This window comes from Vibrio sp. 1151_11, from assembly GCF_029478525.1.
Classification (GTDB): domain Bacteria; phylum Pseudomonadota; class Gammaproteobacteria; order Enterobacterales; family Vibrionaceae; genus Vibrio; species Vibrio anguillarum.
The window spans coordinates 57,672-101,083 of record NZ_SHMN01000015.1; the positions used below are offsets into that span (position 1 = coordinate 57,672).

41 protein-coding genes (1 of these 41 only partly in view) are annotated in these 43,412 nt (G+C 44.6%); 23 read left to right on the forward strand and 18 right to left on the reverse strand.

The window, feature by feature from the left end; translation table 11 throughout:
* The 5 genes from nhaA to EXZ60_RS12095 form a co-directional block, all read right to left on the reverse strand.
* A protein-coding gene (nhaA, locus tag EXZ60_RS12075) for a Na+/H+ antiporter NhaA (protein WP_026027720.1) crosses the window boundary here: on the reverse strand, positions 1-946 show its 5' portion. 200 nt of this gene lie to the left of the window's left edge; only the first 946 of its 1,146 coding nucleotides appear in the window; its start codon is at positions 944-946; the stop codon falls past the left edge of the window.
* Between the two features lie 280 nt (positions 947-1,226).
* Entirely contained in the window at positions 1,227-2,360 is a 1,134-nt protein-coding gene (locus EXZ60_RS12080; protein WP_064625093.1) for a lipocalin-like domain-containing protein, read from the reverse strand.
* Entirely contained in the window at positions 2,361-4,814 is a 2,454-nt protein-coding gene (locus EXZ60_RS12085; protein WP_277435754.1) for an FtsX-like permease family protein, read from the reverse strand.
* On the reverse strand, positions 4,795-5,466 hold the full coding sequence (locus EXZ60_RS12090; protein WP_277435755.1) for an ABC transporter ATP-binding protein: 672 nt from the start codon (positions 5,464-5,466) through the stop codon (positions 4,795-4,797). Before EXZ60_RS12090 ends, EXZ60_RS12085 begins: the two co-directional genes overlap by 20 nt.
* Positions 5,467-5,589: 123 nt before the next feature.
* Positions 5,590-6,966 (reverse strand): MATE family efflux transporter, encoded by a 1,377-nt coding sequence (locus EXZ60_RS12095; RefSeq protein ID WP_064625091.1) that lies wholly within the window; start codon positions 6,964-6,966, stop codon positions 5,590-5,592.
* A gap of 40 nt (positions 6,967-7,006) precedes the next feature.
* Here EXZ60_RS12095 and EXZ60_RS12100 point away from each other — a divergent pair, with 40 nt between their 5' ends.
* Complete coding sequence (locus EXZ60_RS12100; protein ID WP_277435756.1) at positions 7,007-8,500, forward strand: DUF2867 domain-containing protein; 1,494 nt, start codon at positions 7,007-7,009, stop codon at positions 8,498-8,500.
* Between the two features lie 42 nt (positions 8,501-8,542).
* On the opposite strand, the gene EXZ60_RS12105 is transcribed toward EXZ60_RS12100, so the two are convergent.
* Genes EXZ60_RS12105 through rsuA form a run of 3 tightly spaced genes read right to left on the reverse strand, consistent with a single transcriptional unit; the run spans position 8,543 to position 11,153 of the window.
* The gene (locus EXZ60_RS12105; RefSeq protein ID WP_017049847.1) at positions 8,543-9,202 is read right to left on the reverse strand and encodes a DUF2913 family protein; all 660 of its coding nucleotides are present in this window, start codon (positions 9,200-9,202) and stop codon (positions 8,543-8,545) included.
* Positions 9,202-10,410 (reverse strand): Bcr/CflA family multidrug efflux MFS transporter, encoded by a 1,209-nt coding sequence (locus tag EXZ60_RS12110; RefSeq protein ID WP_013857017.1) that lies wholly within the window; start codon positions 10,408-10,410, stop codon positions 9,202-9,204. The genes EXZ60_RS12105 and EXZ60_RS12110 overlap by 1 nt, the downstream gene beginning before the upstream one ends.
* A 47-nt stretch (positions 10,411-10,457) precedes the next feature.
* The gene (gene rsuA, locus EXZ60_RS12115; protein WP_017044313.1) at positions 10,458-11,153 is read right to left on the reverse strand and encodes a 16S rRNA pseudouridine(516) synthase RsuA; all 696 of its coding nucleotides are present in this window, start codon (positions 11,151-11,153) and stop codon (positions 10,458-10,460) included.
* 104 nt (positions 11,154-11,257) lie between these two features.
* Between rsuA and EXZ60_RS12120 the strand changes: the two genes are divergently transcribed.
* From EXZ60_RS12120 to rplY, 5 genes are all read left to right on the forward strand, one after another.
* Positions 11,258-13,000, forward strand: a complete 1,743-nt coding sequence (locus EXZ60_RS12120) for a DEAD/DEAH box helicase (protein WP_019282882.1) — start codon at positions 11,258-11,260, stop codon at positions 12,998-13,000.
* Positions 13,001-13,062: 62 nt separating this feature from the next.
* Positions 13,063-13,452, forward strand: a complete 390-nt coding sequence (locus EXZ60_RS12125; protein ID WP_026028016.1) for a PepSY domain-containing protein — start codon at positions 13,063-13,065, stop codon at positions 13,450-13,452.
* A 9-nt stretch (positions 13,453-13,461) separates the two neighbouring features.
* Positions 13,462-14,121: a response regulator transcription factor gene (locus EXZ60_RS12130; protein ID WP_010318384.1), complete on the forward strand. Its 660-nt coding sequence runs from the start codon at positions 13,462-13,464 to the stop codon at positions 14,119-14,121.
* The gene (locus EXZ60_RS12135) at positions 14,111-15,451 is read left to right on the forward strand and encodes an ATP-binding protein (protein ID WP_277435757.1); all 1,341 of its coding nucleotides are present in this window, start codon (positions 14,111-14,113) and stop codon (positions 15,449-15,451) included. Before EXZ60_RS12130 ends, EXZ60_RS12135 begins: the two co-directional genes overlap by 11 nt.
* Before the next feature lie 227 nt (positions 15,452-15,678).
* Positions 15,679-15,957 carry a 50S ribosomal protein L25 gene (rplY, locus tag EXZ60_RS12140; RefSeq protein ID WP_010318386.1) on the forward strand — a complete coding sequence of 93 codons (279 nt, stop codon included), beginning with the start codon at positions 15,679-15,681 and terminating at the stop codon, positions 15,955-15,957.
* Between the two features lie 187 nt (positions 15,958-16,144).
* Here rplY and EXZ60_RS12145 read toward each other — a convergent pair whose 3' ends face one another.
* Positions 16,145-16,501, reverse strand: coding sequence for a PilZ domain-containing protein (locus EXZ60_RS12145; RefSeq protein ID WP_277435758.1), 357 nt, complete (start codon positions 16,499-16,501; stop codon positions 16,145-16,147).
* A 289-nt stretch (positions 16,502-16,790) separates the two neighbouring features.
* On the opposite strand from EXZ60_RS12145, the gene EXZ60_RS12150 reads away from it, so the two are divergent.
* Both EXZ60_RS12150 and EXZ60_RS12155 read left to right on the forward strand, forming a co-directional pair.
* Entirely contained in the window at positions 16,791-18,077 is a 1,287-nt protein-coding gene (locus EXZ60_RS12150) for a DEAD/DEAH box helicase (RefSeq protein WP_277435759.1), read from the forward strand.
* Between the two features lie 200 nt (positions 18,078-18,277).
* Complete coding sequence (locus tag EXZ60_RS12155; protein WP_088728812.1) at positions 18,278-18,898, forward strand: LysE family translocator; 621 nt, start codon at positions 18,278-18,280, stop codon at positions 18,896-18,898.
* A gap of 61 nt (positions 18,899-18,959) precedes the next feature.
* Here EXZ60_RS12155 and EXZ60_RS12160 read toward each other — a convergent pair whose 3' ends face one another.
* Positions 18,960-20,876, reverse strand: a complete 1,917-nt coding sequence (locus tag EXZ60_RS12160; protein ID WP_277435760.1) for a metallophosphoesterase — start codon at positions 20,874-20,876, stop codon at positions 18,960-18,962.
* A 299-nt stretch (positions 20,877-21,175) separates the two neighbouring features.
* Between EXZ60_RS12160 and EXZ60_RS12165 the strand changes: the two genes are divergently transcribed.
* The gene (locus EXZ60_RS12165) at positions 21,176-21,385 is read left to right on the forward strand and encodes a hypothetical protein (RefSeq protein WP_026027723.1); all 210 of its coding nucleotides are present in this window, start codon (positions 21,176-21,178) and stop codon (positions 21,383-21,385) included.
* Positions 21,386-21,389: 4 nt separating this feature from the next.
* On the opposite strand, the gene EXZ60_RS12170 is transcribed toward EXZ60_RS12165, so the two are convergent.
* Positions 21,390-21,641, reverse strand: a complete 252-nt coding sequence (locus tag EXZ60_RS12170) for a DUF1289 domain-containing protein (RefSeq protein WP_013857474.1) — start codon at positions 21,639-21,641, stop codon at positions 21,390-21,392.
* A 165-nt stretch (positions 21,642-21,806) separates the two neighbouring features.
* Here EXZ60_RS12170 and EXZ60_RS12175 point away from each other — a divergent pair, with 165 nt between their 5' ends.
* From EXZ60_RS12175 to EXZ60_RS12200, 6 genes are all read left to right on the forward strand, one after another.
* Positions 21,807-22,250 carry an META domain-containing protein gene (locus EXZ60_RS12175; RefSeq protein ID WP_277435761.1) on the forward strand — a complete coding sequence of 148 codons (444 nt, stop codon included), beginning with the start codon at positions 21,807-21,809 and terminating at the stop codon, positions 22,248-22,250.
* A gap of 203 nt (positions 22,251-22,453) precedes the next feature.
* Positions 22,454-23,593, forward strand: coding sequence for an ABC transporter substrate-binding protein (locus tag EXZ60_RS12180; protein WP_096036319.1), 1,140 nt, complete (start codon positions 22,454-22,456; stop codon positions 23,591-23,593).
* A gap of 20 nt (positions 23,594-23,613) precedes the next feature.
* Positions 23,614-25,335 (forward strand): ABC transporter permease, encoded by a 1,722-nt coding sequence (locus tag EXZ60_RS12185; RefSeq protein WP_277435762.1) that lies wholly within the window; start codon positions 23,614-23,616, stop codon positions 25,333-25,335.
* Positions 25,301-25,948: an ATP-binding cassette domain-containing protein gene (locus tag EXZ60_RS12190; RefSeq protein ID WP_017046189.1), complete on the forward strand. Its 648-nt coding sequence runs from the start codon at positions 25,301-25,303 to the stop codon at positions 25,946-25,948. Before EXZ60_RS12185 ends, EXZ60_RS12190 begins: the two co-directional genes overlap by 35 nt.
* The gene (locus EXZ60_RS12195) at positions 25,941-26,579 is read left to right on the forward strand and encodes a CDP-alcohol phosphatidyltransferase family protein (RefSeq protein WP_277435763.1); all 639 of its coding nucleotides are present in this window, start codon (positions 25,941-25,943) and stop codon (positions 26,577-26,579) included. The genes EXZ60_RS12190 and EXZ60_RS12195 overlap by 8 nt, the downstream gene beginning before the upstream one ends.
* Positions 26,580-26,737: 158 nt before the next feature.
* The gene (locus EXZ60_RS12200; RefSeq protein ID WP_277435764.1) at positions 26,738-28,228 is read left to right on the forward strand and encodes an EAL domain-containing protein; all 1,491 of its coding nucleotides are present in this window, start codon (positions 26,738-26,740) and stop codon (positions 28,226-28,228) included.
* Between the two features lie 75 nt (positions 28,229-28,303).
* Here EXZ60_RS12200 and EXZ60_RS12205 read toward each other — a convergent pair whose 3' ends face one another.
* From EXZ60_RS12205 to EXZ60_RS12215, 3 genes are all read right to left on the reverse strand, one after another.
* Complete coding sequence (locus EXZ60_RS12205) at positions 28,304-29,236, reverse strand: class I SAM-dependent methyltransferase (RefSeq protein WP_277435767.1); 933 nt, start codon at positions 29,234-29,236, stop codon at positions 28,304-28,306.
* Positions 29,237-29,247: 11 nt separating this feature from the next.
* A complete protein-coding gene (locus tag EXZ60_RS12210) occupies positions 29,248-29,943 on the reverse strand; it encodes a TIGR01621 family pseudouridine synthase (protein ID WP_017046192.1) in 696 nt (231 codons plus the stop codon).
* Between the two features lie 123 nt (positions 29,944-30,066).
* Positions 30,067-31,410, reverse strand: coding sequence for a sodium-dependent transporter (locus EXZ60_RS12215; protein WP_277435765.1), 1,344 nt, complete (start codon positions 31,408-31,410; stop codon positions 30,067-30,069).
* A 336-nt stretch (positions 31,411-31,746) separates the two neighbouring features.
* Between EXZ60_RS12215 and cls the strand changes: the two genes are divergently transcribed.
* Together cls and EXZ60_RS12225 are read left to right on the forward strand one after the other, a co-directional pair.
* Positions 31,747-33,201, forward strand: coding sequence for a cardiolipin synthase (gene cls, locus EXZ60_RS12220; RefSeq protein WP_115339723.1), 1,455 nt, complete (start codon positions 31,747-31,749; stop codon positions 33,199-33,201).
* 80 nt (positions 33,202-33,281) lie between these two features.
* Positions 33,282-34,478: a cystathionine beta-lyase gene (locus tag EXZ60_RS12225; RefSeq protein WP_115339722.1), complete on the forward strand. Its 1,197-nt coding sequence runs from the start codon at positions 33,282-33,284 to the stop codon at positions 34,476-34,478.
* A gap of 68 nt (positions 34,479-34,546) precedes the next feature.
* Here EXZ60_RS12225 and EXZ60_RS12230 read toward each other — a convergent pair whose 3' ends face one another.
* Genes EXZ60_RS12230 through pspA form a run of 4 tightly spaced genes read right to left on the reverse strand, consistent with a single transcriptional unit; the run spans position 34,547 to position 36,489 of the window.
* Positions 34,547-35,137 carry a DNA-3-methyladenine glycosylase I gene (locus tag EXZ60_RS12230; RefSeq protein WP_013857035.1) on the reverse strand — a complete coding sequence of 197 codons (591 nt, stop codon included), beginning with the start codon at positions 35,135-35,137 and terminating at the stop codon, positions 34,547-34,549.
* Between the two features lie 52 nt (positions 35,138-35,189).
* Positions 35,190-35,579 (reverse strand): envelope stress response membrane protein PspC, encoded by a 390-nt coding sequence (pspC, locus tag EXZ60_RS12235; RefSeq protein ID WP_013857036.1) that lies wholly within the window; start codon positions 35,577-35,579, stop codon positions 35,190-35,192.
* Complete coding sequence (pspB, locus tag EXZ60_RS12240; RefSeq protein WP_026027627.1) at positions 35,572-35,805, reverse strand: envelope stress response membrane protein PspB; 234 nt, start codon at positions 35,803-35,805, stop codon at positions 35,572-35,574. Before pspB ends, pspC begins: the two co-directional genes overlap by 8 nt.
* Before the next feature lie 15 nt (positions 35,806-35,820).
* Positions 35,821-36,489, reverse strand: a complete 669-nt coding sequence (gene pspA / locus EXZ60_RS12245; RefSeq protein ID WP_026027628.1) for a phage shock protein PspA — start codon at positions 36,487-36,489, stop codon at positions 35,821-35,823.
* A 231-nt stretch (positions 36,490-36,720) separates the two neighbouring features.
* On the opposite strand from pspA, the gene pspF reads away from it, so the two are divergent.
* From pspF to EXZ60_RS12275, 6 genes are all read left to right on the forward strand, one after another.
* The gene (pspF, locus tag EXZ60_RS12250; protein WP_026028021.1) at positions 36,721-37,728 is read left to right on the forward strand and encodes a phage shock protein operon transcriptional activator; all 1,008 of its coding nucleotides are present in this window, start codon (positions 36,721-36,723) and stop codon (positions 37,726-37,728) included.
* A 96-nt stretch (positions 37,729-37,824) separates the two neighbouring features.
* Positions 37,825-39,444: an ABC transporter substrate-binding protein SapA gene (sapA, locus tag EXZ60_RS12255; RefSeq protein WP_277435766.1), complete on the forward strand. Its 1,620-nt coding sequence runs from the start codon at positions 37,825-37,827 to the stop codon at positions 39,442-39,444.
* Positions 39,444-40,406: an ABC transporter permease subunit gene (locus EXZ60_RS12260; RefSeq protein ID WP_013857041.1), complete on the forward strand. Its 963-nt coding sequence runs from the start codon at positions 39,444-39,446 to the stop codon at positions 40,404-40,406. The genes sapA and EXZ60_RS12260 overlap by 1 nt, the downstream gene beginning before the upstream one ends.
* Complete coding sequence (locus EXZ60_RS12265; RefSeq protein ID WP_013857042.1) at positions 40,393-41,280, forward strand: ABC transporter permease subunit; 888 nt, start codon at positions 40,393-40,395, stop codon at positions 41,278-41,280. Before EXZ60_RS12260 ends, EXZ60_RS12265 begins: the two co-directional genes overlap by 14 nt.
* A complete protein-coding gene (locus EXZ60_RS12270; RefSeq protein WP_010320232.1) occupies positions 41,280-42,275 on the forward strand; it encodes an oligopeptide/dipeptide ABC transporter ATP-binding protein in 996 nt (331 codons plus the stop codon). Before EXZ60_RS12265 ends, EXZ60_RS12270 begins: the two co-directional genes overlap by 1 nt.
* Entirely contained in the window at positions 42,272-43,060 is a 789-nt protein-coding gene (locus EXZ60_RS12275; protein WP_013857043.1) for an ATP-binding cassette domain-containing protein, read from the forward strand. Before EXZ60_RS12270 ends, EXZ60_RS12275 begins: the two co-directional genes overlap by 4 nt.
* Positions 43,061-43,412: the final 352 nt, after the last annotated feature.

Here is a 43,412-nt window from a genome sequence, read left to right on the forward strand (position 1 = left end):
TCCCTTCAGGCAATTTAGCGACACCGAGTTTCACCGCAGCCCAACTGAAGGTAAAAATACCCAATGGCTTACCAATAAATAGGCCAAGAGCCACGCCCAAAGGCAACATTGACGTGAGGCTAGATACGGAGATCCCTTCCAGTGAAATCCCGGCATTGGCAAATGCGAACAATGGCAGAATACCAAAAGCGACATACGGGTGTAGCGCATGCTCAAGATGCTTTAGCGGAGAATATTCGCCTTTATCACCTTTCAGCGGAATAGCAAAACCAATCACTACACCAGCCAAGGTTGCATGAACACCAGATTTAAGTACGGCAAACCATAAAATCGCACCGACAATTAAGTAAAGGCTGATTTTGGTAACATGCTTGTTGTTTAGTATAAAAAGCACACCAGTCATTAAGAAACCGACGGTTAACGCAATGGTAGAAAGATCACCGCTATAAAATAGCGCAATAATGACCACAACCCCTAAGTCATCAATAATCGCAAGCGCCAGCAAGAACACTTTTAAGCTGATCGGAACACGTTTACCCAATAGCGCCATAATACCTAGCGCAAACGCAATATCAGTGGCCGCTGGGATCGCCCAACCTTGAATCGCTTGTGCATCACCAGCCGTAAACAGCACGTAAATTAATGCTGGAGCAAGCATGCCGCCGACGGCTGCAATGGCTGGGAAAATAGCCGTTTCTTTGGATTTAAGAGCACCTTCCAACAATTCACGTTTGACTTCTAAACCAATCAACAAAAAGAATACGGCCATTAAGCCATCATTGATCCAATGCGACACTGACATTCCAAACACGTAGGAATGTAAAAAAGATTGGTACACATCATTTAGCGGTGAGTTAGCAATCATCATTGCAATTGCAGCAGCAATAACCAGCAAAATACCACCTGCTGATTCCATCTTGAAAAAGTCGCGAATCACATCACTCATGATATCGTCCTTATAGTTATGCATGTTAATAAATCATTAACAAATGAATATGACAGAGTTTATACAGTAGCTGATAGAAGTAAAAATCGCTTGTTCAGATATTAAGAATCGGAATTTCCGAGTCAAGCATAACAATACAACGTATATTCCTTGGTTTTCACTATTTTCCCATTGCTAATTAGTTTTCATACATAACAATTTTACAACAAAATAAAAAAAGATCACAAAAACACAAAAGGTCAAGAACAACTTGACCTTTAGATTCCGTAAATATTTGAACTTAGTTGCTCGTTAGCTGCATGAAACCCGTCACCTTATGACTACCATCGGTGATAATTGGGCCTTCCCAATAAGGGATCAGAAAGGGTGACCACAGATCGCGATTCACCGCTTTCGTCACCAGATGAATATTATATTTAGGGATGTTTACCACCCATTGTAACGGGATGTCACGCTCATTCTCCGACGCGGCAGAAACGACAGGAACTAAATCAATTTCATCAGCAGATAGTGCGATCGTGGTGCCCGAATCTTTCACAATTGCCCCAAACAAATAGGGCTCTTGCTGAAAATAACGATGGCGATTAACCAATAAGGTTGTTTTGCTATCGAGTTTAACGAACAACTTATCCCATCCCTGTTTAGCGTTAGGCAGTAGATTATTACCCCACTCCTTGCTCAGCCATGCATTACCTGTGACTTGAATGGGTTGAGAGTTAACACCTAAGTTGAGCACACCTTTGACCTGCAAAAACGGTGCTTGGAGACTATATGAGGCTAAAGAGAGTGAATCATGCTTTTTTTGGTATCCCTGCTGACCAGGTAATACAAATGGCCCGGAAAGGTTATTTTTTAATGAGAGTGAAAACGTGTCCGTCGCTACGTCTAATACTCCAGGAAATGGAGTCGTCCCCGGTGCGCGCCAGTTCCAATTATCAATCCACATTTTAAACGGCTTTAATTCTAAGCCGGCTTGACCAATTCCGCCCCGCGCAATCCGCTGTTCACGCCAGACTTCATTCTTTGAAGAGATCACCACATAAGCAAGATAAAGCTGAGGACTAAGCCATCCATTGGCATCTCGAGCTTCATTAGCGAGACGAAAATAACTCCACTGGATCCCATATTGCTGCCCATGTTCATCACTGACATTCGCAAAGTAATGCCACCACTCATGTTCAAAACCTTGATGAAAATTGAAATCTTGAGGAAGTCGTACCGGGCGATTAGGAAGCACGAGCTCGAACGGGTGCTCTTTCGATATTGATGATGTATCCATTTGCTTAGAAGCTGTTTCAGAAACAGCATATTCTGAAATCGTTTGCTGCGTCTGCCAATACTGGTGCCACGAATAGAGACCGAACAATACAGCAATCAACAAAGAGCAAAAAAGTACGAGGTATCGTTTCATCATTTATAACGCGTCTCTAAATGAGCTAATCGGTGGCCTTCTGACCAAACGAATAACCGGGATTGCGCCTGCGCACATCAAGGTCACCATCGCCCATGCTGCCGTTTTCAAATACTCCCCGGGGATCAACTGCAGTTGGATTGTCCAACCAAAGGATTGTTTAATCACGATGTCCACCACAAGACGAGCGAGTGCAAGCCCTAACGGCATTGCAATCACGAGCGCTATCGCCCCAAAAACACATAATTGCAAGCTGCCAATCACCACCAGCTCTTTACCAGAAACACCCAAACAACGCAGTAGCGAAACATGTCGCTGGCGGGAAACCTCTCCGGCTAACGTAGCAAAGAAAATACCACACACGGCAATCAACAAAGTAATACGCCCGAGCGTATCGGCGATGGCAAAGGTTCGGTCAAACACCCGCATCGCTTGAGTGTGGATGTGATTGTTATCAAAAATCCGCTCAGGGCCCAACCTAAATACCGATTCTAGTCGCTTCTTTAATCCTTGGTCATTCACACCTTCGTGCAAAACCACTCCTAGCGCCACATTTCCCGTACTGGCAAACGCAAATAACCAATTTTGGTGTGACAATAAGACCTGGTGGTAAGGGTTACCATAATCGTAATACACCCCCACGACTTGCCACTTTTGGCCCAAAGGCTCAGAAAGGTCAATAAAATCACCAGGCTTAATGCCTAATTTAAGCGCCATGGATTCACTGATCATCAAACTCTTTGAATGGTGTAAATCATACCAATAGTTAGGAACAGCGAGTTTAACCGTCAACGAGTCTAACTCACCATCGGAGATACCTGTGCTGACCACTTGCAATGCACCTTTGTCAGTGGCGAAATCTTTTTCCCAACGCCACCAAACATCATTGACCTCAGGCTGCGCTTTCAACCAACTGCTCATTCTTGATGCCGAACTGTTGGTAGGATAGATATAAATATCGGCCGCTAAACGTTGGTTTAACCATTTTTCAGTAGTGTCTCTAAAGCTACCAACCATGGTTTCAATGCCAATATTCGCCGCCATAGCAATCATAAATGCCATAGTTGCGACACCGCGATAGCTCATACTAGCGGCTGCATCGGCAAAGAACCAACGCGCTTTTACCCAAGCGAGTGAGTAGGAAAAACTGTTGAACAGCGTCCAAATAAGATAAGGCGTAAACAGCGCAACACTGAGTAACATCAACGCAATAATTGCAAAACCAGAAAGTTGCGTTTGTGGAACTTGATACACGGCAATCGCCGCGACAGTCAATGCGCAAGCAACAAGGGCTTGCAGGCGAAATTCTGTGCCAGCAAATCGAAGCAAAGAGAGACGAGCCGAAAGACGAATAGGCTGCGATTTTAGCAACCGGACGAGGGGCCAAGCGCACGCCGCGAATGCACCAATCAACGCCATGGCTAAACTGTAACTACTCCACTGCCAATTCCAGCTAATCGATAAACCGACATTAGCATCATACAAGTCACCCAAACTGGCTGAAACCGCTGGAATAAGTTGATTGGCCAATAATAACCCCAATCCGTTACCGCATATCCAGCTAAGCAGGACCATGCCAAACAACTCAATCACCAATGCTTGGGTAAGCTGCCAGCCAGAAACGCCCGCTTGCCGTAATAACCCGACTAAAGGTTGACGCTGGATTAAAGATAAAGACATGGCTTGGTAGAATATGAATAGCCCGACCAAAAATGCCAACATACCCATTGCATTGAGATTGAGATGAAAAGCACGCGTGAGTGATTCCAGCTCAGTGCGAGAACTACGGACTAGCGTCAAACCATTAGGTAAATTATCTTTTAGTCTTTTCAGTTTCTCTGGCGGCATATCACCACAAGCAATAACAGATAAGCCCGAACTTTTCTTGAGCATACGCACCAAGGATAGATCCGCAATAACGCGTGTGCCGTTGATGAGATCTTGTTGATCGATCTGAATAGGACCTAACTTTGATTCATCATCAAGCACGATAAAATCACCCGTTTGCCAACCTTGGAGACGAGCGAGATCAACACTCACCAGAATAGGATACGGCGGATTCATCAATGATAATGTCGAAAATTCCGATAAAGGAAGGCCGCTATTGGTTGGCAACATCGCGACGGGATCAAGCCCAATCAGCGAAATATCCGTGCCATTTTTTGTCGTCAAACGATGGTTTTCAAAAGGAGCGCACTGAGAAAATCCATCACGGCGCAACTGAATATAGAAACCTTGGGGGATTTTATTGGCAATATGCTTGGAACGAATACGATAAGGTAATGGATTAGAAAACAGCTTTTCGCCATGTTCATAACTTTGACGAGCATGCTGGTTGATGGCCGTCACTCCCACCAACAATGAAACGCCAAGCGTTAAACCCAGCCATACTAGAATGATTTGTAAAGTATAACGCCGATAATGACCAAGTAGCGCCTTAACTACGGGCCATAACATGCAACAACCCTCCTTGTAAACGTACGCGACCATCCATATGCTGCGCGACTTTTTCACTGTGCGTCACCAATAATAACGTGCAATCCAGCTGGCGAGTTAAGGTCGTCAATAAACGCATCACCGCCTCGGCATTACGCTCATCAAGACTACCGGTTGGTTCATCTGCTAATAAAATCTTAGGCTCCATGTACAAGGAGCGCGCGATCGCAGCACGCTGCTGCTGCCCACCAGAAACCTCTTCAGGGTATCGGCCTAGCAACGGCATTAAATCAAGCGAAGAAAGAATTTGACGCAGTAAACCTTGGTCTTCCGGCATTCCTTTCAACTGACGACAAAAGCGAATATTATCCGCGAGATTGAGGCTGGGAAGAAGATTAAACTGCTGAAAGATATGACCAATGTTATTTCGGCGATAAGCGGTACGCTTATTTTCTGACCTGTCATGCATGGCAAAACTTGGAAACCAAATTTCGCCAGAGTCGACAATATCTAATCCGGCAATAAGGTTGAGTAATGTACTCTTACCCGAACCACTTTCACCCATCAATGCGATTTGGTCGCCTCGGTTTAATGTTAACTCTGCCCCCTGCAGCACGGGATGAAATTCATCGCCATCTAGATAGCCTTTACACAGGTTGGTCAGCTGTAACATCAAATCGCTCGCAATCGACTAAAATTGGATTGTGAATCTACACTAATTCTCCTGCAGTAGAAAGCATTTTGGATACCGGATCACATTATGTGCATCAAATTGCACCACCTAACTGCGTTGTGTCTAATTTTCAATCAAATTTCGCATCCACTTCTTGCTTTTCATTCGATAAAGAGAACCGCCCCATTTAATCAACTCTTCAACGAGAAACAATAAATAGATGGCTTCAGGCTTAGCACCAAGCACAATCGCACAAAATGCGGCTAACGGAATACCGATCAGCCACTGCGCGACTAAATCTTGATAAAGACAAAACTTTACGTCACCGCCAGCTCGCAACACGCCAACAATCACCGTCATTGGAATGGAACGTAAAATGATGCCAAGGCTCAGTATCACGATAAACTCTTCAGATAAAGCACGGGTTTCATCCGTCAAGGCGGTGAAAGAGTTCAGGATAGGGATCTGCACCACATACAAGGCGGCAGCGACGATCACGCCTACAAGAAGGCTGATGATAGTTAAACCTAAGGCTTGATAATAAACAGCATCGTACTGCTTAGCGCCAAGTCGGTTACCGACTAAAACCGCAGCCGCATTCGACATCCCAATCAGTAAACTCAATGAAATCGATTCTACTGGCGTCATCACCGATAACGCCGCTAACCCTTGCACACCACTCTGCCCCATGATGGCATGATAGACAAATAAACCGCCTGCCCATGCTAGGAAATTAAAGGTAGTTGGCAACGAAAGCTTCAAAAAACGAGAAATGGTAGGCCATTCAATGATGGCTCGGATATCGTCAATTCCAAACGCTAACAGATGTTTCTTGGCATAGAGGTAACCGTATAAACACGCAACTTCAATAAAACCACTGAGCACGGTAGCAATCGCCGCACCTTCGATTCCCATTGCGGGAAAACCCAATTTGCCGAAAATCAGCACCCAGTTTAAAAACACATTTGAAACAATACCAATACCGCTAAAAAACGTGCTGAGCCCCGGTTTATGCATCGCTCGCAACCCTACCGCCATACTACTGACGCAAGCTACAGCAAACATACTGAGTGAGGTAATAATCAAATATTGGCTACCTAGCGCATTAACGGTCTCGGAATCCGTGGTTAGTGCCATGATTTGACTTGGAAACAGTAAAAATAGTGCCACCGTCATGACAGCAAATAGGTTAGCGACTAACCACGTAAGTGCGGTACTTTCTCGCACGCCCTGTTTGTTTCCTGCGCCCCAATACTGAGCTGTTAACAGTGCGCCTCCGGTTGTCACGCCCACTAGCATGATGGTGGTGACAAAAGTTGCTCTAGCGGCAACGCCTACCGCAGCAATTTCAGCCTCACCTAATTGCCCTAGCATCAAAACATCCACTAGACCACGGCTAGAAAACATAATACTTTGCAAGGTGATCGGCAGAGCGATAGCCATTAAGCGACGGAAAAAATCGCCTCTTGTATGTAACACGATTTGCGAAAAAACAGACAACCGATCACCTCAAATTCAACACATTGATAGCACAGGAAAAATGAAGTCGCTATTATACGTCTGTGAGCATAATCTAACCATCTTATTTGAAGGGACCGTCATGAAAAAAGTGTTAGTACTCGGCGCATCAGGCTATGTCGGCTCACAACTGTTACCTTTGCTATTAGCGCAAGGTTTTCAAGTAACGGCCGCAGCTAGGCACATTGACTACTTAACCTCACGTGCCATATCTCATCCCAACCTTACCTTGCGTTATTTAGACCTTACCGATAAAGAGGCAACACTTGCACTTATCCCACAATTTGAACTGGTTTATTTTTTAGTGCACGGTATGGCGCAAGGACATGATTTCGTCGACTATGAATTGTCGTTAGCGGAAAACGTTAAACAAGCCCTTGAGGTTAGCCAGGTCAAACACCTGATCTACTTAAGTGCGATTCAGCCACAAACCGGAAACTCAGAGCACCTCAAAGCACGGAAAATGACCGGCGATCTACTTAGGAAAAGTCCTGTACCAGTGACCGAATTAAGAGCCGGTGTCATTCTTGGACCGGGATCAGCCGCATTTGAAATCATGCGTGATTTTGTTTACAACTTACCGATGCTCATCACTCCCAAATGGGTTAATTCCAAAGCAAATCCGATAGCGCTGGAAAACCTCAATCATTATCTACTTGAATTAGCCAATGAGCAGCCCGTTGCACACCAATTATTTGAAGTCGGTGGGCCTGACACCCTCTCCTACCGCGAACAATTTGCCATTATTTGTCAGGCAACGCAGAAACCATTTCGGTTATGGTCTACCCCACTATTAACCCCCAAAATGGCTTCTTACTGGCTAGGTCTTATCACCTCCGTCCCCTCGAATATTGGCAGAGCACTACTTGCCGGTTTAGATCATGATTACATTGCCGACTCACAAGCCATTGAAGCACGCTATCCCCAAAAACTGACCCCCTATCGTGACGTTGTCACCAAAATAATCGAGCATGAAGGGGAATTTACACGCTCGCAGGTGTGGGGATTTGATCCAAGTGCCCTACAGCGTTGGCAACCCGGTTTTGGCTACTATCCTAAACAGGCAGGAGCAACGATTCAGACCAGCGCTTCTGCTGAGGCTTTATGGGATGTTATCCGAACCATAGGAAGCCGCCAAGAAGGCTATTTTTTTGCCAATGTACTATGGCGTACACGCGAATGGCTCGATCTTTTATTCGGTGGTGGCAAACCTGTGCGCCGCTCCCCTTGTGGCCCGGAACTGCAAGTTGGCGATTTTATTGATTCGTGGAAAGTGATCCGCTGCCAACCTCAACAGTTTTTGTCTCTTCTTTTTGGGATGAAAGGCCCAGGGTTAGGGCGATTGGAATTTACCATTAAAGATCTAGGCGAAACGCGAGAACTCAATGTGACCGCATGGTGGCACCCCAAAGGATTCTTAGGGTTACTTTACTGGTTCGCGATGATGCCTGCCCACCTTTTTATTTTTAATGGCATGGTCAAAGCCATCGTCAAAAAGGCACAAAAAAAGAGCTAGCGAAATCGCTAGCTCTGCAACTTATTGGGTTTCAATTCCATACTAATCAATAGGAAAGCCTAATGGAATTTCAGCCAATTGCACGCCATGGTTGCTTGGGTATATCAAATACTCACCATGATATTTCACATTCGACTTATAATCGGTACGTTTGTGCACCATAAAGCCAGCACTGCTGGCCTTTTCGACGAAATCAGCATGATGGCCCCGCACAAACCAGTTCATCGGCTTCACGAGCAGTTCACCATCAAAGCATGATTCACACTGATTTGCGCACAAAGCCAATGAGTTTTGCCCATCGGTAAAAAGCTGTAATTTGCCCTCATTCACCAATGGATCACATGTTGTCACTTCCCAGTGAGCCGCTTCCATGAATTCCAAAAACGCGTCAATTTTCTTATCGGTAATGATGTTATCCGCGTCTTGCGCAAAAAACTTACCGTAAAATGCTGAGATGCGTTTGAAGATAAACAGTAATTCAGATTGGTTGCCTTTCGAACGTCCAGCTTTCTGCCAACGATTTAAATCATCCACCACACAGCGATGAAATCGCTGTGCTTTCAATGCCTTACTCACCCAATGTACCAAAAAGTGATTATTAGCTAAAGGCGCATTCACCAGCTTATTCGCTTGGTGTTCTGCTGTTAACTCTTGCAGCGCTGTATTCACTACACGTTGAATTTCGAGGTAATACTCTGACATTACGCCTTTCTTCCTAATGTCCAATAAAAAAGAGATGAAAGTACCGAGCACGCCGTCATGACCACAATCATCGGCCACTCAACATCACTAGGCATCATCGCGACAATCGCTGCAACCACTGAGCCTGTGCCAAAACGCAACGTTCCAGCCAGTGAAGAAGCGGTACCCGCCATTTTCGGATAACCACTTAACAATAATCCCATTGAATTACTGCCTATCGTTGACAATGTACCAATAAAAAGCACCACAAAAGGCACAATACCCCATAAACCAAGGTTGAGTAACCACGCGATAAATAGCCCGATACCTGCGCACAACTGAATCAACAAACCAAAGCGTAGCATGGCGTGGGAACCGACTCGTTTCACCATTCGACCATTCAAGCTGGTCATGATAATCATCGCGACGATATTGAGGCCAAACAGGTAACCAAATTGATCAGGATCGACTCCATAAATATCAATATAGACAAAAGAGCCTGCGGTCAAAAAGGCAAACATACCAGCAAAAGAGAAAGCACCAGAAAAAACAAGCCCCATCGCGACTGGGTTACGGCTTAACTGCACATAGTTGCGAATGGTATTTCGAAAGCGTAGTGGTTGACGATTTTCTGCACTGAGCGTTTCTGGAATTTTCCAAACCACGAGAGCAATCACCACCGCGGCAAAAATAGCCAACACCCAAAATATCGAACGCCAACCAAACCAAATGGCCAAGTGTCCGCCAATCATCGGCGCAGCTAACGGAGCAACGGTCATCACTAAGGTGACAAAAGACATGGCGCGGGCAAAATCTTCGCGATCAAACATATCACGCACCACCGCTTGAATAACCACAGCCGCCGCTGCTCCAGCAAAACCTTGCGCAGCGCGAACATACGTTAACGCTTCAATACCTTGCGTAGTCGCACTCACAGTGGCAGCAATACCAAACAGTAATACGCCGATCAGCAGCACTGGGCGACGGCCATAACTGTCGGCTAGAGGACCATGCAATAGTTGGCCTATCGCAAAACCAGCGGTATAAGCGGTCAGCGTCATTTGTACCGCTCCAGCACTCACACCGAGATCTTTAGCAATCGCTGGCATGGCTGGCAGATACATATCAATCGCCAGCGGCGTTAATGCGCCAATCGCGCCTAATACTAAGAAGAGTAAAAAACTAATGTGCGGCGTATTATTCGCTGTAACAGGTTGAGATGAAGTCATAGTTCTCCAGATAAATAAGGAATGAAGTTGCAGTAAAGCTAGGCCGTTCAAGCCCCAATAGAAGCCACTTCTTGGTCAGTCAAATAACGGTATTCACCGGGCTCTAGTGCCTCATCTAGCACAATATGACCAATGCGCTCACGATGAAGGCCAACCACTTTATTGCCTAAAGCAGCAAACATGCGTTTAACTTGATGGTATTTGCCTTCATGAATGGTCAGTAAACATTCATTCTCACCGACGACTTCCAATTGCGCAGGCAAGGTTGGCTCACGCTCATTACGCAGTTCAATACCCGTTAAGAATTGTTCGACATAATTCGCTTCAATAGGGTCTGCAAGCCAGACACGGTAGGTTTTGTCGCATTTGTGTTTTGGCGAGGTAATGCGATGAGACCATTGACCGTCATCGGTGATCAGAACCAAACCTGTGGTATCGACATCCAAACGTCCTGCAAAATGCAAGTCTTGAACATTCACTTCATCGAGCAAAATAAATGCCGTATGATTGAAGCCGTCTTCATGTGAGCAAACGTAGCCAGCGGGTTTGTGTAACATGATATAGCGCGGGCCATGCAAGATTAACTCACGGCCTTGCCACTCCACCTCACACTCCTGTGTCACCTGCAATGAACCACTTTTCTGCGTCTTACCATTTACTGTGACATCACCACTTTTGATGATCTTGGTGGCTTCTTTACGTGTCGCACCTAACGCATCACACAAAAATTTATCTAACCGCATGATTACCTCATCTAAATCAAGTCAGGTATTATACGCAGCTAAAATGAAATAGTTGATCTATTTCACTGTTTTTATCCAGCGTTCAACAAGAGAAAACGCGAGTTATGTACACACTTCGTCCTTATCAATCGGACTCGGTCAAAGCCGTGATCCACTATTTTCGTCATCACACTACGCCCGCCGTAATTGTACTACCGACGGGGGCAGGAAAAAGTTTGGTTATTGCTGAGCTGGCAAGGCTTGCCAAAGGACGAGTCTTAGTACTAGCGCACGTGAAAGAACTGGTAGAGCAAAACCATGCCAAATATGAGGGCTACGGTTTGCAAGGCGCGGTATTTGCGGCAGGTTTAGGACGAAAAGAGACCGATCAACAGGTCGTCTTCGCTTCGGTACAATCCGTGGTGCGCAATTTAGATGCCTTTAAAAATCAATTTTCATTACTGGTGATTGATGAATGCCACCGCGTACCGGATGAGAAAAGTAGTAGCTATCAAAAGGTGATCACCCATTTAAGCGAGCTCAACCCGGGGATTAAAGTGTTGGGGTTAACCGCTACGCCTTATCGTTTAGGCATGGGCTGGATTTATCAATACCATACTCGCGGCCAAGTGCGCAGTGAGGAGCCTCGCTTCTTCCGTGACTGTATTTTTGAGCTACCGATCCGTTATCTGCTCGATGAAGCTTTTTTAACGCCAGCGCGAATGGTTGATGCCCCCGTGCTCAGTTACGATTTTTCGCAGCTAAAACCCGCCAATACCGGGCGCTACAAAGAAGCCGAACTCGACATGGTGATTGAGCAATCGAAACGTGCCACACCACAGATTGTTCAACAAATCATCCAACTAGCACAGCAAAAACAGGGAGTAATGATCTTTGCGGCCACCGTTCGCCACGCTCAAGAAATTGTGCAATTACTGCCCAATAACGAAACTGCCATCGTCATTGGTGACACGCCGCCCCCTGAGCGCGACACCATCATCAAGCAGTTTAAACAGCGCCAAATCAAATTCTTAGTTAACGTGTCGGTATTGACCACAGGTTTTGATGCTCCGCATGTTGACCTGATTGCGATTTTACGCCCCACCGAGTCCATCAGTTTATATCAGCAAATTGTCGGACGTGGGCTACGCTTATCCGCAGGAAAAACCGAATGTTTGGTATTGGATTATGCGGGCAATAACTATGATCTTTATCAACCAGAAGTCGGTGAGCCAAAGCCAGATCCCAACAGTGAAATTATTACCATTCCCTGTCCGGCCTGCGGTTTTAATAACAACTTTTGGGGTAAACTCGATGCCGCTGGTTTTTTGCTTGAACACTATGGTCGACGTTGCCAAGGCTATTTTACAGACGAAGAAAGTGGCGAACGAGAACACTGTGGTTACCGTTTTAGAGCAAAATATTGCGGTGAGTGCGGGGCTGACAACGATATCGCCGCACGTATCTGCCATGAATGTGACGCAACACTGGTTGACCCTGATAAAAAGCTCAAAGAGGCACTCAACCTCAAAGATGCATTGGTTTTTGAATGTATCGAAATGGATTTGAATGTACACAAAGATGCAAGTGGAAAAGCGCAACTGCGCGTTACCTATCGTGGTGAGAACGATGCGCAAGTCCACGAATTTTGGCCACTAACCACCAAGAAACAAAAACAGGTGTTCCACGACCAATTTGTGCGACCACACCTAGCCGATAAGCATCGCCCTTTTGATCAATCTTCACCAAGCAAAGTAGTGGCTCATCAACACCGTTTTCGTCCACCACAATTTGTCATTGCGCGAAAAGTGGGACGATTTTGGAAAATGCGCGATAAGATCTTTGAAGATGAGCTACAAAACCGATGATTCACTTTCTATTCATGTAAGGTCATTTATACTCTGTTCATCTTATTTACAGGGGGCGCAACATGTTGTTCAAAAAGGGTAAAGCTTTCGCACACTTACTGCTGCTCTCATCATTATCCTTACCCACTTTAGCTGCGAGCAGTGATGTACACGATTGGGTTCAAGACACTTATAAGCCAGGAACCAAGGTAGAGATTGATGAGGATCAAGACGAGGTCTACGCGGCAGTTCAAAAAGGTTTAATTCATCCATTGTCTGAGCTTTATGCCACGATAGATAAAGAACTCAATGGCCGAGTTATCAAGGTAGAGTTAGATGAAGATGATGGTGAATGGGTCTACGAATTAAAACTGATGCATGACAACCGAGTTATCCGCGTAGAATATAATGCAAGCACATTAGAACTAATGGCTATTCGTGGCAGGAACCTACGCGACATCATCAAAAAATAGAGAATAACCATGAAAATATTGGTAGTCGAAGACGATCCTCGCCTTGGGGAACAAATTGTAGAAGCGCTTGAACAGACCGGCTGGGTGCCTGAATTATCACAAGATGGCATTGATGCACTCTATCGCGCTACATCAGAAGAGTGGGATGTGATTGTGCTCGACCTCGGTTTACCCAAGCTCGATGGGCTCACCGTATTGAAAGGCATTCGAGATGAAAACATTAATACGCCCATTGTGATCCTCAGTGCAAGAGACGGTTTGACTCAACGAGTCGAGGGCTTAAATGCAGGAGCAGATGATTACCTCACCAAACCATTTGAGATGGTGGAATTAACCGCTCGTATCCGCGCACAACTGCGCCGAGCATCAGGTAACGCTTCCCCTGTGATGCAAATCGGTGACTTAAGCCTTGATACTCGAACCTCTAAAGTGATGTGGCAAGGTCAAGCGGTGAGCTTGACGGCACTGGAATACAAAGTGGTTGCCTACTTCATGCACAATGCCGACAAAGTCATTTCACGGACTGAACTGGTGGAACACATCTACAAACAAGATTTCGATAGAGACTCCAACACCATCGAAGTGTTTATTGGCCGCATCCGTAAAAAAATCAATAACAACATTATCAAAACCGTGAGAGGACTGGGATACCAGCTTAATGCAAAATAAAACCTCGGCCTTAAAGCGCCTCAGTTTAAAAAGTCGTTTACTGCTCGCGGCAACGTTTTGGTTAGGTACCATGATTTTAGCGGCGGGAATTGGCATTCCCACACTGATCAAAGACTACCTAGTCAATGATGTGCAAAGTCAGCTACGTTTAGCGATGGATGAAATCACGGCGAACTTGGAAGCGACACCGCAAGGGAATCTAGTACTGTCGTCGCGCCTTTCCGACCCTCGTTTTAGCCAACCCTACAGCGGCCTTTATTGGACGGCCTCAAGCCATGATCAATCGCTTCGTTCTCGCTCATTGTGGGATAAGCGCCTTATCAGCGAAAAACATGGCTTGAAAAGCATCGTCAAAGGCGCAAGAGATGAAAAACTGATCGTCATTGAACAAATCATCTACTTACCAGACTTCCCTTCTCCTATCACCATTACCATCGGTCTTGATGAAGCGCCATTACAAGACACTTTAAACAGCGTAATTAGCCAATTGTGGATGATACTAGGTCTGCTCTTCAGTGGTGTATTGGTGCTGATTGGCTTGCAAGTCAGTTGGTCATTACGGCCGTTAGGGAAAATGCAAAAAGAGCTGGCCGCATTGCGCAAAGGTCAACAAGCCAGTCTCAGTGACGAGTACCCAAAAGAAGTCTTTCCGTTAGTCAATGATTTGAATGCACTGTTATTCCACTATCAAGAATTGCTTGAACGTGCACGTAATCATGCAGGCAATCTCTCTCACGCTTTAAAAACGCCGATTTCTGTACTGCGCAATGAGATCGATCATCTTGATTTCGCACAACAGCAGAAACTCAGAACACCGATTGAACAGTTACAAAAGCAGATTGACTACCATCTAGGCCGCGCGCGCATGGCTGGCTCAATGAATATTCTTGCGGTAAAAGCCAATCCAAGCGAACGGGTAGATGCTATTTCTATGGCATTTGACAAAATTTACGCACAGCGTGAAATCACGTTAGTTAATGAGTTGGATTCTGATCTAGAGGTTGCCGTTGACCCAACCGATCTCGACGAGATGCTCGGCAACCTACTGGAAAATAGCTACAAATGGGCAGCTTCTTTAGTTCGAGTTCACGCAAAAAATCGAGAAGAAGGCTGGGTAGAAATCCACATCGAAGACGATGGCCCAGGTATTGCTGAGCAAGATCTGGCCAAAGCGGTACAGCGTGGCGTGCGCTTAGACGAAACAACCTCTGGATCTGGGCTTGGGTTGAATATTGTCAGTGAAATGGCGCACAGTTATCGCGGTACGCTAACCCTATCGACTAGCACCATGGGGGGGTTAAAAACGGTGCTAACTTTTCGTTCGGTTTAATGGACGAAATCGAACTCGACATTAAGCAATAAAGACTGTCACGGTCCTTCGTAACACTGCAATAAATCGATGCTGCAAGGGATTTTCTATTGCCCCATCTTAGATAGAGTGCTAGTATCCGCGCTCGTTTTGTTAGTAATCATTGATTCACTATCAAAGCTATACCACATCAGCAAGGTCGCATTGCAGATGTGAAGTTTATTTTTACTAATTTGAGTGTAAAAACTATGAAATTCGAAGCAGTAGTACGTACTGAACTAGGTAAAGGTGCGAGCCGCCGCCTACGTCACGCGGGCCAATTCCCAGCAGTTGTTTACGGTGGTGAAGCAGCGCCAGTTGCTATCGCACTGGATCATTCTGACGTGATCAACCAAATGGACAAACCAGAATTCTACGAAGCAATTACTCTAGTAATTGATGGCGCAGAAGTAAAAGTTAAGCCACAAGACGTTCAACGTCACGTGTTCAAGCCAAAAGTTGAGCACATGGACTTCATCCGCATCTAATTTCCTACCAAGGAATTAGTTGGATAAAATCCAACCTTTTGCATAAAGATGATCGGCCTTACCATCCGAGAAATCTAAAAATTCGAAACCCCGATAGCTACCAACTATCGGGGTTTCACCGTTTTATAAAACCAAGCAAGCGTTTTATAAAACCAAGATAGTTTTTTGAGCACCGACAGTTTTTGATTTAAGCAGAACGTAAAGACGAGAAGTAAGACGGGTATCTTTGGCAAATATAACGTTGCTCTTCAACCATGTGCTTAAAAGCAGGACCATTGGATAGTTGAACCACCACTTCATCTTGTTGGAAACGCAATACTTGACCCGCAATTTTGACCGTGTTGTTGCTGCGTAGCTGCACCGTACCAGACATCGATAGACCACAATATAAGGTAGTCACTCTCGGCATTGAAATACGAATGCCTTGCTCTGATATTTCACAGACATGGAATAGCTGATCATCAATTTTTACGGTAGGTCTCGCCCGCTTTGGATACTTTAAGCGGTAATATTGCCGTTTCTGTACAAAATCTGCATTGTCCATGGGTCTATGCATCCTTTATCAAGGTTAATTACTTCTGCGTCATCATGATGCTACGCAAGTGTTGAGAGTCTACCATTTATTATCGGCTTCTGAAGTAAAAACATAATAGAAAGATAGGCAACCGCTATGAATCACCAATTCATCTCATTTGTGAACTCAAATACAATTGGTAAATAATGTAGGAAATTTATCACTGATCACGATAAACGTGAGATAAATCACTCTAAATCCTATATAGTGCACGGCTAAAATTAACAACTGTAGGCTGTCTGCTTAAGGAACCCGTTAAATGTCATTTTCATCTCAAGGTTTTGCACCTGAACTTGTTAAAGCGCTTACTGAATGCGGCTATGAAAAACTTACCCCCATTCAGCGACAAGCCATTCCCGAGGCTCGTAAAGGGCATGATATTTTTGCAACGGCGCAAACTGGCACAGGCAAAACCGCAGCATTCGCACTGCCCGTTATTCAACATCTGTTAGATAGCGGCAAGCAACCTTCGCCTAAAACAGCGCGAGGCTTAATTTTGGCACCCACGCGTGAATTAGTGGCGCAAATTGCCCAGAACATTAAAGACTACGTCAAGTACACCAAACTCAGTGTCGCTGCTGTTTACGGTGGAAATAAAATGTCTTCTCAAGTTCGTCAGCTTGAAATGGGTGTGGACATTTTGGTCGCGACCCCTGGCCGATTAGAAGAACATTTAAGTGAAGGTAATGTTTCACTCGCCAACCTTGAGTTTTTGGTTTTCGACGAAGCAGATCGAATTTTAGATATGGGATTCATCAATCCCGTGCGTAAAATCATGCTGGAAGTAGAAACCTCACCGCAAATCATGATGTTCTCGGCCACTACATCCACTCAGCTTAACCAACTGGCGGGCGATATTTTACGCAAACCCAAACGCATTAATGCTGATCGTGCCAATACCACGGCCGCAACAGTGGCGCATGTGGTTTACCCTGTCGATCAAGAGCGTAAAACGGAACTGCTGTCTGAACTGATTGGCCGCAAAAATTGGCAACAAGTCTTAGTATTTGTGAACTATAAAGAGACGGCTAATGAAGTGGTTAAAGAGCTGAAACTGGATGGCATCAAGGCCGTGCTATGTCATGGCGATAAAGCACAAAGTGCACGTCGACGCGCTCTTGAAGAATTTAAAGAAGGCAAAGTGCGTGTCATGGTTGCGACCGATGTGGCTGCACGTGGTTTAGATATCGTCGACCTACCGCACGTGGTTAACTATGACATGCCATTTCTCGCCGAAGATTATGTACACCGCATAGGTCGTACTGGTCGTGCTGGCAAACAGGGACATGCTGTCTCATTTGTCAGCCGCGAAGAAGAGTTGACTGTTGTTCAGGTTGAAAACCTTATCCAACAACGCATCCGCCGTGTTGAACAGCCAGGTTATGAACCTAAACAGCGTGATGCCTACATTGAAAAACTTCACACAAAAGCGGCGTACAAAGATCGCCAAGGCCGTCGTAACAACCCAAATGACGAAAAGCCGGATCAAGCCTTAGCAGAACGTCGTTTGAACATGATGAATCGACTAAAAAATCGTAAGAAGTAAGCCATAACAACGAAAGAGCTGCAGCAATGCGGCTTTTTTCATCTCTGTGCATCCTATCTATGCTTCATCATCCCAAACGGTCATCTTTATTGGTTTCAATCCGTAAGTAGCACTGTCGTCAATTGCACAGCAAAGTGAAATAGTGAAGATTGTAATTAATGTGTATGCTAGAGCTCTTGTCTCTCAACACGGATTGATTAATGAGCAGTACTTTACTTCTGGCATTTATACCAACATTCTTTTTTGTTTCGATTACTCCAGGTATGTGCATGACATTGGCACTGAGTCTTGGGATGAGTATTGGTTATCGCCGAACTTTATGGATGATGATGGGAGAGATCGTCGGTGTGGCGTTCGTTTCCATCGCAGCCGTTTTGGGGATGGCTTCGATTATGCTCAATTACCCTTGGCTCTTTACCGGATTCAAAACCATCGGTGCCATCTATCTTGGCTATATAGGCATTCAGATGTGGCGTTCAAAAGGCAAGCTCGCCCTCAGTAGCGACTCACAGGTCACTCCCCATAACAAAGACTGGGATCTTGTCGTGCAAGGTTTTGTGACCGCGATTGCTAACCCTAAAGGCTGGGCGTTTATGATCTCCCTACTTCCGCCTTTTATTAATAGTGAAGCACCACTTGCACCTCAACTATTACTGCTGGTGTCCATTATTATGGTCTCGGAATTTGTCTGCATGACACTTTACGCAACAGGTGGCAAAGGGTTAAAACGAGCTCTAGGGCATTCAAAAAATGTGCGTCTAATGAACCGTATTTCAGGCTCATTGATGATAGGTGTTGGATTCTGGTTATTGATGAGTTAGTCGTTAAAGTAGTAGGCTCTGACTTTTGGCCAGAGCCTTAACCGTTAATTTAAAACTTTAGCTAATCTAAAACATTAGCATTCAATGCCTTGAGCAATACAATATCTCGATTGATACGCTGTTTTTCAGCATCAGAAGCTTGGCTACTTTGCAAAATACGCGCATTGATCGCCTCTTCAGCCGCGGCCTTATTGCTAAAGAGCAGTGCTTTAACATTGATCGAAGCGATATTGCTATAGCGCCCATCATCACTACTTGGTACATCAATTTGGCCACTATTAATTAGAGCTTTCACGATGGCACGTTCCGATTCATACCCTTGCAAACCTTCCAGCTTCCAACGTTGCATTGGTTTCCCTTCGTAGCGGCCTTGCTTTTCTTGGGTGAGATAGCGGATCGTTAGGTTTCTAATAGTTCCTTCCTCTTCGCCATATTCCGCTTCCGAGTCAAAAATAATCGGGAATGACCGCCCTTCAAGGCTACCCCCTTTCTGCGTCAAATGCCCCATTCGGTAACTATTCATACCCAACCGAATATCACTAGTATCATCAATCGGTTGTCCACCAGCAAAACGCAGATCTTTAATTCGCTTACCCGCAGGTTGAGTAAGATCAATGGTGTAAGTGACACCCGCAAAAAAATCATTGGTTGAGTATTTCGATGCGCGCCGCTTTGGATCAAAGCGATAAGTCACATCGCCTGGCAAGACGGAATTGAAATACCCAGCGGCCCATTCCATGTAGGTGCGCAGCTCTTTACCCGTCATTTGGTAAACCGTAATTTCACCACCAGCATATTGATAGTTAAACGCGATATCTTTTGCTTTGATTGGGCCAGTATCAAGTTGAGCTTGGTCATTATCAATTTGCAGTGCGATCACGTTTGCTTTTGGCACGTAGAAAAAACTGGCTTCCTGAAACAGCGCACTGATGCCGGTATCTTGAATATGCACTTGAGGGATACCGCGTATTTCATCATCAGGAACCAAGTCGACTCCGTCAAGTATCGCAATTTCGCGATTGGCGTTTTCTCGTAAGCGTTGATGATAAGGTGCGTACAGCGTTTCCATTTTCGAATCAGAATCAACACCTTTCATAGGATAAGTGAAGCTGTCTTTATGAACGAGCGTGTATTTGCCATCTTTTTCTTCAAATTGGAAATCGATTCGAGATAAAACGCGTCCATATTTATCAGGCTCGGTAATGATGACACCGTTTACCGTCGCTTTATCAATTTTAGTGTGCATGTGGCCAGCAACAATGGCATCGATTTCAGGGTTAGCATTGGCAATATCAGATACGCCCGTATCTTTGATGTCGTTTTCGTTATCCAGCCCCATGTGCGCAACCAAAACGATCGCATCGACATCATTTTTTATCTGCCCAATCACTTTTTTCACTTCAAGTGTTGGGTTAGTGAAGCTCATGCCTTCAAGGCGATTAGTGCCTTCAGCAAACACTTGTGTCATCGGAGTATCCATTCCAATAATACCGATCTTGACGCCATTTTTTTCAATAATTGTTGCGGCGGGTAAGAATGGATTGCCATCGGGCCTCTGAATATTTCCGGCTAACGCTCGGCCTTTAAATTGAGTCAGGGAGCGATTTAATACCGATAAACCAAAATCAAACTCATGGTTACCCAGCACCCAAACATCGTAGTTCATCTCATTAAAACCGAGCATCATAGGGTCTACGGCTTCATGCTTAAACGTTTCAACAAAGTTTCCCTGAATCGTATCTCCCGCATCTACTAAAATAACGTTTTTATCTTGCTCTCGTATCTGTTTAACCTTGGTGGCGATTTGACTTAGGCTCCCCTGCATATTCAGTTTGTCAGCAGCATAATCCCATGGCATAAAATGCCCGTGAATATCGGAAGTACCGAGAATGGTAACCTGATGAATATCGCCATCAGCAGCGAAAGAAGAAGCGGCAATAGAAGCAAGTATTGCGCTAGTAACAATTTTTAGTTTCATAACATACTCATACGTATAAACAGGCTCTCATTAAAACAGAGTGGATATTATTGATTTCATAAATATGTTTATGTGATGGGGTCGCTCATTTGGTTGCAACACTGAAAAGCAATCACAAAATTTCGAGAGCGATCTCTCTTTAAATAGATTCTATGGCTTAAAGAGCGTTAATCGAGCCAAATCAGGTGGTTAATTTTTAATCATAAAATTGAGCAAATTTTAAGCAGATCTTTGATTGACGCTGTACTGGATCGCTTCTATTTTTTCTATTGGTTACCACAACAATGGAGGTTATAGAAATGAAACGCGCAAGTTCCACTTATCGATTACAACTGATAAAAGATGTTGTAACGCGGCACCAACGTACGGATCCAATGGCGAACTATATTCAACAGCTTCTGACAGAAAAACCCAACATGGAACAACCCGATGTGAATAAACGTTTTCACGGTAATCATTTTGATGAACATGCTGGTGGTTGGGTCAGTGATTTTTGGGGAATGAAGTAATTGATTAAAACAGATCGCGCTGCGGGTTCGTTTCTGGCTCGGAATCTGCTTTGTTTTGCGCTTGTTGTTTCTGTTTTTTCCGCTTATAGCGCTGTTGGCATAATTTTATGACATGCAGTTGCTGCGCAGCAGTCATTGAGAGCCAGTTAAAACGCTCTTCCCTTTTACGCATACAGCCTTGGCAATAACCTTTGTCATCAACTGAACATACACCGATACAAGGGCTCAGCACTTTAAAAAATTCGAGTTGCTCCATGGTTACTCAATTATTTTTCCAATTTAATGTCCGCCACATAAGAGTAACGTGTGTCACTTCCTGATTGCAAACTGTGACGCATATAAAACAATCACCTTATACTGACAAAAACAGTACTCAATTTTATATACTGTGCGCGTTTTCCAAATTCTGGGGTCTAATACGATGAAGTTTAGTTCAAAAAAATGGCTAGCCGCAATTTCTCTACCTGTATTGGTGAGTGCCTGTGCAAGTAATGGTGATGTAGAAAGCATCACCGCTCAAGATTTGCAGCATCACAATTGGCAACTAGTGCAAATTGATGGCAAGGACGTGGTCAATAATGACAAACAAAAAGCACCGCGATTAGAAATCGGCGAAAAGATGATGGCTAGCGGTAACGCAGGTTGCAATAACTTTTTTGGGCAAGCCGAGCTAAAAGACAACCAATTCCGCATCGAAAAAATGGGCATGACCATGATGATGTGTATCGGTGATGTCATGGATACCGAGCAGGCGTTTTCTCAAACATTGTCAGATTGGAGCGAGATCAACGTGACTAAAGATAGCCTAACGCTTAAAAATGAGGTTCACACGCTCACCTTTACTTTACGTGATTGGGTAAATTAATTTCAGTCATTCTTCTCATGGCAGTCTTTTCCATCAGGCTGCCATTTCCGTAGACCACCTCACACATCATTCACCTATCTGCGACTTCTGCTTTTTCTTACCAATTCAGATCTTTTGTTTTTTTTCGTTCATAATGAATGAACATGGAAATATCTCCGGTCTATTCACTAAGTCACTGAATAAAGCGATCTTTAAGGATAATTATGAAAAAGCTCATCACCTTACTCTGCACGTGTGCCTTCGCACTTTCCGCGTCAGCGCAAACTTGGCAACAAACCACAGATGCAGCTAAAGGACAAACCGTTTACTTTCACGCGTGGGGAGGCAGCCAAGAGATTAATGAGTACATCCGCTGGGCAGGCAACGAGCTTCAAGATCGTTACGGTATCGAGTTAAAACAGGTGAAAGTGACCGATATTGCCGAGACAACAACACGGCTTATTGCAGAAAAGGCGGCCGCTAAAAATAATAATGGCAGTGTCGATCTAGTATGGATTAATGGTGAAAACTTTAAGTCGATGAAAAGTAATGGTTTACTGTATGGTCCATTTACGGAGCGTTTACCTAACTGGCAATATGTTGATTCCTCACTGCCGATCGATCAAGATTTTTCAGAGCCGACTCTTGGCCTTGAAGCGCCTTGGGGTGTAGGACAACTGGTGTTTATTTACGATCAGGAAAAGCTCAATAACCCACCCCGTTCATTTTCAGAAATGTTGAGCTACGCAAAGGCGTTTCCGAATCGTGTTAGTTACCCTCGTCCTCCTGAGTTTCATGGCACCAGTTTCCTTAAAGCCTTATTGATTGAACTAACAGAGAACGATGTTGCCCTGTCTAAGCCTGTGGATGAACAAAATTTTGCCATAGTGACAGCACCTCTTTGGCGCTATCTTGATGAATTTCATCCTGTGGCCTGGCGTCAAGGCAAGCAGTTTCCCAGCGGCTCTGCTCAAATGCTGCAATTGCTTGATGATGGTCAGCTTGATCTTTCCATCAACTTTAACCCCAATGCTGTTTTTTCCGCTCAAGCAAATGGAACGCTCGCGGCCTCTACCCGCTCCTACGCGTTTGAAACAGGGGCTCTTTCTAACATTCATTTTCTAGCCATTCCCTGGAATGCGAGTGCCAAAGAAGGCGCATTGGTTGCGATTAATTTCTTACTCAGTCCGGAAGCACAATCTCGCAAAGGGGATCTTTCCATTTGGGGAGATCCATCGGTATTACAAAATGAGTTCTTAAGTGGCAGCGCTAAGAAAACTCAGCTGTTTAAATCAATCGCCGAGCCACATCCAAGTTGGCAAACGGCGCTTGAAGCCGAATGGCAACAACGCTACGGCCACTAAAGAGACTGAGATAAAGCCCGATGTTTAGAGCAAGCTATTTGCTGATTATTGTCATCTGTATTGCCCCAGTTGTTCCCGGCCTACTTGGGGTCATACTCTCCTCATTGGGCTATATTCCTCCCGTTGGCTTGCACCACTTTTCTCTAGATGGCTACATCGCCATCTTACAATGGTCGGGAGTCGGGCAATCTCTACTACTTAGCGTAGGTTCTGCGTTAATCAGTACCTATCTCGCCGCGGCGATCTGCTTTGTTATATTGCAATCATTATGGCACAGCCGTCACTGGTCAAAAGTAGAGAACGCTTTGTCACCGCTACTGGCTATGCCTCACGTCGCTTTTGCCATTGGTTTTGCTTTTTTATTCTCGCCAAGCGGCATGACGGATCGCCTTTTGTATCATCTGTTTGGAACCTCATTCATGGGAGATGGCGCTTCACTTTTAGTACGCAACCCTTATGCAGTCGGGTTAACCTTAGCGCTAGCACTTAAAGAAGTTCCTTTTTTACTGCTGATGAGCATCCCCATTTTGCAGCAATTAAACATTGATAAACTGCAACAAGCAGCGGCTTCACTGGGTTATTCTCAACCCCAACTATGGCTAAAAGTGATCTTCCCACAGTGGTTAAATAAACTGCGGTTTGCCCTCTTTGCCGTGATTGCCTACGGAGTATCCGTTGTCGATTTGGCGCTCATTTTAGGCCCCAATAATCCACCAACGTTTGCAGTATTGGTATGGCAGTGGTTTAGTGACCCTAACTTAGCCTTAATTCCTCGCGCCGCCGCTGGCGCCGTTCTGTTGTTTATACTTGCCAGCGCCATGTTATTGATCGTTCTCTTCATCGAAAAGTGTTCGACGCAACACTACAAACGCTGGCAATACTCAGGCCGCTATGCGCTTTCCTTGCCAGGAAAATCACTGTTTTTATTCATCATTACCTTATCTCTGCTGATGTTGCCTTTAATGGTGGTTTGGAGTTTTGCACAACGTTGGCGCTTTCCAGACTTATGGCCCAACCAGTTCAGTACCCGTTTTTGGGACAACGAATGGTTGAATATCGCACCAACCATTTATCAAAGCGTACAATTAGCGCTATTCAGCACTGTGATTACGCTGGTGTTATCTCTACTCGCTCATGAGTATAAGCTCAAATATCAGCGTCATTTACCCAGTTATTTGATCGCCTTGCCGATGCTCATTCCTCAGCTTTCACTGTTATTTGGCATGCAGATCGCCACACTCTTTTTAGCCAGCGATCAGTATTGGCTTTGGGTTACATGGTCACATGTATTCTTCGCCTTTCCTTTTGTCTACCTTGCGTTGGATGGCCCGTGGCAAAGCTACAATCAAAACCTGACTAAAGCAGCGTTGAGTTTAGGAAAAACGCCGTGGCAAGTATTTTGGCAAATTAAAACGCCGCAACTCTTGCCAGCCATCGTTTACGCGGCAGCGATTGGAATGAGTGTGAGCTTAGCGCAATATTTGCCGACTTTGATGCTCGGCGCAGGAAGGATCGCCACTATTACTACCGAAGCCGTTGCACTCTCAAGTGGCTTTGACCGCAGAGTCACCGCCATCTATGCAATTTGGCAAGCCCTACTGCCTTTAATTTTTTTCACCTTGGCGATTATGATCAGCCGCCTACAAACTCATCGCCGTACCATGAACCCTATCGTTAAAAAAACTGCCCGTAAGGAAGCCATTACTCATGACGTTCTGCCTCGAAAACCTCGCCATCCATAAACAAAATGGTGAAGCTCTCTTATCGGATTTAAATATCACCATCTCCCCTGGTGAAATTGTCAGCTTAATGGGGCCGAGCGGCTGTGGAAAATCAACGCTACTTAATGTAATTGCGGGTCATTTGGGGAGGGATTTTAGCTTCCAAGGCAGAGTCATACTGGACGGTGTCGACATCACTTTGCGACCTGCACATCAGCGGCAAGTCGGTATTTTATTTCAAGATGATCTGCTCTTCCCACATCTGACGGTTTGGCAAAATTTGGCTTTTGCCTTGCCCAACTCGGTAAAAGGCCATGAACGGCAGTCTCAAGCAGAAAAAGCATTACAGAAAATTTCTCTCGAACCTCTTGCCAATGCTTACCCAGAACAGATATCTGGGGGGCAGCGAGCACGTATTAGCTTGGCTCGCATGCTACTGGCTCAACCTAAACTGGCACTATTGGATGAACCATTTAGTAAGTTAGATAAAGCACTGCGGATCCAATTTAGGGATTGGGTCTTCAATCAACTGGTCGCTGAAGGCATCCCGACCTTGATGGTCACGCACGATAAAGACGATGTTCCGCCTAACAGCCGCATTTTAACCTGCTCATGGGAGAGCGCACATGCTTGATCGATTTAGTGTCAAAATCATTCGTTGGCCACTAGAGAAAACAGCTCAAGGGCTTCATCGCTTAGGCATTACAGCGAACCAAACGACACTCTGGGGTTTTGCTTTAGGTTGCTGTGCACTTCCTGCACTTGCTTTCTCACAATACACGCTAGCATTAGTTTTCATCATACTGAACCGAATAGCAGATGGCCTTGATGGTGCATTGGCAAGAATTCAGGGGGTCAGCGATGCGGGAGGATTTCTTGATATCAGTTTAGATTTTCTGTTTTACTCGCTCATCCCGTTTGGTTTTGTGCTGGCTTCACCTGAGCACAATGCGGTAGCTGGTGCCTTTTTGATCTTTTCTTTTATCGGTACGGGAAGCAGCTTTCTTGCCTTCGCCGTGATGGCCAGCAAGCGAAACATCCACAGCCCTATCTACAAGCATAAATCGCTGTATTACATGTCAGGCTTGACTGAGGGTACGGAAACGATTGCTTGTTTCGTCCTGTTTTGTCTTTTTCCTCAACATTTTGCCTTAATAGCTTATCTATTCGGCGGCGCATGCTGGTTCACCACCATTACCCGCATTTATTCTGGATTTCAAACACTCTCTAACACTCACTCACGTCAAGAATACAAACATGATTAACGCTATCACTTTTGGCTTCGAACTACGGCTTCAAATCCAGATAATGCAATACATTGGGTAATCGTATAACTCTTCGAAATTCTCATCAATTGAACCAGTGGCATGCTAAACTGCGCACTTACTAACGCAGTAGCATAACGATGCCTAAGGTTGCATTTATGACTTTGACCAGACCCGTTAAAATAGCGATCTTACTCTTTCTGATCCCGACTCTTATTTTTTCGTTAGCCATCCCGATATTAATCAATCCGTTGACACGCTATGTGCTGGAAAGCAAACTCGATACCGTCAATCTTTACTTGGCCAATAGAGCTCAGAGCTTAAATGATATGATTTTAGATCAAGTCGCTCAGATAAATTATGAATGCCAAGCAAGCGATATGTCATTAATTCGTGATTCCAAGTACTACAACCGATTTATTAGAATGATCGCGGTTGTCAACAAAGACGGGCGTAGCTGCTCGACTGTCGGTTTCCCATTACAACTTTCGGATGAGTTGAAAGCCTATAACCTCTCTTCAGGGTTTTACATGTCCACCACTCCCGCACTTTTTGATACAGAAAAAGAGCTACTTATTTATTATCAAAAAGAAGGTAATCGGATTTTTTGGATATTAGACAGTAGCTGGCAAGAAGAGATATTAAAAGGTGATTGTATAAATTGCTTTTTATTAAATTTTCATTATTTATCGCCTAGTTTAAATGGATTGAGAATGAGTCGAGGAAATAAAGAGATTGCTTACCAAGACCACATCACAACCATTAGTTACACCATAAAAGAGTTTGATATTCAAGAAACACTCTCTGTTGGTAAAGAATTCAACCAATATCTTTACTACCAATTAATATATTGGGGTTATCCCATTGCGCTAGCAATTGGTATCTTATTATCTATTTTTTATTTAAAGTTCAGAAATTATAAAAACTCAATTCAAGGATTAATTCTTAAAGGCATTAAAGATAAACAATTCATCCCTTACTACCAAGCCATTCTTGATAGCCGAGAAGAGAGAGTTATTGGCTATGAGATCTTAGTTCGTTGGTGCAAAGGCAAGGAGATGGTTCCACCAAATGAGTTCGTTGGTCCGGCGGAAACATCCGGTTTAATCATCCAGATAACGAATCAAATCATAAGAAAAGTAATTGATGATTTAGAACAATTCGATGTGCAGCAATGGGTGAGTATCAATATCGTGCCAGCCCACATTGAAAGTGGTGGCTTAGCAGAAACACTAGAAGAACTCAATTGGCCGACCACCAAACAGATTCATTTTGAAATAACAGAAAGAACGCCATTTATTAATATTGAAAATGCAGGTAGGGCACTATCTCATCTTATGGCAAAAGGCTATAAGTTCAAAATTGATGATTTTGGGACAGGTTACGGTGGTTACTCATATATACAAAATCTTGGCATTTCTTGTATTAAAATAGACAAAATGTTTATTGATACGATTGGAACTGACGACTTAAAAATAAAGGTACTCAATTCCATTATTCTCTCAGCACAAGAAGCTAATATTGAAATTATTGCTGAAGGCGTTGAACGCGGAGACCAAGTTGATTATCTTGCTACTCGTGCTGTGTATCTTATCCAAGGATTCATCTATTCTAAACCCTCACCGATTGAACATATTTTTGAAAATTAATAATTTCTGAAGTCGGGAGAAATCACACCATAACCAACTTTATTATGGCGTGATCTTACCTAGTCTCCATTCTACTTAGGAGAAAATCAGTGCTTTCAGGCTGGCTTGCGGATCAATATCTTCAAACTCTGGTGGGTTTTCTAGGCGAGCTTGAAAAGTAAGTGATGGCGCTTCCACCTTCATCCCTTCGATTAAAAAATCGCAGGTTACGGCTGGTGAATTAACGCATGCAAGCACTTCGCCGCCTTGTTCTAACAGCTCAGGTAAACGGCGTAAGATACGTTGATAATCTTTAGTCAGCGCAAAGCTGCCTTTTTGAAACGAAGGAGGATCAATAATAATCAGATCATATGGCCCTGATTTTTTGATTTTTCCCCAAGACTTGAAAATATCATGTCCAAGAAACTTCACTGAATTGAGATTGTGGCCATTTAATTGATGGTTTTCACGACCCTTAGCCAGTGATGCTTTGGCCATATCGACATTCACAACTTGGTCAGCACCACCAGCAATAGCCGCTACTGAAAAACCGCAAGTATAGGCAAATAGATTCAGTACATTTTTATGTTTAGCGTTAGATGAAACCCACTCACGGCCGTAACGCATATCCAAAAACAGCCCGAAATTCTGGTTACGCCCAATGCTCAATTGGTACTTTAAGCCATTTTCGACCACCACAGGGAAAGGCTCTAATTCTCCCCATACTGTTTCTGAAGGCGCGCCATCGGCATATCGATGCTGAAGTAAGACACAACGACCTTGCTTTTCTAGCCATAACGGACGGGCTGTTAGGTGCGACAAACCCGCTTTTAACTCCGCGAGAAAATCTTCTTCGACATTTTTAAATAAGTTGACGACTAACTGCCCTTGCAACCAGTCACAGGTGAGCTGTTCTAGACCTGGCCATTGACGACCTCGGCCATGAAATAAGCGGCGAATTTCACCGGTATTACAAGAGAGCTGCTGCTCAATATGGGTAAAAAAGTGAGGAAGCGCTGAACGTTGCATTGTTTGTTCTGTCATTTGTTTACTTTCGGCCAAACTAGATTCCAAGGTGTTAACCAAGATTCAATCCCTTGGCTAACAATGTCTGAGTTCCACTTCTGCCCCATCGCTACTTGATTGCGTGGGTCGCAGATAAATTGATACCACTGATCCTGATAGCAAAAACGTAACGCAAAAGCGTGTAGATAGCCTCTATCAGAATCATCATGAGAATGATAAATCGGGTCACCGACAATCGCAGAGCCGAGTGATTTCAAAGCAACCCTAATTTGGTGGGTTTTTCCGGTAAAAGGTTTACATAAAAAGAGACGTTCACCCGGTTCAGCAGAGCAGGAAAAAAACTGCGTTACTGCAGGGTTATTTTGTGTCGCTACTAACTTCCACGACGAGCGTCGAGAGCGTTCCATATCACCGCTGATCAAACCCTGTTTCTTTTTAGGCTTTTTACTGCCAATGGCAAGATAGAATTTCTCGACTTCCCTTGCTGCAAAGTTTTTAGATAACTCACTAGCCGCGGCTTGATGGCGGGCAAGCAATAAAATGCCGGACGTCATTTTATCCAACCGATGAACTAAGTAGAGCTGGCCATCACCTGAAACCTTACCCACTTCTTGCAGCAGCATTGTATCCCCGTCATCTTTGTGCACAGAAACATTGGGATGCTTGTTGATGATGAGAAAATCGTTGTGAGTATAAAGAATATCAAACATGTGAATCACTAACTGCAGAATAGGCGGCTGAGTATAGCGTTAAACAACGCAGATACCAATAAATGCAAGGTTCAAGGCCGTAGGATGATAAAAAGGCTCTCGGATGAGAGCCTTAGGAATGCGTTAAATTAATGAATAAGCAAAGACCATTAAAATCGCCACGGGGCAAACAAAACGCACGTACCATGGCCAAATTTTCCAGAATAGGCTTTGTGCAATGTCTGGGTTACCTTGTTTGATCTCATCAAGCAATTTATTGCGATGCCAAACCCAACCCACCACAATAGCCCAAACCACACCTAATAAAGGTTGCATATAGACGGTCGAGACGTTAGCCACTAGGTTAAATAACGCCCCAAAGTTAATGGAAATGATGATGCTCAGCAGCGCAATGGCTCCACCGATCATCCATGTTGCTTGGCTACGAGTCATTTTTAGTTCATCTTGCGCGCAAGATACTGGTACTTCTAGCATAGAAATTGAAGAAGTTAGCGCTGCGATAACCATCAAAATAAAGAAACCAAAACCGAGCAACACCCCTGCACTGCCCATATTATCAAACATCGCAGGCAGCACGGTGAAGACTAAATCGCCCGAACTCATCAAGTTGCCTGCATCATCAAAAATTTCGACACCATGATTTTTAGCCACAAACATTGCTGGGAGAATCAAAAGGCCTGCTGCAAACGCCACTCCTGTATCAATCGCCGCGACTTGCGCCGCTGCTTTTGGCAAATTAACATCTTTCTTAAGATATGAGCCATAAACGATCATCGCTCCAACGCCTAAAGAGAGAGAGAAGAAAGCTTGCCCCATTGCGTCTACTAATAAACTGGGAGTGATGTGCGCAATATCAGGGATCAAATACATCTTCAATCCTTCCATTGCCCCATCTTGGGTAAAGATATAAGCAATCATGGCGCCGAATAGAATAAAAAGCACTGGCATCAAACGGGTAGACCATTTTTCAATGCCGTCCGCGACACCTTTTCGCACAACATAAATAGTGAGCAAAGAAAATGCGAGAGCCAGTAAAACATTGCGTAAGCCGCTAAAATTCACTAACCAATCGGCCGCCGTCTGTAAACCCAACAAGCCTAATATAGGAGATGCCGCAAAACCCATAAGCCATCCGGCAAGAATGGAGTAAAAACTGAGGATCATCGATGAGGCAATCATCGCGATAATGCCAAACAGTGCCGCCGCCGCACGATTTTTGGTCCAGATACTTCTTAAAGAAGCGATGGGGTTAGATTGTCCATGTCGCCCGATCGTCAATTCCGCAACCAGCATTGGAAACGCCAGCAAGAATACCATCGCCAAATAAATCACTAAAAATGCCGCGCCACCATTACTTGCCGCTTTGGTCGGAAAACCCCACACATTCCCTAGACCAACCGCAGAACCTGCAGCCGCCATAATAAAACCAAGTCTCGATGAGAAATGACCTCTTGAACTACTTGCCATAAACTATTTACCAATGTTGTGTTTGTTAGGCAGTGCTAAAAGTGAGTGTAAACTTTTAATTACACAAATTATAATTTTTAGTCGCACTGTGATGGTGGCAAGTAAAACAGTTTGAGATTAAAATTGGAAGCCCGAACGATATAAATTACGGATAAGGCCGTAGTTTTATAGTTCAACTGTTGCTTTTTTATCCTCAGATCATTTTTTTAAACTGCCATGATCACTCTAGTAACACGATTCATCTGTTACTATTTTCATATTATTCACGCGATAACCTTCCTTAGTTTTCCCTTTCCCTTTACTATCGTGACTTATTCTATCGACAAGATTAATAGCATGGACAAGGTTTACCACGTTCTTACTTTAGCAGGCATCGCTCTCTATTGGTTTTTGGTCGCCGCAGTCACGCTACGCGTTGTATTGAAACGCCGAGCGGTGAGTGTTTCTCTGGCTTGGCTGATGGTGATTTATATCATTCCGATTGTGGGAGTGATCTGCTATTTTCTTTTTGGTGAGCTAAATTTAGGGCGCAAGCGTGCAGAGCGTGCCAAGGAAATGTTTGCTCCATTTGGTGATTGGTTTAGACAGCTTAACGATTGCCAAGCTCATGCCCCTGAGGGAATGGGTGCTCAAATTTATAAAATTGATGAACTGTGTAACCACCGCATGGGGATACCGGCCTTAAGTGGTAATACGTTATCACTGCAAACCTCCCCTAACGAAATTCTGCATTCCATCATTGCCGACATCGAACAAGCTCACACCAGTATTCAAATGGTATTTTATATTTGGCACCCAGGTGGATTGGCGGATTCGGTTGCGTCGGCTCTGATCCAAGCGGCCAAACGAGGTGTACACGTTAAGCTGCTGCTTGATTCCGCAGGGAGCCCCCGTTTTTTCAAAAGTCATTGGTATACCATGATGAAAGACGCAGGAGTTGAAGTCGTCCAAGCGTTAGAAGTGAGCCCGTGGCGGATGTTCTTACGCCGCTTAGATCTACGTCAACATCGTAAAATCATTGTTATCGACGATAAAATTGCCTACACAGGCTCGATGAATTTAGTTGATCCAGCCTATTTCAAGCAAAATTCCGGTGTAGGTCAATGGGTCGATATTATGGTTCGTATTACCGGGCCTGCGGTCAATGTGCTGTCCGCAGTACATTGCTGGGACTGGGAAGTGGAAACAGGAACACGTATGTTGCCAGCACAACCAGAATGCACTATCGGTCCAGATCAGCCCCATCATCCAGTACAGGTTGTCCCCTCAGGCCCCGGCATGCCGGAGAACTTAATCTCCCAAGTGTTAACGCTCGCGATGAATCAATCCAATCAATCTGTCAGGATCACAACACCTTACTTTGTTCCCAGTGCAGACCTTGTTGCTACTTTAAAAATGACCGCTCAACGCGGTATCAATGTTGAGATCATTATTCCACATAAAAATGACTCATTGATGGTTAAATGGGCCTCTCGCGCCTTTTATGGTGAGTTGCTCGAAGCCGGTGTGAAAATATACGAATTCTACGGTGGCTTGCTGCACACTAAATCCGTCGTGATCGATAACCAGTTCTGTCTTGTCGGTACGGTGAATATTGACATGCGCAGCTTATGGCTCAATTTTGAAGTCACGTTAGCAATTGAAGATCAATCCTTCACTCAAGAAATGAACTGGCTGCAACAGCGTTATATAGAACAATCTCACTTGGTTGAGCTAGCAATATGGGAGCAACGCCCGCTGTATCATAGGTTTTTTGAACGATTGTTCTATCTGTTTAATCCGCTGCTGTAAACTTTTTATCTGACTGGGGTTGCCAAGCTAGGCAACTCCATGTTTTAAATAGTGAACACTCTCCCAGACAAGGATTTCGGATGCCAGAAGGTAAAAAAACACAGTTGGTCAATGCGGGTCGTAGTAAAAAGTGGACCAATGGTGTTGTCAATCCTCCTATTCAACGAGCCTCTACGGTTGTGTTTGATAGTGTGGCTGAAAAAAATCACGCCACTGTCAATCGAGCTAATAAAACACTCTTTTATGGACGCCGTGGTACTCATACGCACTTTGCGTTCCAAGAAGCAATGGTGGAAATTGAAGGTGGCGTCGGTTGCGCGCTTTTCCCTTGCGGTGCGGCCGCCATTGCCAATAGTATTCTTTCCTTTGTGCAAACGGGTGACCATATTCTGATGGTCGACACTTGCTATGAACCTACTCGTGATTTTTGTGAAAAAATCATGAAAAAAATGGGTATAGAAACGACCTACTACTCACCGACCATAGGTGAAGGGATCCGCGCTTTGATCCAGCCCAATACCAAAGTGTTGTTCACTGAATCGCCCGGTTCGATCACGATGGAAGTGCAAGATATCCCAACCTTAGCGCGGGTTGCACATGAGCATGACATCATTGTCATGCTGGATAACACTTGGGCGGCGGGCGTGAACTTTTCACCTTTTGAACATGGTGTTGATATTTCGATCCAAGCGGCGACGAAATACATTGTTGGCCACTCAGACGTGATGTTAGGAACAGCGATTGCCAATGAAAAATGCTGGGATCAATTGCGAGAGCAAAGCTATTTGATGGGACAATGTGTCTCACCTGATGACGCTTATTTAGGACTACGAGGGCTAAGAACCTTAGATGTTCGCTTACGTCAACATGCTCAAAATAGCTTAGCCATTGCGCACTGGTTAGCAGAACAGCCTGAAGTGGATCACGTTCGCCATCCGGCGTTAGAGACTTGCCCTGGACATGAATTTTATCAGCGTGATTTCACTGGTGGTAACGGGCTGTTTTCATTTGTATTAAAGAGCAGTGATGCAAAAGCTACGACCGCTTTGCTCGATGGCATGCAACATTTTAGTATGGGCTTTTCATGGGGTGGATTTGAAAGCTTGATTTTAGCTAATGAACCCAAAAGCTTTGATAATTTAAGAACCGTCGCACACCCGCACTTTGCAGGTACACTGATTCGAGTACATATTGGTCTTGAAGATGTAGACGATCTGATCGCTGATCTAAAAGCGGGATTAGAACGCTACAGTGCACAGCTTGCTCTGCGTGCATAATATGAGCGGAAGACCAAAAGGCCGCTGAATCTTAAGCGGCCTTTTGCATATTAGGTTACCCTGAAAAATTAACGCTTGGGGCAATCAGCCAAATGATCGTTCACCATACCCACCGCCTGCATAAAAGCATAACAAATCGTTTCGCCAATAAACTTGAAGCCTTTTTTCTTTAGAAATTGGCTCATCGCCTTAGACGTGGGCGTCGATGTAGGGATATCACTCATCTGCTGCCAATGATTGAGCACTGGTTGACCATCCACAAACTGCCACAATGCTTTGGATAAGGAACCATACTCTTGCTGCAACAGTAAAGCCGCTCGTGCATTGGAATAGACAGAGGCAATTTTTCCTTTGTGCTTCACCACATCGAAATGTTCGATAATGTAAGGTGCCCGCGTTTCGTCGTACTGAGCCAGTTTTTCAAGATCATAACCGTCAAAGGCTAAGCGATAACCTTCGCGCTTTTTCAAAATCGTAATCCAGCTCAGCCCAGCTTGCGCACCTTCTAACGTCAAAAATTCGAACAACTTGACATCATCGTAAACGGGAATGCCCCACTCATTATCGTGATAATCGCGCTCTAAAGGGTGATTCATCGCCCATGCACAAGTCATTTCTGTATGATGCTTCATTTTTTGTTTCCTTACCCTTACCTTCATTTTCAGTGTCAGTTGAACAATGACACTGCAAATCTACGTGCCAGCTTTGCTTTTAAAGCTGATTAAACTCACGATTGACTTTAAATGCTTCAGAGGTGACATAAGCCTCCATTTTACGGATTTTCTGATCCACTCGAGTTAAATCTTGATCCAATGTCGCCAGCAAAGCTTCGGCGGTTTGTCCTTGCTCCCAAGGCTTATTCTTCAATGTATGTTCGCGTTGGGCTTTTAGCGTTTCAACATACTGAGTAGGCTGCTTTTCTAACATCAGCATCAAAGCCATATAAGCTAAAAGCACTAAAAAACCACCACCGAGTAGTGCAGCCGAGATGACCAATATACGCACCAACCAAACTTCTAACCCAAGATAATTAGCAAGCCCAGCGCATACGCCAGCTATTTTGCCATTGACCGGATCTTTATAGAGTTCTCGGCTAGCCATGATTTTGCCTCCAAGTCGGTGATTCAGCATCTAAGATGCGTTCAAGGGTTTCAACACGGCTTTGCAGTTTTTCCGCTTTTTCAGATAACGCTTTGATCCGCTCTAAATCCTCTTGTGACAATGAGTTGCTGCTATGTCGTTTACCTCTGTAATGCAGAAAAAGCCATATCGGTGCAACAAAAATCAAAAAGACAATCAGTGGACCTGCGATAAAAAATGATGACATATATGCCACTCCTCGTTATTGGTTTTTGTCCATTTGTTGTTTCAGTTTTGCTAGCTCTTGTTCAATTTCATCTTGCGCTTGAAGTTCAGCAAATTCTTGGTCGAGTGACTTAGCGTTACCGGACATAGCGTAGAGATCGGCTTCAGCTTCAAGTTCATCGACTTTACGCGAGTACTGTTCAAACTTCGCCATCGCTTCATCAGTACGGCTAGTATGCAAATGACGTTGCACATCACGACGGTTGTGCGCAGTTTGGCTACGAAGTGCCAAAGCTTGTTGCTTCACCCGTGTTTCGGCAATTTTGGCCTCTAACTTACCGATTTCCCCAGTCAATTTATCGATAGTTTCTTCTACCAAGGTTTGTTCAGTGTGCAAGCCTTTCTGCATTTCTTGCAATTTCTTTTTTTCAATTAAAGCAGCGCGAGCGAGATCTTCACGCTGTTTAGCAAGCGCCAAGGTCGCTTTCTGTTGCCAATCTTCAATATGAGAGGCCATAGAATCCACTTTACGCGCGAGCTCTTTCTTATCCGCAATAGCTTTGGCCGAATTGGTGCGTACTTCCACCAAGGTGTCTTCCATCTCTTGGATGATTAAGCGGATCATCTTTTCAGGATCTTCCGCTTTATCTAACAGTGCACTGATATTCGAGTTTACGATATCGGCAAAACGAGAAAAAATACCCATGTTCAATCTCCTGATTAGTTGTTCATGACGATGTAGTTATTGGTGAGCCATTTTGAATCGCTCAAAATGTTTAAGACGAGAAGAGATAACCAAGTTTCATGCCATATATAAATTCATTGATAATCAATAAATTAGATAATATCTCATAGAATGAGATTACTGTGCTATGATGATTTTCGCCAAGAGTTGGTGAATTTAACCACCCTTTCAATCACAGTGTGGAGAGTGAACATGCAACAAAACTTACTGGGTGAAGCGCCTCAATTTTTATCGGTACTGGATAAAGTCTCTAAGCTTGCACCGATTGATAGGCCGGTATTAATTATTGGCGAGCGGGGAACGGGCAAAGAGTTAATCGCTCAGCGCTTACACTATCTTTCCAAACGTTGGGACCAACCACTGGTTTCGTTAAACTGTTCAACCTTGAGTGAAGGGTTAATTGACTCTGAGCTCTTTGGTCATGAATCAGGCTCGTTTACCGGAGCCAAAGGACGTCACCAAGGACGATTTGAACGGGCAGAAGGTGGAACTCTTTTTTTGGACGAGCTCGCCACCGCGCCGCTTGCTGTGCAAGAGAAACTACTTCGAGTGATTGAATATGGGCATTACGAACGTGTCGGCGGTAGCCAACGGCTTAATGCGAATGTCCGTATCGTCTGCGCAACCAACGCCAATCTTCCACAATTAGCTGAAATTGGAAAGTTTCGAGCTGACTTACTCGACCGACTGGCCTTTGATGTGATCCAGCTTCCACCGCTAAGAGAGCGAAAAGAAGATATTATGCCACTTGCTGAGTATTACGCGATTAAGATGTGCCGTGAACTGAACTTAGCGCTCTTTGTCGGGTTTAGTGCAGAAGCGGCAGATCAGCTTCAACACTACTTGTGGCCGGGAAATGTGCGTGAACTTAAAAATGTCGTGGAGCGTGCTGTCTATCAACATGGAACGGCCTCCCATCCGATTGAAAACTTGGTTTTTAACCCTTTTGCTAATGAGTGGCACAAACCAGATGACCTTACTGGCAATCTCTCCACAGATCGCCATACTTACACCACTGGCTTTGAATTTCCGATGGATTACAAAATGTGGCAGGAGGATCAGGACAGACAACTACTGAGTGCCGCGCTCAATGCCAGTAAGTTTAATCAAAGACAAGCCGCAGAATTACTCGGCTTGAGCTACCACCAATTGAGAGGTATGGTGAGAAAATATCAACTCGTCGGCAGCAATGATGATTAACCCTAGGTTTAGATCAACAAAAAATGGTAGATTATCAGGATTTTGAGGCATAATGATTAGCTTTGTTTGCCCTACTTCTCACAGTTATTTCTCTTTATGAAAACATTAATACGATTCGCACTAGGAATATGCAGCTTTAGCCTACTGATAGGCTGTAGCGAACAAATTGACCATAGTAAAATTCGCCAGAGCGGATTCGTATATTGTGGTCACGGCAATCCCACCACTTTTAACCCACAATTGGTTGAGAGCGGCATTACGTCTGAAGCTCTCAGCCCACAGATTTACGACACGCTGTTGCAATTGGATTCAGAAACCTTACAACCGATACCCAGTCTGGCCACGAGTTGGACAGTGAATCCACAGGGTACAGAGTATACATTCAAGCTAAACGATGGCGTTCAATTTCAATCAACCGCTTGGTTTACACCGACTCGCGCTCTTAATGCCGATGATGTGGTCTTCAGCTTTCGCCGAATCATTGACCCAACCAACCCGTTTCATTACGTCAATAGTGGCGTCTACCCATGGTTTGCGGGTATTGATTTCAAAAACTTGCTGATCGATGTTCAAGCTCTGGATGAACTCACGGTTAAATTTACCCTCAGCCGTCCCGACAACTCCTTTTTATCCAATATCGCCACCAGTCACGCTGTCATACTCTCCTATGAGTATGCTAATCAATTAGTGATTGAAGATGAAAAAAGCATGATCGACAGCCATCCTGTTGGATCCGGACCATTTTATCTAGACGAATTTAAAGTGAATGACCTTATCCGCCTCCGTCGTCATGGCGCTTATTGGAATGGCGTGGCGAAGATGGAACAAGTCGTATTTGATGTCTCCAACCGAGGCACAGGGACACTCGCCAAACTACTACGCCATGAATGCGATGTGCTCAGCTCGCCTATTTCAAGCCAAATCCCTATTATCAAGCAGCAATCGGAAATAGAGCTTGATGCCAAGCCTGCGATGAACGTGTCTTATATTGCTGTGAATACCTCTCACCCTGCGCTCAGTGATGTTCGCGTGCGTAAAGCGCTTAATTTTGCGATCAACCGCCAAAATATTTTGGACTCGGTCTATTACGGTACAGGAAGTATTGCTTATAACATTCTTCCCCCCTCCTCTTGGGCCTATCAAAAGGACAGTATTCAAATTCGCTATGATCGTAACTACGCGATCGCATTACTTAAAGAGGCTGGCTATTACGCCAACTTGGAATTGACGATGTCTGTTCCTGCAGAGTCTCATGCCTATAATCCAAGTCCACGTAAAACTGCCGAGTTAATTAACGCTAACCTTGCCGACATTGGTATTACATTGCATATCATCACCCAAGACCGCCTCGATCGTTCAAATTTGGCCCAGCACGCCAATGTTGATCTGATTTTAACGGGCTGGAATGGCGATACCGCAGACCCAGATAACTTTTTGCGTCCACTGCTCTCATGTAATTCAGATCGCTCAGGGCTCAATGCCTCGATGTGGTGCAATAGTGATTTCGATTTTCTACTCGATTTGGCCTTGGAAGTAGACAAGTCACGCTATCGCCTTAACTTATACAAACAAGCGCAAAATATCTTGAATGAAGAGTTCCCGGTTATCCCATTGGCACACGGAATGCAATTTAAAGCATACAATAAGACGCTAACAGGCTTTAAACTCAGCCCATTTAATGTACAACCATTCAATACGGTTGAGAGGATCGAATAGTGTTTTTATATACGGTACGCAGACTCAACTTATTTATTATCACGTTACTCATTTTGACTATGGTCGGGTTTGCGCTGCTGCGCTTAGATCCACAGTCGCCTCTAACTGCTCATGGATTTTGGTCAGGTTGGTCAACCTATTTAGGGCAACTGCTGCAACTGAATTTTGGCGTCAATCACAGTGGTGTCCCGATTGTGGACGAACTGGCGATGGTCTTTCCAGCAACGCTGGAGTTATGCCTTATTGCTTTTACTCTCTCTTTGTTAATTGGTCTCCCTATTGGTACGCTCGCAGGAATGAAGCAAGGTAAATGGATTGATACCGTCATCTCCTTCACGTCAATGTCCGGCTATTCAGCACCGCTATTTTGGGTAGCTTTGTTAATGATCATGGTCTTTTCACTGCATTATGAGCTGTTTCCTGTTTCAGGACGTTATGATCTGCTCTACCAAGTGGAACACGTGACAGGTTTCGCTCTGATCGATGCTTTTTTCGCTGAAGGCAACTACCGTGCTCATGCTTTGCAAAGTGTTATTGAACATATGATTTTACCCTGCTTGGTACTGGCTCTAGCACCGACGACACAAGTGGTGAGCCTGATGCGTTCTTCGGTGGCCGATGTAATGGCTCAAAACTATATACGCGCCGCTCGAATTAAGGGTTTAAGTGATTACGAAATTGTCACCGAGCATGTGCTGAGAAATGCAATTCCACCTATTATTCCTAAATTCGGGGTTCAGTTATCGAGTATGTTAACGTTGGCAATTATTACTGAATCCATCTTCAACTGGCCGGGAATCGGCCGTTGGCTGCTCGATGCCTTATCTAACCAAGATTATGTCTCCATTCAAGCCGGTGTGATCGTAGTTGGTACGCTCGTTCTCACAGCAAACATTCTGTCTGATTTGATTGGCGCTATGGTTAACCCGCTGGTAAGAAAGGAATGGTATGCTAACAAATAACATTTATCAGGAAGAGCATATTCCAACTCAGTTTGAGCGGTTTTGGCGCAGCTATCGCAATAACAGTTTGGCGATGTTTGGCTTGTGGTGCTTAGGACTCATTGTGTTGATTACCCTCACCTCTCCTTGGATAGCCCCTCATGATCCGCAGTTGCAAACGAGCAACCTATTAATACCGCCTTCTTGGGATCCTGCGGGTACTGTCGAATTTTTCTTAGGTACCGACGATTTAGGCCGAGATATCTTGTCACGGTTGATTGATGGTACCCAATACACCTTCGCTGCCGCTATTTTAATCACCGCTATCGCGGCTGTGATCGGCTGCTTTATCGGTATCATGGCAGGCATGACCAAAGGATTACTGTCCAGTACATTGAACCACTTACTCGACACGGTCATGTCGATTCCATCGTTGCTGCTTGCCATTATTTTTGTGGCACTGCTCGGTTTTGGCGAGTTCAATATTTTGCTTGCGATTGGTTTGGCACTCATCCCTCGCTTTGTTCGTTCGGTGTATATTGCCGTACACAACGAAGTAGAAAAAGACTATATCCTCGCCGCACGTTTAGATGGTGCCAATGACTTTTATCTGTTGTGGAACTCCATTTTACCCAATGTCCTTGCTGTCATCGCCAACGAAATAACACTCGCGTTATCCATTGCCATCTTAGACATCACCGCTTTGGGCTTTCTTGGTTTGGGTGCTCAAGCACCAAGCACCGAATGGGGCACCATCTTAGGTGATTCAGTTGAGCTGATTTACCTCGCACCGTGGACAGTCACTCTCCCCGGTTTAGCGATTATGTTTACGGTGATCATCATCAACTTAGTCGGTGAAGGTGTACGACAAGCTCTGAATGCAGGGGTGGAATAATGCCATTATTAGATATTCGCCATCTCACCATCGAAATTGATACGCCACAAGGCATGGTAAAAGCCGTCGATCGCATGAGCTTAACCATGAACGAAGGCGAAATTCGCGGTTTGGTGGGAGAATCCGGATCAGGAAAAAGCTTGGTGGCTAAAGCCATCGTAGGAATATGCAAAGATAATTGGACCATCACCGCCGACCGCATGCGCTTAGGTAACATTGATCTACTTCAGCTGACGCCGCGCGAACGCCGGCGAGTGATTGCCCGCGACATCGCGATGATTTTTCAAGAACCGTCAACCTGCTTAGACCCTTCAGATGAAGTGGGAAAACAGCTGATTGAATCTATTCCATCGCGCACATTTGAAGGCAAATGGTGGCAGCGTTTTACATGGCGTAAAAAACAAGCCATTGCCCTTTTACATAAAGTAGGAATCAAAGAGCACGCGCGCATCATGAGTAGCTACCCCTATGAGCTAACTGATGGTGAATGCCAAAAGGTAATGATTGCGATGGCTATCGCAACCAAACCAAAAATTTTGATTGCTGATGAACCAACGAACGATTTGGACCCCATTACCCAATCACAGATATTGCGCCTGCTCAGCCGGATGAATCAGGTCAATAACACCACGATTCTATTGATTGGCCACGACTTAACCACCATTACCCAATGGGCTAACCGTATTACAGTGATGTACTGCGGTCAGTCTGTTGAGTCAGCCGATACCCAGAAAATATTGAGTGAACCCAAACACCCTTATACGGCCGCACTACTGAAAGCGATGCCTGATTTTAGTGATTGGATCCCGCATAAAGAAAAATTGCAATCCTTACCGGGTTCCATTCCACCCTTGCAACATTTACCGATTGGTTGCAGATTGGGGCCTCGCTGTCCCTATGCTCAGCGCCAATGCGTTGAAATACCGTATCCACAACGTATTAAAAATCATAAGTTTGCCTGTCATTTCCCACTCAATATGGAGCAACAGTCATGAGTGCATCATTATTAGAAGTGAACGGGTTAACTAAAGATTTCATTACTCGTTCAGGTCTATTTCGCAAGAAAATTCAGCATGCGGTCAAACCGGTCAGCTTTACGTTAGAAGCGGGGCAAACTATTGGTTTTATTGGCCAAAATGGTTCTGGTAAATCGACATTAGCACGAATGCTTGCGGGGATGGTTGAACCCTCTGCTGGCGAGATACGCGTTAATGGAGAGTTATTGGAACACAAGGATTACTCCACGCGCTGTAAGCTGATTCGGATGATTTTTCAAGATCCGAACACATCGCTCAACCCAAGAATTCAAATTGGTCGTATTCTAGAAGGGCCGCTCAAAAGAAACACCAATATGCCACCTGAAGCTCGCATGAAGCGCGTGAAAGATACGCTATTGCGCGTTGGGTTATTGCCAGAGCACGCCTACTTCTACCCGCAAATGCTCGCCACCGGGCAAAAACAGCGGATTTGCTTGGCACGAGCACTGATTCTACAACCGTCGATCATTGTGGCTGATGAAGCATTAAACGGGTTAGACATGGCAATGCGATCACAGATGATTAACTTGTTTCTAGAACTGCAAGAAGAGATGGGTGTCTCGTTTGTGTATGTCTCTCAACACCTTGGTATTGTAAAACACATTACTGATAAAATTATGGTGATGCACGAAGGCGAAGTCGTCGAATCGGGTGACACACAAGAAGTATTGTCTAATCCAACTCATCCCATCACTCAAAGAATGATTGAGAGCCACTTCAACAAAGCGCCCAGCTTTAAATAGCCGCTCTGTATTTAATATCGGAAGACAATATCGTCGATATTGTACTGTTCCTCCCCCTTTTAGGGGGAGGTTAGGAGGGGGTGTTCAGACCCTAGCCCTCCTCTTGAAGGGGAGGATTGACAGTGTTCACCCCACCCTAACCCTCCCCTAAAAGGGGAGGGAATTAGTTTCGTGAGCGTTGAGAGTATTTCAATTATGATGATCGATGTGGTTTGCTAAAACAGTTTTGTCGAGTAGACGACACCTGTTACCAAGTGTCGCCCCTCTAAGAACCCAGCGTGCAACTTTCACCGCACTAGGCTCAAGCCTTCACGAAGGCACCAGTTGGCACCCAGCAACTTACAAAGCAGTG

What these genes read in the sequence shown, in the direction of transcription:
- EXZ60_RS12170 (WP_013857474.1), bottom strand. Translation starts at nt 21,641, where the DNA reads ATGGAGCAACTCGAATTTTTTAAAGTGCTGAGCCCTTGTATCGGTGTA.
- EXZ60_RS12125 (WP_026028016.1), top strand. Translation starts at nt 13,063, where the DNA reads ATGTTGTTCAAAAAGGGTAAAGCTTTCGCACACTTACTGCTGCTCTCA.
- EXZ60_RS12150 (WP_277435759.1), top strand. Translation starts at nt 16,791, where the DNA reads ATGTCATTTTCATCTCAAGGTTTTGCACCTGAACTTGTTAAAGCGCTT.
- EXZ60_RS12135 (WP_277435757.1), top strand. Translation starts at nt 14,111, where the DNA reads ATGCAAAATAAAACCTCGGCCTTAAAGCGCCTCAGTTTAAAAAGTCGT.
- EXZ60_RS12165 (WP_026027723.1), top strand. Translation starts at nt 21,176, where the DNA reads ATGAAACGCGCAAGTTCCACTTATCGATTACAACTGATAAAAGATGTT.
- EXZ60_RS12155 (WP_088728812.1), top strand. Translation starts at nt 18,278, where the DNA reads ATGAGCAGTACTTTACTTCTGGCATTTATACCAACATTCTTTTTTGTT.
- EXZ60_RS12195 (WP_277435763.1), top strand. Translation starts at nt 25,941, where the DNA reads ATGCTTGATCGATTTAGTGTCAAAATCATTCGTTGGCCACTAGAGAAA.
- pspC (WP_013857036.1), bottom strand. Translation starts at nt 35,579, where the DNA reads ATGGCTAGCCGAGAACTCTATAAAGATCCGGTCAATGGCAAAATAGCT.
- EXZ60_RS12120 (WP_019282882.1), top strand. Translation starts at nt 11,258, where the DNA reads ATGTACACACTTCGTCCTTATCAATCGGACTCGGTCAAAGCCGTGATC.
- EXZ60_RS12090 (WP_277435755.1), bottom strand. Translation starts at nt 5,466, where the DNA reads ATGTTACAGCTGACCAACCTGTGTAAAGGCTATCTAGATGGCGATGAA.
- EXZ60_RS12100 (WP_277435756.1), top strand. Translation starts at nt 7,007, where the DNA reads ATGAAGTCGCTATTATACGTCTGTGAGCATAATCTAACCATCTTATTT.
- EXZ60_RS12230 (WP_013857035.1), bottom strand. Translation starts at nt 35,137, where the DNA reads ATGAAGGTAAGGGTAAGGAAACAAAAAATGAAGCATCATACAGAAATG.
- EXZ60_RS12160 (WP_277435760.1), bottom strand. Translation starts at nt 20,876, where the DNA reads ATGAAACTAAAAATTGTTACTAGCGCAATACTTGCTTCTATTGCCGCT.
- EXZ60_RS12105 (WP_017049847.1), bottom strand. Translation starts at nt 9,202, where the DNA reads ATGTCAGAGTATTACCTCGAAATTCAACGTGTAGTGAATACAGCGCTG.
- EXZ60_RS12175 (WP_277435761.1), top strand. Translation starts at nt 21,807, where the DNA reads ATGAAGTTTAGTTCAAAAAAATGGCTAGCCGCAATTTCTCTACCTGTA.
- EXZ60_RS12110 (WP_013857017.1), bottom strand. Translation starts at nt 10,410, where the DNA reads ATGACTTCATCTCAACCTGTTACAGCGAATAATACGCCGCACATTAGT.
- EXZ60_RS12190 (WP_017046189.1), top strand. Translation starts at nt 25,301, where the DNA reads ATGACGTTCTGCCTCGAAAACCTCGCCATCCATAAACAAAATGGTGAA.
- pspB (WP_026027627.1), bottom strand. Translation starts at nt 35,805, where the DNA reads ATGTCATCATTTTTTATCGCAGGTCCACTGATTGTCTTTTTGATTTTT.
- pspA (WP_026027628.1), bottom strand. Translation starts at nt 36,489, where the DNA reads ATGGGTATTTTTTCTCGTTTTGCCGATATCGTAAACTCGAATATCAGT.
- EXZ60_RS12185 (WP_277435762.1), top strand. Translation starts at nt 23,614, where the DNA reads ATGTTTAGAGCAAGCTATTTGCTGATTATTGTCATCTGTATTGCCCCA.
- rplY (WP_010318386.1), top strand. Translation starts at nt 15,679, where the DNA reads ATGAAATTCGAAGCAGTAGTACGTACTGAACTAGGTAAAGGTGCGAGC.
- EXZ60_RS12200 (WP_277435764.1), top strand. Translation starts at nt 26,738, where the DNA reads ATGACTTTGACCAGACCCGTTAAAATAGCGATCTTACTCTTTCTGATC.
- EXZ60_RS12275 (WP_013857043.1), top strand. Translation starts at nt 42,272, where the DNA reads ATGAGTGCATCATTATTAGAAGTGAACGGGTTAACTAAAGATTTCATT.
- EXZ60_RS12145 (WP_277435758.1), bottom strand. Translation starts at nt 16,501, where the DNA reads ATGGACAATGCAGATTTTGTACAGAAACGGCAATATTACCGCTTAAAG.
- EXZ60_RS12225 (WP_115339722.1), top strand. Translation starts at nt 33,282, where the DNA reads ATGCCAGAAGGTAAAAAAACACAGTTGGTCAATGCGGGTCGTAGTAAA.
- rsuA (WP_017044313.1), bottom strand. Translation starts at nt 11,153, where the DNA reads ATGCGGTTAGATAAATTTTTGTGTGATGCGTTAGGTGCGACACGTAAA.
- cls (WP_115339723.1), top strand. Translation starts at nt 31,747, where the DNA reads ATGGACAAGGTTTACCACGTTCTTACTTTAGCAGGCATCGCTCTCTAT.
- pspF (WP_026028021.1), top strand. Translation starts at nt 36,721, where the DNA reads ATGCAACAAAACTTACTGGGTGAAGCGCCTCAATTTTTATCGGTACTG.
- EXZ60_RS12205 (WP_277435767.1), bottom strand. Translation starts at nt 29,236, where the DNA reads ATGCAACGTTCAGCGCTTCCTCACTTTTTTACCCATATTGAGCAGCAG.
- EXZ60_RS12180 (WP_096036319.1), top strand. Translation starts at nt 22,454, where the DNA reads ATGAAAAAGCTCATCACCTTACTCTGCACGTGTGCCTTCGCACTTTCC.
- EXZ60_RS12080 (WP_064625093.1), bottom strand. Translation starts at nt 2,360, where the DNA reads ATGATGAAACGATACCTCGTACTTTTTTGCTCTTTGTTGATTGCTGTA.
- EXZ60_RS12130 (WP_010318384.1), top strand. Translation starts at nt 13,462, where the DNA reads ATGAAAATATTGGTAGTCGAAGACGATCCTCGCCTTGGGGAACAAATT.
- EXZ60_RS12085 (WP_277435754.1), bottom strand. Translation starts at nt 4,814, where the DNA reads ATGTTATGGCCCGTAGTTAAGGCGCTACTTGGTCATTATCGGCGTTAT.
- EXZ60_RS12265 (WP_013857042.1), top strand. Translation starts at nt 40,393, where the DNA reads ATGCTAACAAATAACATTTATCAGGAAGAGCATATTCCAACTCAGTTT.
- sapA (WP_277435766.1), top strand. Translation starts at nt 37,825, where the DNA reads ATGAAAACATTAATACGATTCGCACTAGGAATATGCAGCTTTAGCCTA.
- EXZ60_RS12270 (WP_010320232.1), top strand. Translation starts at nt 41,280, where the DNA reads ATGCCATTATTAGATATTCGCCATCTCACCATCGAAATTGATACGCCA.
- EXZ60_RS12215 (WP_277435765.1), bottom strand. Translation starts at nt 31,410, where the DNA reads ATGGCAAGTAGTTCAAGAGGTCATTTCTCATCGAGACTTGGTTTTATT.
- EXZ60_RS12210 (WP_017046192.1), bottom strand. Translation starts at nt 29,943, where the DNA reads ATGTTTGATATTCTTTATACTCACAACGATTTTCTCATCATCAACAAG.